Origin of the sequence: Streptomyces sp. NPDC058620, from assembly GCF_042717135.1 — a bacterium.
Taxonomy (GTDB): domain Bacteria; phylum Actinomycetota; class Actinomycetes; order Streptomycetales; family Streptomycetaceae; genus Streptomyces.
This window is the reverse complement of sequence record NZ_JBHXQO010000054.1, coordinates 1-41372: the sequence shown is the minus strand read 5'-3', so window position 1 is coordinate 41372 and position 41372 is coordinate 1. Positions and strand designations below refer to the sequence as shown.

At 70.9% G+C, this 41372-nt stretch carries 34 protein-coding genes and 1 pseudogene; 18 read left to right on the top strand and 17 right to left on the bottom strand.

What is annotated here, in order from left to right; translation table 11 throughout:
* Positions 1 to 159: 159 nt before the first annotated feature.
* From ACFWSK_RS31225 to mce, 3 genes are all read right to left on the bottom strand, one after another.
* Entirely contained in the window at positions 160 to 1098 is a 939-nt protein-coding gene (locus ACFWSK_RS31225; protein ID WP_383793500.1) for a cellulose-binding protein, read from the bottom strand.
* Between the two features lie 184 nt (positions 1099 to 1282).
* Positions 1283 to 5146, bottom strand: a complete 3864-nt coding sequence (gene scy / locus ACFWSK_RS31220) for a polarized growth protein Scy (protein ID WP_383793498.1) — start codon at positions 5144 to 5146, stop codon at positions 1283 to 1285.
* 165 nt (positions 5147 to 5311) lie between these two features.
* Positions 5312 to 5740 (bottom strand): methylmalonyl-CoA epimerase, encoded by a 429-nt coding sequence (gene mce / locus ACFWSK_RS31215; protein ID WP_185298409.1) that lies wholly within the window; start codon positions 5738 to 5740, stop codon positions 5312 to 5314.
* A gap of 134 nt (positions 5741 to 5874) precedes the next feature.
* Here mce and ACFWSK_RS31210 point away from each other — a divergent pair, with 134 nt between their 5' ends.
* Both ACFWSK_RS31210 and meaB read left to right on the top strand, forming a co-directional pair.
* On the top strand, positions 5875 to 7077 hold the full coding sequence (locus ACFWSK_RS31210; RefSeq protein WP_383793494.1) for an acetyl-CoA C-acetyltransferase: 1203 nt from the start codon (positions 5875 to 5877) through the stop codon (positions 7075 to 7077).
* A 46-nt stretch (positions 7078 to 7123) separates the two neighbouring features.
* Complete coding sequence (gene meaB, locus ACFWSK_RS31205) at positions 7124 to 8083, top strand: methylmalonyl Co-A mutase-associated GTPase MeaB (RefSeq protein ID WP_383793491.1); 960 nt, start codon at positions 7124 to 7126, stop codon at positions 8081 to 8083.
* Between the two features lie 54 nt (positions 8084 to 8137).
* Here the strand turns inward: meaB and ACFWSK_RS31200 are convergent, their stop codons facing one another.
* Complete coding sequence (locus ACFWSK_RS31200; RefSeq protein ID WP_383793488.1) at positions 8138 to 8791, bottom strand: PepSY domain-containing protein; 654 nt, start codon at positions 8789 to 8791, stop codon at positions 8138 to 8140.
* A 117-nt stretch (positions 8792 to 8908) separates the two neighbouring features.
* On the opposite strand from ACFWSK_RS31200, the gene ACFWSK_RS31195 reads away from it, so the two are divergent.
* On the top strand, positions 8909 to 9571 hold the full coding sequence (locus ACFWSK_RS31195) for a response regulator transcription factor (RefSeq protein ID WP_383793485.1): 663 nt from the start codon (positions 8909 to 8911) through the stop codon (positions 9569 to 9571).
* Positions 9568 to 10992, top strand: coding sequence for an ATP-binding protein (locus tag ACFWSK_RS31190; RefSeq protein ID WP_383793482.1), 1425 nt, complete (start codon positions 9568 to 9570; stop codon positions 10990 to 10992). The genes ACFWSK_RS31195 and ACFWSK_RS31190 overlap by 4 nt, the downstream gene beginning before the upstream one ends.
* A 62-nt stretch (positions 10993 to 11054) precedes the next feature.
* On the opposite strand, the gene ACFWSK_RS31185 is transcribed toward ACFWSK_RS31190, so the two are convergent.
* The 4 genes from ACFWSK_RS31185 to ACFWSK_RS31170 form a co-directional block, all read right to left on the bottom strand.
* Complete coding sequence (locus tag ACFWSK_RS31185; protein ID WP_383793479.1) at positions 11055 to 11531, bottom strand: MarR family winged helix-turn-helix transcriptional regulator; 477 nt, start codon at positions 11529 to 11531, stop codon at positions 11055 to 11057.
* Positions 11532 to 11680: 149 nt separating this feature from the next.
* Positions 11681 to 12472 (bottom strand): AIM24 family protein, encoded by a 792-nt coding sequence (locus ACFWSK_RS31180; RefSeq protein WP_383793476.1) that lies wholly within the window; start codon positions 12470 to 12472, stop codon positions 11681 to 11683.
* Positions 12469 to 13119 (bottom strand): AIM24 family protein, encoded by a 651-nt coding sequence (locus ACFWSK_RS31175; RefSeq protein ID WP_383793473.1) that lies wholly within the window; start codon positions 13117 to 13119, stop codon positions 12469 to 12471. The genes ACFWSK_RS31180 and ACFWSK_RS31175 overlap by 4 nt, the downstream gene beginning before the upstream one ends.
* Positions 13119 to 13751: an AIM24 family protein gene (locus ACFWSK_RS31170; protein WP_383793503.1), complete on the bottom strand. Its 633-nt coding sequence runs from the start codon at positions 13749 to 13751 to the stop codon at positions 13119 to 13121. The genes ACFWSK_RS31175 and ACFWSK_RS31170 overlap by 1 nt, the downstream gene beginning before the upstream one ends.
* A gap of 158 nt (positions 13752 to 13909) precedes the next feature.
* On the opposite strand from ACFWSK_RS31170, the gene ACFWSK_RS31165 reads away from it, so the two are divergent.
* The 4 genes from ACFWSK_RS31165 (at position 13910) to ACFWSK_RS31150 (ending at position 18489) form a co-directional block, all read left to right on the top strand.
* Positions 13910 to 14257, top strand: coding sequence for a DUF3817 domain-containing protein (locus tag ACFWSK_RS31165; protein WP_383793470.1), 348 nt, complete (start codon positions 13910 to 13912; stop codon positions 14255 to 14257).
* On the top strand, positions 14254 to 14547 hold the full coding sequence (locus tag ACFWSK_RS31160; protein ID WP_383793467.1) for an MTH1187 family thiamine-binding protein: 294 nt from the start codon (positions 14254 to 14256) through the stop codon (positions 14545 to 14547). Before ACFWSK_RS31165 ends, ACFWSK_RS31160 begins: the two co-directional genes overlap by 4 nt.
* Positions 14548 to 14721: 174 nt before the next feature.
* The gene (locus tag ACFWSK_RS31155) at positions 14722 to 16533 is read left to right on the top strand and encodes a glycosyltransferase family 2 protein (protein WP_383793465.1); all 1812 of its coding nucleotides are present in this window, start codon (positions 14722 to 14724) and stop codon (positions 16531 to 16533) included.
* 3 nt (positions 16534 to 16536) lie between these two features.
* Complete coding sequence (locus ACFWSK_RS31150) at positions 16537 to 18489, top strand: galactose oxidase-like domain-containing protein (protein WP_383793463.1); 1953 nt, start codon at positions 16537 to 16539, stop codon at positions 18487 to 18489.
* 21 nt (positions 18490 to 18510) lie between these two features.
* On the opposite strand, the gene ACFWSK_RS31145 is transcribed toward ACFWSK_RS31150, so the two are convergent.
* Together ACFWSK_RS31145 and ACFWSK_RS31140 are read right to left on the bottom strand one after the other, a co-directional pair.
* On the bottom strand, positions 18511 to 19533 hold the full coding sequence (locus ACFWSK_RS31145; RefSeq protein WP_383793460.1) for a glycoside hydrolase family 6 protein: 1023 nt from the start codon (positions 19531 to 19533) through the stop codon (positions 18511 to 18513).
* 85 nt (positions 19534 to 19618) lie between these two features.
* Entirely contained in the window at positions 19619 to 20614 is a 996-nt protein-coding gene (locus ACFWSK_RS31140; RefSeq protein ID WP_383793457.1) for a DUF5937 family protein, read from the bottom strand.
* A 73-nt stretch (positions 20615 to 20687) separates the two neighbouring features.
* On the opposite strand from ACFWSK_RS31140, the pseudogene ACFWSK_RS31135 reads away from it, so the two are divergent.
* The 4 genes and pseudogenes from ACFWSK_RS31135 (at position 20688) to ACFWSK_RS31120 (ending at position 24952) form a co-directional block, all read left to right on the top strand.
* A pseudogene (locus ACFWSK_RS31135) lies at positions 20688 to 22126 on the top strand (MFS transporter).
* A 9-nt stretch (positions 22127 to 22135) separates the two neighbouring features.
* The gene (locus ACFWSK_RS31130) at positions 22136 to 22645 is read left to right on the top strand and encodes a MarR family winged helix-turn-helix transcriptional regulator (RefSeq protein ID WP_383793455.1); all 510 of its coding nucleotides are present in this window, start codon (positions 22136 to 22138) and stop codon (positions 22643 to 22645) included.
* 99 nt (positions 22646 to 22744) lie between these two features.
* On the top strand, positions 22745 to 23077 hold the full coding sequence (locus tag ACFWSK_RS31125) for a DUF3817 domain-containing protein (RefSeq protein WP_383793452.1): 333 nt from the start codon (positions 22745 to 22747) through the stop codon (positions 23075 to 23077).
* A 174-nt stretch (positions 23078 to 23251) separates the two neighbouring features.
* Positions 23252 to 24952 (top strand): methylmalonyl-CoA mutase, encoded by a 1701-nt coding sequence (locus tag ACFWSK_RS31120; RefSeq protein WP_383793449.1) that lies wholly within the window; start codon positions 23252 to 23254, stop codon positions 24950 to 24952.
* On the opposite strand, the gene ACFWSK_RS31115 is transcribed toward ACFWSK_RS31120, so the two are convergent.
* A complete protein-coding gene (locus ACFWSK_RS31115) occupies positions 24928 to 25623 on the bottom strand; it encodes a TetR/AcrR family transcriptional regulator (RefSeq protein ID WP_383793446.1) in 696 nt (231 codons plus the stop codon). The two genes, ACFWSK_RS31120 and ACFWSK_RS31115, sit on opposite strands and share 25 nt — an antisense overlap.
* Before the next feature lie 341 nt (positions 25624 to 25964).
* Between ACFWSK_RS31115 and ACFWSK_RS31110 the strand changes: the two genes are divergently transcribed.
* From ACFWSK_RS31110 to ACFWSK_RS31095, 4 genes are all read left to right on the top strand, one after another.
* On the top strand, positions 25965 to 26924 hold the full coding sequence (locus ACFWSK_RS31110) for a tetratricopeptide repeat protein (protein WP_383793444.1): 960 nt from the start codon (positions 25965 to 25967) through the stop codon (positions 26922 to 26924).
* Between the two features lie 598 nt (positions 26925 to 27522).
* Complete coding sequence (locus ACFWSK_RS31105; protein ID WP_383793441.1) at positions 27523 to 28167, top strand: DUF6230 family protein; 645 nt, start codon at positions 27523 to 27525, stop codon at positions 28165 to 28167.
* 95 nt (positions 28168 to 28262) lie between these two features.
* Positions 28263 to 28820, top strand: coding sequence for a DUF6114 domain-containing protein (locus tag ACFWSK_RS31100; RefSeq protein WP_383793438.1), 558 nt, complete (start codon positions 28263 to 28265; stop codon positions 28818 to 28820).
* A complete protein-coding gene (locus tag ACFWSK_RS31095) occupies positions 28810 to 30123 on the top strand; it encodes a hypothetical protein (protein WP_383793435.1) in 1314 nt (437 codons plus the stop codon). The genes ACFWSK_RS31100 and ACFWSK_RS31095 overlap by 11 nt, the downstream gene beginning before the upstream one ends.
* A gap of 80 nt (positions 30124 to 30203) precedes the next feature.
* On the opposite strand, the gene pyk is transcribed toward ACFWSK_RS31095, so the two are convergent.
* The 3 genes from pyk to pta form a co-directional block, all read right to left on the bottom strand.
* The gene (gene pyk / locus ACFWSK_RS31090; protein ID WP_383793433.1) at positions 30204 to 31634 is read right to left on the bottom strand and encodes a pyruvate kinase; all 1431 of its coding nucleotides are present in this window, start codon (positions 31632 to 31634) and stop codon (positions 30204 to 30206) included.
* Positions 31635 to 31708: 74 nt separating this feature from the next.
* A complete protein-coding gene (locus tag ACFWSK_RS31085; RefSeq protein ID WP_383793430.1) occupies positions 31709 to 32968 on the bottom strand; it encodes an acetate kinase in 1260 nt (419 codons plus the stop codon).
* Between the two features lie 5 nt (positions 32969 to 32973).
* The gene (pta, locus tag ACFWSK_RS31080; protein ID WP_383793426.1) at positions 32974 to 35046 is read right to left on the bottom strand and encodes a phosphate acetyltransferase; all 2073 of its coding nucleotides are present in this window, start codon (positions 35044 to 35046) and stop codon (positions 32974 to 32976) included.
* Positions 35047 to 35404: 358 nt separating this feature from the next.
* Between pta and ACFWSK_RS31075 the strand changes: the two genes are divergently transcribed.
* A complete protein-coding gene (locus ACFWSK_RS31075) occupies positions 35405 to 36430 on the top strand; it encodes an ATP-dependent 6-phosphofructokinase (RefSeq protein WP_383793424.1) in 1026 nt (341 codons plus the stop codon).
* 149 nt (positions 36431 to 36579) lie between these two features.
* Here ACFWSK_RS31075 and ACFWSK_RS31070 read toward each other — a convergent pair whose 3' ends face one another.
* From ACFWSK_RS31070 to ACFWSK_RS31060, 3 genes are read right to left on the bottom strand one after another with little or no spacing between them, the layout of a single operon-like run.
* Positions 36580 to 37320, bottom strand: a complete 741-nt coding sequence (locus tag ACFWSK_RS31070) for a helix-turn-helix transcriptional regulator (protein WP_383793421.1) — start codon at positions 37318 to 37320, stop codon at positions 36580 to 36582.
* A 45-nt stretch (positions 37321 to 37365) separates the two neighbouring features.
* On the bottom strand, positions 37366 to 38040 hold the full coding sequence (locus tag ACFWSK_RS31065) for a response regulator (protein ID WP_383793418.1): 675 nt from the start codon (positions 38038 to 38040) through the stop codon (positions 37366 to 37368).
* Entirely contained in the window at positions 38037 to 39713 is a 1677-nt protein-coding gene (locus ACFWSK_RS31060; protein WP_383793415.1) for an ATP-binding protein, read from the bottom strand. Before ACFWSK_RS31060 ends, ACFWSK_RS31065 begins: the two co-directional genes overlap by 4 nt.
* 160 nt (positions 39714 to 39873) lie before the next feature.
* Between ACFWSK_RS31060 and ACFWSK_RS31055 the strand changes: the two genes are divergently transcribed.
* On the top strand, positions 39874 to 41229 hold the full coding sequence (locus ACFWSK_RS31055) for a cation:dicarboxylate symporter family transporter (RefSeq protein ID WP_383793412.1): 1356 nt from the start codon (positions 39874 to 39876) through the stop codon (positions 41227 to 41229).
* Positions 41230 to 41372: the final 143 nt, after the last annotated feature.

Genomic DNA, 41372 nt, shown 5'->3' with positions numbered 1-41372 from the left:
CACCCCTGTTTTTGACCTGTCGGGGGGGTTTTTTTTTTTTTAAAAGCCCCCGCCTCCAACCGCCCCCCCCCCTCCACCGCCCCCCCCCCCGCCCCCACCACACGGGCGGAACCGGGCGCGCGGGAGCTTGCCGGGTGGTACAGCTGCGGTACTCCGGGGTCAGCGGGTCTGCTGAGCCGGAACCCCACGGGTGGCGGGCTCGTCGTCCACCGGGGAGCTGGCGGCGGCAACCGCGGCACCCGTCAGCGTCGCCAGCATCTCGCGGACGTTGGTCAGCTGCGCGTTGATCGAGTCGCGGCGGTTGGTGAGCGCCGCGAGCTCGCGCTCCGACTCGCTGCGGATGCGGTCGGCCTTGGCGTTCGCGTCGGCCACGATGTCCTCGGCCTGGCGCTGCGCCGTCTCCACCGTCTGACGCGCCCTGCGCTCGGCGTCCGTGCGGAGCTTCTCGGCCTCCAGGCGGAGCTGCTCGGCGCGGTGCTCGATCTCGGCGAGACGCTTCTCCGCCTTCGCCTGACGGGACGCGAGGTCGCGCTCCGACTGCTCGCGGCGCTTCGCCAGGTTCGTCTCGAAGTCCGCGGCGGCCTGGGCGGCCTTGGCGCGGGTCTCCTCGAAGAGGGCGTCGGCCTCCTCGCGCTTCTGCTGAGCGTCCTTCTGCGCCTCGGTGCGCAGCGTGTTCGCCTCACCCTTGGCCTTCTCGACGATGCGAACGCCCTCGTCCTCGGCCTTCGCCTTGCGCTCGGCGGAGAACGACTCCGCGTCGTTGCGCACCTGCTGGGCGGCCGACTCGGCCAGCTCACGGTGCTGCTCGGCGGCGCGACGGGCCTCCTCGCGCAGGTCCTTCGCCTCCTCCTCGGCGAGGCGGAGAATCTTCTCGACGCGCGCACCCAGACCGGCGTACGACGGCTCTGCGTCGTTGACCTGGGCCTGGGCGTTCTGCGTTTCGAGGTGGAGCTCCTCGATGCGCTTTTCCAGAGAGGTGATTCGGGCCAGGGCACTATCACGGTCGGCGACGAGCTTGGTAATGCGGTCGTCCACCTGACCGCGGTCGTAGCCACGTCGCACGAGCTCGAAGCCGAAGGGGGAGGAAGGGTCGCTCATGGGTTTCCTGTCGAATGAGACCGGTGAGGTGATAGGGGGAATCCTAGGGGCCTGAGCGGCGTGTCAACGTGCAGATGCCGCTTTGATCTGGAGAATGACACCCCTTTTGAGTGGCTGACCTCCGGAGTGCTTGCCACTCGAAGGGTTGAATGTTCATGTCGAAGCATGTGACGCGGTTGACCGGCTAGCCGTCGGACGACTTGCCACCCGAACGGTTGGCCGCCGTCGCTCCGGCCTTGACACCACCGGGTGTACTCCCGTTGGCCACCTTCCCGCCCCCTGTCGGCGCCTCGAAAGACTCCAACGCTTCGAGCACGTCCTGGACACGGGAAATCTCGGCGTTGATGTCCTCGCGCCTGCGCACGAGCACATCGAGCTCGCGCCGGCCCTCGTCCACCGTCTGCTTCGCCTCGGCCTCCGCCTCGGCACGCAGTTTCTCGGCCTCGCGAATCAGGGTCGCCTTCTTGAGCTCGGCCTCCTTGAGGAGCGACTCGGCGCGCTTCACCGCGGCGATCCGGACCTTGCTCGCCTCCGAATTCGCGTCCGCCAGCAGCTCCTTGGCCTTCGCCGCTGCCTCCTCGCGCTGCTCCGTCGCCGCCTTCATCAGCTTGTCGACGCGCTCGCCGGCGGTCTTCATCTGTTCGGAGGTCTCGCGGCGGGCCCGCTCGTGCAGTTCCTCGATCTCGCTCTCCAGACGAGTCCGGAGCTCCTCGGCCCGTTCCCTGGTGGCGGTGGCATCGCGGCGGGCGCCGACCAGCAGCTCGTCGGCGTCCGTACGGGCCCGCTCCACCAGGGTGTTGCCCTCGACCGTCGCCTCCGAGGTGATCCGCAGGGCTTCCTTGCGGGCCACGCCGACCATCGTGTCCGCCTGCTCCTCGGCCTCGGTGGCGGCGCGCAGCGCCTCCTCCTGGGCCTTGTTGATGAGCTGGTCGGCCTGCTCGGCGGCGTCGGCACGGCGCTTCGCGGCGGCCTCGCGTGCCTCGTCGAGCATGCGGTCCGCCTCCTGGCGTGCCTCCGAGCGCATCCGCTCGGCAGCCGACTCCGCTTCGCTGCGCACCCGTTCGGACTCGGCACGGGTCCGTGCCGCGTGCTCCTGTGCCGAACCGACGGTCTCCGCCGCCTCCGCACGCAGGCGCTCGGCCTCGTTGGTGGCGTCGCCGACGAGCTGGTTGCTCCGCTCGGTGGCCTCCGCGCGCAGCCGCTCGGCTTCTTCGGTGGCCTCGCGGACGAGGCGCTCCGACTGTGCCGTCGTCTCGGTGAGGACCCGCTCGCTCTCGCTGGTCGCCTCGCCGATGAGCCGGTCGGCCTGCGCCGCCGCCTCGCCGCGGATGCGGTTGGCGTCGTCGCGGGCTTCGGCACGGGAGCGCGAGGCGTCCTGTTCCGCCGATGCGAGGGCGTCGGACGCTTCGGTACGGACCCGCTGGCTGTACTCCGAGGTGTCCGCGCGCATCCGCTCGGCCTCGGTGATCGCCTCGGAGACCGTGCGTTCGGCCAGCGCCTTCGCCGCCTCGGTCTCCTCGTTCGCGACGCGGCGGATGCGGTTGGCGTCCTCGGTGGCACGCTCCCGCTCCGCGTAGGCGTCCGCGCGGACGCGGTCGGCCTCCTCCTGCGCCTCGGTCCTGGTCCGCTCGGCGACGTGCTCGGCGGTGGAGCGCAGTCCGGCGATCTCCTGCTCGGCCTGCTCTTGGAGACCGGCGACGGAGTCCCGTACCTGCTGTGCGGTCTGCTCGGCGGCGGAGACCATCTCGGTCGCCCGGCGGTCCGCCTCCTCGACCAGGCGCTGGGCCTCGGTCTGGGCCTCCTCGACCCGCTTGCGGGCCGAGGCGAGGAGTTCCTCGCTCTGCTCGCGGGCCCGCTCGCGCTCCTGGTCGGCCTCGGCGCGTGCGGCACCGAGCGTCTCCTCGGCCTCGCGGCGGCGCCGGTTCGCCTCCTCCTGGGCGGCGGCGAGGGCCTCGGCGGCCTCCGTGCCGACCCGCTCGGCCGCTGCCGCTGCCTCGGCGCGCACCCGGGCGGCGCTCTCCTGCGCCTCGGACTTGAGGCGCTCGGCCTCGGTGGCCGCCTCGGTGCGCAGCCGTACGGCGACGGACTCGCCCTCCGCGCGGGACTGCGCGGCGTCGGCGGCGGCTTCGGTGCGCAGCCGCTCGGCCTCGGTCTCGGCCTGCTCCCGGAGGGTACGCAGCCGCTCGGCGGCCTCCGCGCGCAGGCGCTCGGCCTCCTCGTTCGCTTCGAGGCGTACGCGCTCCGCCTCGGTACGGGCCTCGCCGAGCGCCTCCTCGGCGGCGGCGACGCGCTTCTCGGCCTCGGCGTGCAGCCGGGTGAGCTCGTCGGCGGCCTCGGTCCGACGGGCGGCGACCGCCCGCTCGGTGTCCTCGCGGAGCTCCGCCGCAGCCCGCTCGGCGGCGGACGTGGTCGACCCGGCCTGCTCCTCGGCCTCGGTCCGCAGCCGCTCGGCCTCGGCGAGGGCGCGCTCCAGGGTCTCCTCCGCCTGCTTGCGCAGGGCGGCGGAACGCTCGGTCGCCTCGGAACGGACCCGGTCGCTCTCGGCGCCCGCGGAGGTACGCAGCTCGTCGGCGTCCGCCTTGGCCTTGGTCAGCAGCTCCTCGGCGGTGCGCGCACCTTCCTCGATCTGCTGGACGGCCTCGCGGCGGGCCTCGCCGCGGATGCGCTCGCCCTCGGCGACCGCCTCGGAACGCAGCTGCTCGGCCTCGCCGCGCAGCCGGCGCGCCTCCTCCTGAAGCTCGACCGTCTTGGCCCGGTACTCCTTGGTGTCGTCCTTGGCCGCGCCCTTGAGCTGGTCCGCCTGCTCGGCGGCCTCGCCGCGCAGCCGGTCGGCCTCGGCCTCCGCCTCGCGGCGGATGCGGTCGGCTTCCTCGCTCGCCGCCCTGGTGGTGGACCTCGCGTCCTCGGACGCCTTCGTCAGCACCTCCTCGGCCGTCCTGGCCGCCTTGGCGAGCTGGGCCGCGGTGTCCTCGGCAGCGGCGGTGCGGGCCTTCTCGGATGCCTCGGACTTGAGCCGGTCGGCTTCGGCGCGGGCGTCGGCGAGCGCCTGCTCGGCCTCCGCCTTGAGCGCTTCGGCGTCCTTCGTGGCCTCGCCGACCAGCCGGGCGATCTCCGACTTGGCCGTACGGGTGCGCTGTTCGTTCTGCGACTCGGCGCCGGCCAGCCGCTTCGACGCGGCCTCCTTCGCCTCGGTGACGACCTTGTCGGCCTCCAGGCGGGCCTCGCGCAGCTGCGTCTCGGCCTCCTGCATGCGCTGCTCGGCGGCCCTGTTCAGCTCAGCGGTCTGCTGCCGGGTCTGCTGGGTCTCCGCCGTTGTCGAGGTGCGCAGTTGCTCGGCGTGGGAGGTGGCCTCCTGGGCCTGGTCCGACGCGGCGTTGATCAGCCGTTCGGCGTCCCTGCGGGCCCGCAGCAGGATCGCTTCGGCTTCGGCGCGGGCCGACTCGGCCTCGGAGCCCAGCCGTTGGCGGGTCTCGTCCGCGATCCGGTTGGCTTCGGCCCGGGCGGCCGCGAGCGCCTGCTCGGCCTCGGCGCGGGACTCCTCCAGGAGCCGGCGGGCCTGCGACTCGGTGCGGGCGCGCAGCTGTTCGGCCCAGGCGACGTTCTCGTTGACGTGGGACTCGACGGTCTGGCGGCGCTCGGCCAGCTCCTGGTCGAGCCGCTGGCGGCGTTGTACGGCCTCGGCGTGCAACTCGGCCTGGAGGCGGGCCTGGTGCTCCGCGTGCTCCTGAAGGATCCGCTGCGTCTGGGCCCGGACGTCACGCAGCTCGCGCTCGGCGTCGGTGCGCAGCTGATCGGCCTGGATCTGGGCATTACGGAGCAGCTGTTCGGCCTGGTAGCCGAGGTCCGCGCTGTCGTAGGCGGGACGGCTCGCGAGATTGCGCCGGGCCTCGTGCAGCTTGGCACGCAAGACCTCGACCTGGTAACCGAGGTCCTCGGCGTGCTGGACGGCCTTCTCCCGGTCGGTTTTCAGCCGGTCCATCTCGGCTTCGAACCGCGAGAGATGGTCGTCTTCAGCTCGGTGGCTCTCCTGGCGTTCGTAGCCCCGCACTGCGCGGTCCCATCCGTCCCCTGGTCGCAATTCTCCAAACGAGCACCGCTCGTCTCACGAACGGTCCCCCGGGGAATGGTGACAGATCAACGGCAGGGACGCGGCGCGGCCCCGGCCCGGCCCCGGCCCGGAACCGCCCACTCTACCGGGCCGGGTATCCCGTGGTCAGTGCTCCGTCCGGGACGTGACCAGTTCCGTGAGGACACCGTGGCAGTCCTTCGGGTGCAGGAACGTGATCCGGGAGCCCATCGACCCGGTCCTGGGCTCGTCGTACAGCACCCGCACACCCTTCTCACGGATGTCCGCGGCGTCCCCGTCCACGTCCGCCGTACCGAAGGCGATGTGATGGACGCCCTCCCCGTTCTTGGCCAGCCACTTGCCCACGGCCGAGTCCTCCCGGGTCGGCTCGAGCAGCTGGAGATAGGAGGCGCCGCCGTCGGACGTATCGTTGATCTTGAGCATGGCCTCCCTCACGCCCTGCTCCTCGTTGATCTCGGAGTGGAACACTTCGAACCCGTAGGTCGAGCGGTAGAACTCGACAGTTGTGTCGAGGTCGAAACAGGCGATCCCGATGTGGTCGATTCGCGTCAGCATGGAACCAGTGCAACGCCCCGTCGATGGTTACGCAACGTGCGCGCGATCACACCCGCTGCCGGATGACGGGCGGGGTACCGCTCAGTACATTCGTGTAAACCCTCGTTCACTTCTCACCCCTAGGGGCCGTGCCCATGTCAGGAACGACCGGTACCACCACTTCTGTGATCGTCGCGGGCGCCCGGACGCCCATGGGCCGCCTCCTCGGCTCCCTCAAGTCCTTCTCGGGAGCCGACCTCGGCGGCGTCGCCATCAAGGCCGCGCTGGACCGGGCCGGCATCGGCGGCGACCAGGTCGAGTACGTGATCATGGGCCAGGTCCTCCAGGCCGGGGCGGGGCAGATCCCGGCGCGCCAGGCCGCCGTCAAGGCCGGCATCCCGATGAACGTGCCCGCGCTCACGGTCAACAAGGTCTGTCTCTCGGGGCTCGACGCGATCGCGCTCGCCGACCAGCTCATCCGCGCAGGTGAATTCGACGTCGTGGTGGCCGGTGGCCAGGAGTCCATGACGAACGCGCCGCACCTGCTGCCGAAGTCCCGCGAGGGCTACAAGTACGGTGCGATCGAGATGCTCGACGCGATGGCCCACGACGGTCTCACCGACGCCTTCGAGAACATCGCGATGGGTGAGTCCACCGAGAAGCACAACACCCGTCTCGGCCTCGCCCGCGCGGCCCAGGACGAGATCGCGGCGCTGTCCCACCAGCGCGCGGCCGCCGCCCAGAAGAACGGCATCTTCGAGGCCGAGATCACCCCGGTCGAGATTCCGCAGCGCAAGGGCGACCCGGTGCTCTTCTCCAAGGACGAGGGCATCCGCGCCGAGACGACCGTGGAGTCCCTCGGAAAGCTGCGCCCCGCCTTCGCCAAGGACGGCACGATCACCGCGGGCACCTCCTCGCAGATCTCCGACGGCGCCGCCGCCGTCGTCGTCATGAGCAAGGCCAAGGCCGAGGAGCTCGGCCTGGACTGGATCGCCGAGATCGGCGCCCACGGCAATGTGGCGGGCCCGGACAACTCGCTCCAGTCGCAGCCGTCCAACGCCATCCGGCACGCCCTCAAGAAGGACGGCCTGGAGGTCGAGGACCTCGATCTGATCGAGATCAACGAGGCGTTCGCGGCCGTCGCCGTCCAGTCGATGAAGGACCTCGGCGTCACGCCCGACAAGGTCAACGTCAACGGCGGCGCCATCGCGCTCGGCCACCCCATCGGGATGTCCGGTGCCCGCGTCGTCCTGCACCTCGCCCTGGAGCTGAAGCGCCGCGGCGGCGGCACGGGTGCGGCGGCGCTGTGCGGCGGTGGCGGTCAGGGCGACGCGCTGATCATCCGCGTACCCAAGTAGACCGCGTACCCGAGCAGACACGGCCCTACGAGTGAACGGAGCGGTGATGGTGGACGTCCCCACCCTGGTCGAGCAGGCGCGGGAGGGCAGGCCGCGGGCCGTGGCCCGGCTGATCTCCCTGGTTGAGGGGGCTTCGCCGCAACTGCGCGAGGTGATGGCGGCGCTGGCACCGCTGGCCGGGAACGCGTACGTCGTCGGGCTCACCGGCTCGCCGGGTGTCGGTAAGTCGACATCGACGTCGGCGCTGGTCTCCGCTTACCGGCGTGCCGGTAAGCGGGTCGGCGTCCTCGCCGTCGACCCGTCCTCGCCGTTCTCCGGGGGTGCGCTCCTCGGCGACCGGATCCGGATGTCGGACCACGCGTCCGACCCGGGCGTCTACATCCGTTCCATGGCCACCCGCGGCCATCTCGGCGGCCTCGCCTGGTCGGCCCCGCAGGCGATCCGCGTGCTGGACGCGGCGGGCTGCGACGTGATCCTCGTGGAGACGGTCGGCGTCGGGCAGTCGGAGGTGGAGATCGCCTCCCAGGCCGACACCTCCGTCGTCCTGCTGGCGCCCGGCATGGGCGACGGCATCCAGGCGGCGAAGGCCGGAATCCTGGAGATCGGCGATGTGTACGTCGTCAACAAGGCCGACCGGGACGGCGCCGACGCCACCGCCCGCGAGCTCAACCACATGCTGGGCCTCGGGGAGACCCGGGGGCCCGGTGACTGGCGTCCGCCGATCGTGAAGACGGTCGCCGCCCGGGGCGAGGGCATCGACGAGGTCGTCGAGGCCCTGGAGAAGCACCGGGCGTGGATGGAGGAGCACGGGGTGCTGACCGCGCGGCGCACCGCGCGTGCGGCCCACGAGGTCGAGACGATCGCCGTCACCGCCCTGCGCGAGCGCATCGCCGATCTGCACGGCGACCGCCGTCTGGACGCGCTCGCCGAACGCATCGTGGCGGGCCGGCTCGACCCGTACGCGGCGGCCGACGAGCTGGTGACGGGGCTCACCGGCCGGGAGTGACCCGCGGGACGGTTCCGGGGCGGCGTGCGGGCCGGTCCGGAACCGTGGGGCGGATCAGTTGTCGTCGTCCCGGTCGTCGTCCGTGTCGTCCTGGTCCACCGTGACGTTCCCGTTCCCGGCGTCGACGGTCAGCTCGTACCCCCTGCCGTCCTTGCCCTCGATGTCCACGTCCCAGCGGAGCGCGCCGCTGCGGCGGTCGTCGTCATCGTCGTCGTCCAGACCGACGGACGTCACCGTGCCCGCCCGCTCCGCGAGAGCGGCGTCGATCGCGTCGTTCAGCGGGACGGCCGCGGACCTGGGGGCGTGCCGGTCGCGGTCGTCGTTGTCGTCGTCCTCGCGGTCGGCGAGCACCTGCGCCTTGTACGCGTCCACGGTCACGTCGTGCCACACCTTGTCGGAGCCGTACACGTCGACCTCCCAGACGAGCCGGTCCTTGTCGTCCTCGTCGTCCAGCTCGGCGTCGGTGACCGTGCCGGGAACGGCCCTGAGCGCGGCCGCCGTGGCCTTGTCGACGGTGATCACCGTGCCGGTGCGCCCCGTGCTTTCCGAGCCGGCCCTGCCGCTCCCGCTCCCGCTGCCGCCGTCCGTGGTCCTGGTGCCCGTGCTCGTACCGCTGCGGTCGTCGTCCGCGAAGGCGGCGGTGGCGACGGCTCCGCCGCCGACGAGTACGGCCGCGGTGACTGCGGCGATGGCGATGTTGCGCTTCATGAGGGTTCCTCCCCGAGAGCTGTGCGGTTCGACGTGAGCCACACTGCCGGGGCGATGCTGAACGCAGCCTGAAGCCACCTGAAGGCGTCTTCAGGTTCGGTTTGCGACGCTGTGCCCATGCGCTTGTTGATCGTGGAGGACGAGAAGCGGCTGGCGATGTCCCTGGCCGGGGGACTCACCGCCGAAGGTTTCGCCGTGGATGTCGTGCACGACGGCCTCGAAGGGCTGCACCGGGCGGGGGAGGGGACGTACGACCTCGTCGTCCTCGACATCATGCTGCCCGGTATGAACGGCTACCGGGTCTGCGCCGCCCTGCGCGCCGCGGGCCACGAGGTGCCGATCCTGATGCTGACCGCCAAGGACGGGGAGTACGACGAGGCCGAGGGGCTCGACACGGGCGCCGACGACTACCTGACCAAGCCGTTCAGCTACGTCGTGCTGGTCGCCCGGGTCAGGGCGCTGCTCCGCAGGCGCGGCAGCGGCTCCCCCTCGCCCGTCCTGGCCGTCGGCTCCCTGCGCATGGACACCGCCGCCCGGCGGGTGCACCGGGGCGAGGACGAGATCACGCTGACCACCAAGGAGTTCGCCGTGCTGGAGCAGCTCGCTCTGCGGGCGGGCGCGGTGGTGAGCAAGGCGGACATCCTGGAGCACGTGTGGGACTTCGCCTACGACGGCGACCCGAACATCGTCGAGGTCTACATCAGCGCCCTGCGGCGCAAGCTCGGCGCGGCGGCCATCCGTACCGTACGCGGCGCGGGCTACCGGCTGGAGGCGCTGTGAGGTCCGTACGGGCCAGGGCCGCGCTGGGCGCCACCCTGGTCGTCGCCGTCGCGCTGACCGGCGCCGGACTCGCCGTGCTCCTCGTCCTGCGTGCCAACCTCACCGACCGCGCCGGCCTGGAGGCGGAGGTGGCCGCCCGGGAGGTGGCCGGGCAGCTCGCCCTCGACAGGCCCTACGACGAGCTCGACATGGGGGACGAGGACGCCCACCCGGTCCAGGTGACCGATGAGGACGGGCGGCTGGTGGCCGTCTCCACGGACCTGGAGGCGATCTCCGGGACCGGTACGGAGCGGGTCACCCCGGTCCCGGCGGCGGCGTCCGGGGACGACGACGATGACGACGGGGACGACGACCGCAACGAGCCGGCCCGCCGGGAAGTCTCGTCCGACGAACCGGACTTCGCCAACGGCACGGCCACGGTCGACGGCGAGACGGCCGACTACCGGTTCGCCTCCGTCGAGGCGACGACATCCGCCGGGCTGACCCTGACCGTCCACGCTGGCGCCCCGCTCGCGGCCGAGCAGGAGGCCGTGAGCACCGTGCGCGGCGCCATGCTGACCGGACTGCCCGTCCTGCTGCTCGTCGTCGCCGGGGTGACCTGGCTGGTGACCCGTCGCGCGCTGCGCCCCGTGGAGGGCATCCGGCGGGAACTGGCGGCGATCACCGCGTCCGAGGACCTGGGCCGCCGGGTGCCGGAGCCCGGCTCGCGCGACGAGATCGCCAGGCTGGCCCGTACCACCAACGAGACGCTGACCGTGCTGGAAGCCTCGGTGGGCCGGCAGCGGCGCTTCGTGGCGGACGCCTCGCACGAGCTGCGCAGCCCGATCGCCTCGCTGCGCACCCAGCTGGAGGTGGGCGCCGCGCATCCGGAGCTGCTGGATCTGCCGGGGGCGGTCGCGGACACCGTACGGCTTCAGGACCTGGCCGCCGATCTGCTGCTGCTGGCCCGTCTGGACGCGGGGGAGCGGCCGGGGCGCGCGGCGGTCGATCTGGGCGCGCTGGTCCGCGAGGAGGTGTCGCAGCGCACCGGTGACCGGGTTCCGGTCAGGGTGTACGTGCCGGACGCCGAGTCGCTCGAAGTGAGGGGTTCACGCGGACAGCTGGCCCGGGTGATCGGCAATCTGCTGGACAACGCGGAGCGGCATGCGGAGCGTTCGGTCGCCATCGCGGTGAGCGCGGAGCGGGACGCGGTGCTCGTCGACGTCACCGATGACGGGGCGGGGGTTCCGGAGGCCGAGCGGGAGCGGATCTTCGAGCGGTTCGTACGGCTGGACGACGCGCGCAGCCGGGACGACGGCGGGGCGGGTCTGGGCCTCGCCATCGCCCGGGACGTGGCGGCCCGCCACGGCGGCACCCTGACGGTGGGCGCGGCCCCGGAGGGCGGCGCGCGGTTCCGCCTCCGGCTGCCCCGGTCCGCCTGAACGCCCTGCCCTCAAGCGCCGGGCGGGCACAACCGGGCCCGTCCGGCGCTCGAGGACGACGGTTACGGCTTGCCGCGCCGTCCTCGCAGGTGGTCCGCGATCGGGGCCAGCGCGGTGTGCAGCTCCGCCAGCGCCTCCGGGGACAGCAGGTCCATGAAGTGCTTGCGCACCGATGCGACATGGTGCGGCGCGACCTTCTGCATGGTCTCCGCGCCCAGCTCGGTGAGCACCGCGTACAGGCCGCGCCGGTCGGACTCGCAGTTCTCGCGGCGGACCAGGCCCGTGGTCTCCATGCGGGTGATCTGGTGCGAGAGCCGGCTCTTGGACTGCAGCGTCGATGCGGCGAGGTCGCTCATCCGCATGCGCTGGTCCTCCGACTCCGACAGGTTGACCAGGATCTCGTAGTCGTTGTTGGTCAGGCCGAACGGCTGGAGGTCCTTCTCCAGCTGGTGCATCAGCAGCCTGCTGACGTCCAGGTGGGTGCGCCAGGCGCACTGCTCAGCGTCGCTCAGCCAGCGAGTGGCCGTCTCGGTCTCCATGTATGGATTCTACCTAAGAAGTTGAAAGCCGGACGAAGTGTGAGGGTGTGACGCCCGGCACGCGCGCTGGCGAAGGGCTTCCTGCGGCCGCAAGGCAAGGACCGAAGGCTGGGCGCAGACGTTCGACGTCACACTCCGCAGCCTACCGTTCACAAGCCGAAGCGACGCTGGAGGTCCCCCAGCTGGCCTGGGAGACGGGGCGCGGAGCCATGTTGACCCGCACCACCCGCACCGGGCGAATGCTGCCCGCCGCCCGGCACCCCGGCCTGCTGCGGCACCGCGCCCGACGGCTGCTCGGCCATCAGCACCTCGGTCGACTGGAGCAGCACCGTCCCCGCCCCGACGAACTCGAACTGGTGCTCCTCGCCCGAGGCGCCGCCGATCCCCGTGAGCGACCGCAGCCCGCCCATCACGCCCGACATGTAGCCGTGGTCGTAGTGGTGGCAGGGCGAGGGGCAGTCCGCCCAGCCGACCAGCGCCTGCGGGTCGACCCGCAGCGGCGGCTCCATGAAGACCACGGGACCGTTGGACGCGGCCACGAACTTCCCCGTACCGATCAGCGTCACGAAGCCCGGCACGATCGACTGCTTCAGCGCCAGCGTCGGCTGGTAGGCCAGCAGATTGCCGGAGCGGATCGTGAGGTTCCCGTTCTCCAGGTCGAAGGAGTTCACATCGAAGGCCCGGTCCGCGAGCAGCATCTTGCCGCTGCCCTCGGCCACCACCCAGTCGCTCGCGTGCAGCGGCGAGTGGAAACTCGTACGGATCAGGCGCTCGAAGCGGCCGTGCCCGATGCCGTTGAACTCGATGTGCCCGTAGTAGGCGATCATCTTGCCCTTCTGCAGGAACCACTGGCTCCCCTTGAGCTCCACGCAGAAGGTGTACGCGTTGACGTTGTCGTCGGACGGCAGCGTCATCGGGTCGTGGATCACGGGCGTGCTCACAGCTTCTCCTCCGACGCCTGGACGTACACCGCACCACTGCCGCTGAGCTCCAGCTGGAACGCCTCGCCGGAGCCGCGGCCCACCATGTCGCGCCAGCCGAGCGCGGTGGAGAGCTTGTTGCGTACGTCGCCGTGGTGGGCGACGTACGCCTGCGGGTCCACATGCACCTCGCGGCCGGGTGTGACCGGCAGCTCGATCACTCCGCCGTGGGCCATCACCGCGACGGAGCCGTGGCCCTTGAGGCTCGTGGTGAACAGGCCCTGCCCGGTCACCTGGCCGCGAACCATCCCCATGACCCCGCCCTGCGAGCCCATGAACATCGTGCCCTGCTGGAGCGTCCCGTCGAAGGCGAGCAGCCGGTCCGCCTCCACGTAGAGGGTGTCGCCGGTCAGGCTGATCACCTGGATGTGGTGGCCGCCGTGGCCGAACATCACCGTGCCGTTGCCCTCGACCGTCATCAGCGGGGTCGCCTCGTTGGCCACCCGCCGGCCGATCATCGAGGCCAGGCCGCCCTGGCCGCCCTGCGTGTTCGGGGTGAACGAGACGTCGCCGCGGTAGGCGAGCATCGCGCCGCGCTGGCTGTACATCTTCTGGCCAGGGACCACCGTGGCCTCGACCATCTTCGAGTTGATCTCCCGGAACGGCATCAGACATCGCCCCCGAGGGTGTTGCGCTCGCTGGGCTGCACGTAGACCAGGCCCTCGCCCTCGAAGCGGATCTGGAAGGACTCGCCGGAACCCTCGCCCATCAGTGTGCGGAAGTTCACGCCGGACTGGAGGTGCTGCTGGAGGTTGCCCTGATGGGCGATGTAGGCGCCCGGGTCGACGCTCAGCGGGTACTGGGTCGTCACCCGCAGCACCACCGCCGTGCCGTCCGACATGATCGCCGCCTGGCCCGTGCCCTCGACGGTCGTGGTGAACAGGCCGTTGCCGCTCGCCCCGCCGCGCAGGCCGGTGAAGGTGGTGCCGGTGCGCAGCCCGCCGTCGGTGGCGAGCAGATTGCTCGCCTCGACGTACAGCTTGTCGCCCCGCAGGGTGACCAGGCTGATCTCGCTGGCCCGGTCCGCGAAGTAGCAGGTGCCCTGGCCCGTCACCTCCATCATGGTCATCTGCTCGCCGGTCAGCCGGCGGGTCACCATGCCGCGGATGCCCTCACCGCCGCCTGACATCTTCTTGAAGGCCATCCGGCCGTCGTACGCGACCATCGAGCCGTTCTTCGCCTTGACGCCGTCGCCCGTGAGGTCGACGGCGAGCGTCTTGCCGCCTTGGAGCCTGAACATCGCCACGCCTAGACGGTAGCCGGAGTGGCGCGAAGCGGACAGGGCCCCCGGGCACGTGGCCACCCCGCTCCCCGGCCAGGTCCGCGACGATGCCACAATGGGTCGAGCTTGTGCCTGCGTTCACAAGCCGTCACCGTCCTCCCACCGAAGGTGCCCTCGTGGACATCAAGACCGCTTCCGCCCTGCACCGGCTGCGCCTCATCTCGGTTCCCGAGGCGCTCTCCTTCCCGGCGCTCATCCTCTTCGGCTCGATCCTCAGCCGTGTCTCGGACATCGACTTCCTGATGATGCCGCTCGGCATCATTCACGGCGTGCTGTTCGTGATCTACGCGGTGCTGCTCCTGGACGTGTGGGTCAAGGCCAAGTGGCCGCTGAAGCGCGTCGCGCTGTTCTTCGTGCTCGCGCTCCTGCCCTTCGGCGGGCTGTACGGCGACAAGCTCATCAAGCGCTACGAGTCCGACGGCGTCATCGCCGGCCGGGCCCGCCGCGAGGGCGTGGTCGCATGATCGTCGCCTTCTCGGTCTCCCCGGTCGGTGTCGGTGAGGACGTCGGCGAGTACGTCGCCGACGCGGTGCGCGTGGTCCGCGAGTCCGGGCTGCCCAACCGCACCGACGCCATGTTCACCTCCATCGAAGGTGAGTGGGACGAGGTCATGGACGTCGTCAAGCGGGCTGTCGCCGCTGTCGAGGCACGCGCCGGACGCGTCTCCCTGGTACTGAAGGCCGACATCCGTCCGGGCGTCACCGACGGCCTGACGTCCAAGGTCGAGACGGTGGAACGGCACCTGGCGGGCTGACGCCCCCTCCGCGTCTCACAGCTCCGCGTTCACCCGAAAGGCCCCCGCCGCCACACGGCCGGGGGCCTCTCGCGTTCCGGTTCAAAAACCCCTCACTCGGACCTGTCGAGTCGACACGCCGTTGGGAGTCCCCTTCTGTTGGGGTTACCAATCCGCTCGACACTTGGAGGCACGGTGCGGTCGGAGGGCTACGACTACGACACCCACAGCCGGCTCGCGGGTCCGCTCACGGAACCGGAGGCGGCAGGCTACCGGGTGCGGTACCGGAGTCTGCTGTCGACGGAGAAGCACCGAATAAGGGCAGTCCTCCTGATGACGCTGGCCCCGGTGCTCACCGGCCTGCTGCTCCTGTACCTGGTCTGGCCCACGCACTGGACCGAGCGCGAGAACGGTGAACGCTGGCTCATCTGGGCCGACGCGGTGATGCTCGCCTCGATCGGCCTGATCGAGCTGTTCATGCTGGTCAACGTCGTCTCCGTGGCGCACGCCACGCTGGTCGCCCGGGACCCGGTCCCGGTCAGGCCCGAGCCGGGCAGGCGGGTCGCGTTCCTCACCACGTACGTGCCCGGCAAGGAACCCCTCTCAATGGTGCGGGCCACCCTCCAGGGCGCCGCGCGGATGCACCACGACGGACCGCTGGACATCTGGCTGCTCGACGAGGGCGACGACCCGGCGGCCAGGATGCTCTGCGCCGAACTGGGCGTGCACCACTTCACCCGGAACGGGGTGCCCGAGTGGAACCGCAGGACGGGCGTCCACAAGGCACGGACGAAGCACGGCAACTACAACGCCTGGCTCGCCATGCACGGGGACGGCTACGACTTCTTCGCCTCCGTCGACACCGACCACGTCCCGATGCCCAACTTCCTGGAGCGGATGACGGGCTACTTCCGGGACCCCGACATCGCCTTCGTCGTCGGACCGCAGGTGTACGGGAACTACGACTCGGCGGTCACGAAGGCCGCCGAGTCGCAGCAGTTCCTCTTCCACGCGCTGATCCAGCGCGCGGGCAACCGCTACGGCGCCCCCATGTTCGTCGGCACCAACAACGTCGTACGGATCACGGCGCTGCGCCAGGTCGGCGGACTCTACGACTCGATCACCGAGGACATGGCGACCGGCTTCGAGATCCACCGCCGCCGCAACCCCCTGACCGGGAGGTACTGGCGCTCGGTCTACACCCCGGACGTGCTGGCCGTCGGTGAGGGCCCCGCCTCCTGGACCGACTTCTTCTCCCAGCAGCTGCGCTGGTCGAGGGGGACGTACGAGACGCTGTTCCGGCAGTACGGGAAGGCGCTGTTCCGGGTCCCGCCCGGCAGGCTCCTCAGCTACACCCTGATGCTCGTGTACTACCCGATGACCGCGGTGAACTGGCTGCTGGGCGTACTGAGCTGTGTGCTGTTCCTCTGGCTCGGGGCCTCCGGCACCCAGGTCGCCGCCTCCATCTGGCTGATGCTCTACAGCGACGCGGCCGCGCTCCAGATCGGCCTCTACCTCTGGAACCGGCGCCACAACGTCTCGCCGCACGAACCCGAGGGATCGGGCGGGCTGGCGGGCATGGCGATGTCCGCGCTCTCCGCGCCGATCTATCTGAGGTCGCTCGGCTCGGCCGTCCTGCGCACCGACGGCCGCTTCGTCGTCACTCCCAAGGGCGGCCGGACCAGTCCCGACCGGCTCCTCACCTTCCGTATCCACCTCTTCTGGGCGGCCGTGCTGCTGAGCTCGCTCATCGCCTCGGTCCAGCTGGGCCACACCCATGCGGCGATGCGCACCTGGGCCGTGCTGGCCCTCGCCGTCTCCGTGTCCCCGGTCGCCGTGTGGGCGTGGACGGCCTGGCAGGAACGCCGCAGCCGGGCCCGCGGGGTCGTGCCCGTACCGGTGAAGGCGCCCGAGTCCGCCTACGTCACCACCACGACCACCACGGCCACGACCACCACGGCTTCGGCGGCCGGCACCGCGTCCACCACCCCCGCAGGAGGGAACTGAGGCATGGCGTACACGCCCTCGAAACGGATGAAGAAGACGCTCCTGGGCGGCGGTGCGATCGTGGTGCTCGCCGGACTCAACGCTCCTGCGGCACTCTCCTTCGCCGAGGACCGGTACCACGCGTACAAGATCGACCAGCCTGCCTACAAGGCCCGGTACGGCTCCTGGGACCGGGTGGACATCCCGGACGAGTACCGCACGAACGCCATTCACGCCGCCCTGCTGCACACCGGCAAGGTGCTGATCGTCGCGGGATCGGGCAACGACGAGAGGAACTTCGACGAGGGCACGTTCGACACGATCCTGTGGGACCCGAAGCCGAACGTCTTCAAGAAGATCGCCACGCCCGAGGACTTCTTCTGCGGCGGCCACGCGGCGCTCCCGGACGGCAGGCTGCTGATCGCGGGCGGCACCGCGCGCTACGAGGTCCTCGACGACAGGGTGAAGCGGGCCGGCGGCGGGATGCGGGTGAAGAACGAGAACCCGGACAAGCCCCTCACCCTCAAGAAGGGCACCGTCTTCCGTTCACCGTCCGGCGTCGAGTACGTCTCGCAGTTCGACGTGACGGTGCCGAAGGCCACGCGCGAATTCGAGGTCGACTACTCCGAGAGCGGCCAGATGAAGCCGTGGAGGACCAAGGTGACCGCCGCGGAGGCGCGGGTCTTCGTGGAGTCCCGGAAGGACGGCCCGCAGGCGGTGACCACCGAGGCCGCCCAGTACGAGATCGAGGGGCTGAAGGGCAAGGCCGCCGACAACGCGTACGGTCTCGCCGAGAAGATCACCATGGACAAGCAGGACTTCCAGGGGATCAGGGCGGCGTACGAATTCGATCCGACGGCCGAGAAGTACATACGCGTCGACCCGATGAAGGAGGCGCGCTGGTATCCGACGCTCGTCGGCCTGGAGGACGGCAGGGTGCTCGCCGTCTCCGGGCTCGACGACGTGGGCGCGATCCTGCCCGGGGACAACGAGATCTACGACCCGAAGACGAAGAAGTGGTCCAAGGGTCCCTTCCGCTACTTTCCGACCTACCCCGCGCTCTTCCTGGCCAAGGGCGGCAAGCTCTTCTACCCGGGTGCCAACGCCGGGTACGGGCCCGCCGACAAGGGCCGGGTCCCGGGGCTGTGGGACCTGAGGACGAACAACTTCACCGAGGTCGAGGGGCTGACCGACACCGAGGAGACCGAGACCGCGGCCTCCCTGATGCTGCCGCCGGCGCAGAACCAGAGGGTGATGATCCTCGGCGGCGGCGGGGTGGGCGAGTCCAAGAAGTCGACCGCGCGGACCGCGATCGTCGATCTGAAGGCCGACATCCCGGTCTTCGAGAAGGGGCCGGACCTTCCGCAGGGCACCCGCTATCTGAACAGCGTGATCATGCCCGACGACACCGTCTTCACCAGCGGCGGATCGGCGGACTACCGGGGGCGCGGCGCCAGCAACATCCTCAAGGCGCAGTTCTACGACCCGAAGACCAACTCCTTCAAGGAGGCGGCCGAACCGACCGTCGGCCGCAACTACCACTCGGAGGCCCTGCTCCTGCCGGACGGGCGCGTGGCGACCTTCGGTTCCGACTCGCTGTACGGCGACAAGGACAACACCAAGCTCGGCAGGTTCGAGCAGCGGATGGAGATCTACACGCCGCCCTCACTGCACGGGAGGGGCGGGCGGCCGGTGATCGGTGCCGGGCCCCAGGACGTCGTACGGGGTGGCAGCGCCACCTTCGAGGTCGGCGACTCCGCGAAGATCGCGACCGCCCGGCTGATGCGGCCGAGTGCCGTCACGCACACCACGGACGTGGAGCAGCGTTCGGTCGGGCTCGGTCTGACGAAGGGCCGGGGCGCGGTGACGGTGGAGCTGCCGGACGACGCCACGCTGGTGCCGCCCGGCTGGTACATGCTCTTCGTCACCGACACGGACGGAACGCCGTCCGAGGCGAAGTGGGTCGAGGTCGGCTGAGCGGACGGTGGCCGGGCGGGCTCAGGACTTGGCGCGCGTGGCCAGGCCCAGGGCGTAGTCCGGCCACCAGGTACCCGCCGCCGGGCCGCCGCGGCAGGTGCCGTCCGAGTCGCCGGGCCGCTTGATCCACAGGTAGGCGTCGAGCCCGTCGTCACCGGTGCGGGTGGCCGGGGGTGTGCCCAGGGCCCGCCCCGGCGGGTTGCACCAGGCTTCGGCACGGTCTCCGGACAGGGGGCCGTTGCCGTTGCGGCTGGTGTCGATCACGAAATGGGCGCCGCCCACGAGGGCGGAGAGCCTGGCTCCGTACGACCTCACCGTGGCGTTCGACTGGAAGTTGGCGACGTTGAGTGCGAAGCCGTCGGCCCGGTCGATCCCGGCACGCCGGAGCGGCTCGGCCAGTTTGGACGGGTCGTTGATCCAGTCGGGGTTGCCCGCGTCGATGTAGACCTTGGTCCGGGGCAGTTTCCTCAGGGTGCCGACGGCCTCCGAGAGGAGCATGAAGCGCTCGTCGTGGTTCTTCGCCGGGGTGCAGCCGTCCACGATGTGGGGGAGTGCGTCGGGCTCCAGGACGACGGTGGCGGGGGCGTTGCCGATGGCGTCGGCGAACGCGCCGATCCACCCGCGGTAGACGTCCGCGTCGGCGGCGCCGCCCGCCGAGTAGGCGCCGCAGTCGCGGTGCGGGATGTTGTACGCGACCAGCAGCACGCTCTGGTCTCTCCTGGCGGCGCCGCGGACGGCGGCGCGGATCCCGGCGGCCGGCTCGTCACCGGCGGGCCAGTCCGCGACGGGGCGGGTGGAGATCCGCTTGAGGATCTTGGCGTCCTCGGTGCGGCCCTGCTTCTCCCAGATGCGGACCTGGCGGGCGGCGTCGCTGTCCGGGTCCACCCAGTACGGGGCGGCGGCGCTCGGCGCCGCCCCGCCCCGCACCTCACCGGCGTGGGTGGGCGCCTCCCCGGGGCCGGACGACGGCGAGGAGCAGCCCGCCGCCAGGGCGGCGGCAAGGGCCACGGTGGTGCATACGGGAAAGGTTCTGCGGCCGGACATCCAGCCCCCTCGGGACAGTGGCGCACGGGCAGGCGACGGCAGCGCGTGGACGGTCACACAAGCGTGATCAATCGTGACATAACGGTCACGCTGAGTGGTGGTCCGACACCGACAGCGCGATACCGAGCGGTGTGCGCTCGTACAGCACCTGGTGTCCGTACCGCCGCGAGGTCAGCAGCCCGGCCGCGCGCAGCACCGACAGATGCTCCGACACGGTGGACGGGGCGAGCGAGAGCCGGTGCGCCAGTGTGCTCGTCCCGGCCGGTTCGTCGAGTGCGCACAGCACGTCCGCACGGGCCCGGCCGAGGAGCCGGGCCAGGGGGTCGGGGGTGCGCTCGCCGGCCTCCGTCCACAGCCCGCCGATGCCGCGGGCCGGGTAGATGACCGCGGGCTGCCACGGCGCCTCGTAGCCGCCGACCACCTCCGGCCAGACGAAGACGCTCGGCATCAGGACGAGCCCCTGGCCGCCCAGGGCCCGGGTGTGGTTTCCGTTCGTCCCCACCACCGTGAGGGTGGAGTCCGTCCAGCGCAGCCGCGGACTCACCTCGCCGAGCAGCCGTTCGAAGCCGACCTCGGCGAGACGGCGTGAGTGGTAGGCGATGTCCGCCTCCAGCAGCGCGCGCAGCCGTGGCCAGTGCGGCTCGACCAGGACGTGCCAGGCCCGCTCCAGCAGGTCGGCCAGCTCCTGGACGGCCCGCGCGGGGTCGGCAAGCAAGCGCCGCCCGGTGGCGGATTCCAGGCCGCCCGGCCGGTCCGCGAGCGCCAGCGCCATGTCCTCGCGGGCCATGGCCGGTTCGACCGCGCGCACCTGGGCGATCTCCTCCTCGAAGGTGGTGACCGGTCCGCGGGGCGGCAGGGAGATGAAGTCCGGGTTGTGCCCGCCGTCCGGCATCAGCAGCCAGAGCGGTGACAGGTCCACCGTCGCGGCGCTCTCGCGGATGCGGCGCAGCCAGGGCAGGTGGTAGCCGTGCTGGCCGGGGCGGGACAGGAGGCGTACGGCCGCCTGGGTCTCCCAGAGCGGCGAGAGCGCGAACCGGCAGCGGAGCAGGTCGCTCTCTTCGAAGTGCAGATGAAACGGCACGCGTCTCCTCCCGGACTTTCGGCGTCAGCCGAAAGTCTACGGAAGGGCCGGTACGCCCCCGCAAGCTGCGTGCATGCCGAGCGACACTCACACCCCGGCGGGCAGCCCCCGCGACCAGCCCGCCACCGAGGTGCCGCCCCCGGCCCCGCTCCCGGAGCGCACCGCCCTCCCCGGCCCGGGCCCCGCGGAAGCGCTCCGGGAGCCCCCGCAGCCGGGGCCCGACGCGGACGTCTCCCCGTCGGGGACCGCCCCGCAGGGCTATCTGGCCGTGTTCGCGGTACGGGAGTTCCGGGCCGTGTTCGCCGCGCACCTGCTGTCCCTGCTCGGTGTCGTGGTCAGCGAACTGGCCCTGACCTTCCTCGTCTACGAGCTCACCGGCTCGCCCCTGCTCAGTGCCCTCACCTTCGCGCTCGGCTTCCTCCCGTACCTCGTCGGCGGCACGCTCTTCGCAGGGGTCGCCGACCGCTACCCGGCCCGCCGGGTCCTCGTCACCTGCGACCTGATCTGTGCCGCCTGCGTCACCGTCATGATCCTGCCGGGCACGCCCGTCGCCGGGCTTCTCGTCCTGCGCTGCCTGGTCGCCGCCGTGTCACCGGTCTTCACCGGCACGCGGATGGCCGCCCTCACCGACATCCTCGGCGAGGGAGACCTCTACGTACTGGGCCGCTCGCTGCTCCGGATCGTCTCGCAGAGCGCGCTGCTCATCGGCTTCGGCGTGGGCGGTGTCCTCCTCGCCGCGCTGACACCGCGCGGGGCGATCACCATCACCGTGGCCACCTTCCTCTGCTCGGCCCTGCTCCTGCGCTTCGGCACCCGCGACCGGCCCGCCCGCACGGGCGGCGAGGGGGGCGGCGCCCTTCTGAAGGACTCGCTCTCCGGCGCCCGGACCATCCTCGCCGACCGCAGAATCCGGTCCCTGATGCTGCTGTTCTGGGTGCCCGCCCTGTTCGTCGTCGCCCCGGAGGCGCTGGCCGCCCCTTACGCGGACGCGATCGGCGTCGGCCCGGCCGCGCTCGGGCTGATGATGTGTGCCATGGCGGTCGGTCACATCGGGGCTGAGCTGTACGCGGGGTCCGTGCTGAGCCCCCGGGCCCGATCCCGGATCGTGCTGCCGGTCGCGGCCTTCGGTCTCGTACCCCTGGTGCTGTACGCGGTACGGCCCGGCATGGTCCTGACCGTGGTCTCCCTCGTGCTGGCCGGCATGGGAGCGGCGTACGTCATCGGCCTCGACCAGTGGTTCGTCGACGCCGTGCCGCAGGAGCTCCGGGGGCGGGCCATGACCCTGCTCACGGCCGGGCTGATGACGGTTCAGGGCATCGGGATGGCGCTGGCCGGGCTCGCGGCGGAGTTCTTCCCGGTCCATCAGGTCGTCGCGGCATCCGGAGTGATCGGCACCGCTTGCACCCTCCTGCTGATCGTCGAGGTACGCCGAACGGCCCCCGAACGGCTTCCGAACAGCAGTCCGGTACCGAAGTGCGAGACGGGGCAGACCGGCATGTGACCAGTGGGTAAGGTCGTGCCGTGCCGAAGCCGCTCAGCCTTCCCTTCGATCCGATCGCCCGCGCCGACGAACTCTGGCAGCGACGCTGGGGGCCCGTGCCCTCGATGGGTGCGATCACCTCGATCATGCGGGCGCAGCAGATCCTGCTGGCCGAGGTCGACGCGGTCGTCAAGCCGTACGGGCTGACCTTCGCGCGCTACGAGGCGCTGGTGCTGCTCACCTTCTCCCAGGCCGGCGAGCTGCCGATGTCCAAGATCGGCGAGCGCCTCATGGTGCACCCCACCTCGGTGACGAACACGGTCGACCGCCTGGTCAGATCCGGTCTGGTGGACAAGCGTCCCAACCCGAACGACGGCCGCGGAACGCTCGCCTCCATCACGGACAAGGGTCGTGAGGTCGTCGAGTCGGCCACCCGGGACCTGATGGCGATGGAGTTCGGGCTCGGGGTGTACGACTCCGAGGAGTGCGCCGAGATCTTCGCGATGCTGCGCCCGCTGCGCGTGGCGGCCAAGGACTTCGAGGGCAAGTAGAGCCGCGTTCGAGGGCGGGTGGGGCCGCGTTGGAGGGCGGCTGGAGCCGCGCACGGGGCGCTGCAAGATCGCCCCGGACCTCGGGCTACGCTCGTTGGCATGAAATCCAGCGTGCTGACCCGCTATCGGGTGATGGCCTACGTCACCGCCGTCATGTTGCTGATCCTCTGCGTCTGCATGATCTTCAAATACGGATTCGGGACCGGCGAGGGCATCACGCTCGTGGTCTCGCAGGTCCACGGTGTCCTCTACATCATCTATCTGGTCTTCGCCTTCGACCTCGGCTCCAAGGCGAAGTGGTCGATGGGCAAGCTGCTCTGGGTGCTGGTCTCCGGCACCATCCCGACGGCCGCGTTCTTCGTCGAGCGCAAGGTCGTCCGCGAGGTTCAGCCGCTGATCGCCCGGAACGGCACCGAGTACGCCAAGGTCTGATCCGCGTCACCCCGCGTCACCCCGCGTCACCCCGCGTCACCCCGCGTCACCCCGCGTCACCCCGCGTCACCCCGCGTCACCCCGCGTCACCCCGCGTCACCCCGAACCGCCCCGTGCGAAGCACCGGGCGGTTTGCCATCGACATTTACTAGGACGTCCTAGTAAATTCGAGGTATGGACGCTGACGCGATCGAGGAAGGCCGCCGACGCTGGCAGGCCCGTTACGACAAGGCCCGCAAGCGTGACGCGGACTTCACCACGCTCTCCGGAGACCCGGTGGAGCCCGCGTACGGGCCACGCCCCGGTGATACGTACGAGGGGTTCGAGCGGATCGGCTGGCCCGGTGAGTACCCCTTCACCCGGGGACTCCACCCGACCGGCTACCGCGGCCGGACCTGGACCATCCGCCAGTTCGCCGGCTTCGGCAACGCCGAGCAGACCAACGAGCGCTACAAGATGATCCTCGCCGCGGGCGGCGGCGGACTCAGTGTCGCCTTCGACATGCCGACCCTGATGGGCCGCGACTCCGACGAGCCCCGCTCGCTCGGCGAGGTCGGGCACTGCGGTGTGGCCATCGACTCCGCGGCCGACATGGAGGTCCTGTTCAAGGACATCCCGCTCGGCGACGTCACGACGTCGATGACGATCAGTGGCCCCGCCGTGCCCGTCTTCTGCATGTACCTGGTCGCCGCCGAGCGCCAGGGTGTCGACCCGGCCGTGCTGAACGGCACGCTCCAGACCGACATCTTCAAGGAGTACATCGCACAGAAGGAGTGGCTCTTCCAGCCGGAGCCCCACCTGCGCCTCATCGGCGACCTGATGGAGCACTGCGCCCGCGACATCCCCGCGTACAAGCCGCTCTCGGTCTCCGGCTACCACATCCGCGAGGCCGGAGCCACGGCCGCGCAGGAGCTCGCGTACACCCTGGCCGACGGCTTCGGCTACGTGGAGCTCGGCCTGTCCCGCGGGCTGGAGGTCGACACCTTCGCCCCCGGCCTCTCCTTCTTCTTCGACGCGCACCTCGACTTCTTCGAGGAGATCGCCAAGTTCCGCGCGGCCCGCCGCATCTGGGCCCGCTGGATGAAGGAGGTGTACGGCGCGAAGACCGACAAGGCGCAGTGGCTGCGCTTCCACACCCAGACGGCCGGTGTCTCGCTCACCGCCCAGCAGCCGTACAACAACGTCGTCAGGACCGCGGTCGAGGCCCTGTCCGCCGTCCTCGGCGGCACCAACTCGCTGCACACCAACGCCCTCGACGAGACCCTCGCGCTCCCCTCCGAGCAGGCCGCCGAGATCGCCCTGCGCACCCAGCAGGTGCTGATGGAGGAGACCGGCGTCGCCAACGTGGCGGACCCGCTGGGCGGCTCCTGGTACGTCGAGCAGCTCACCGACCGTATCGAGGCCGAAGCCGAGAAGATCTTCGACCAGATCAGGGAGCGCGGCACCCGGGCCCACCCGGACGGCAAGCACCCGATCGGCCCTATGACGTCCGGCATCCTGCGCGGCATCGAAGACGGCTGGTTCACCGGCGAGATCGCCGAGTCCGCCTTCGCCTACCAGCGTTCGGTGGAGAAGGGCGACAAGCGGGTCGTCGGCGTCAACGTCGCACTCGGCTCCGTCACCGGCGACCTGGAGATCCTCCGCGTCAGCCACGAGGTCGAGCGGGAGCAGGTGCGCGAACTCGGCAGCCGCAAGGCCGGCCGCGACGACGCCAAGGTCCGCAGCACCCTCGACGCGATGCTGGCCGCCGCACGCGACGGCTCGAACATGATCGCGCCGATGCTGGAGGCCGTACGGGCCGAGGCGACTCTCGGCGAGATCTGCGGCGTCCTGCGCGACGAGTGGGGCACCTACACGGAGCCGCCCGGCTTCTGATCCGCCCGACCGGTCCGATCCACCTGATCCATCCGGCCCTTCTGGCCTGACGCGGCGGCGCCCAGCCCCGCGAGCAGCAGCACGGTGAAGCGCTGGGCCCAGTCGGCATCGACGGGCTCGGCGCTCACCAGTGCCCGGTGCACCACCGCCCCGGCGATCACATCGAAGATCAGGTCGGCGGTGCGCGCCGCCGTGGCCGCGTCCGGCTCGGGGGGCAGTTCCCCGCGCTGCTGGGCCCGTTGCCGGCCCAGCAGCACCAGCCGCTTCTGCCGTTCCACGATCGAATCCCGGATCCGGGTCCGCAGCGCCTCGTCGCGCGTCGACTCCGCGACCACCGCCATCAGCGCGGTCTTGGTCTCCGGCCGCTCCAGCAGCGCCGCGAACTGGAGCACGACCCCCTGCACATCGGCCGACAGACTGCCCAGATCGGGGAGTTCCAGCTCGTCGAAGAGAACCGCGACGGCATCCACCACCAGCTCGTTCTTCCCCGCCCAGCGCCGGTAGAGCGTCGTCTTGGCGACCCCCGCGCGCAGGGCCACGTCACCCATCGTCAGCTTGGACCAGCCGAGATCGACGAGGGACGCACGGGTCGCCTCCAGGATCGCCTCGTCCGCCGCGGCACTGCGCGGGCGCCCGGTTCGGGAGGCTTTGGGGTGGCTGTGGCTCAGCATCCCGCGACCATACCCGCCAGTAAGTACGGTCCGCCGTGCCCGGTGACAGTGAGACAGATCACCGGCGCCTCCTGTCCCAGGGGCGGGTCCGGCAGTTACGCTACGGGTCGTAGCGTAAGGACGACGGTCATGCAGGGTCCTCACGCGACGACCGATCGACAGCCACAGGAGCCGGGTGGGGACCCGGCACCGAAACAGGGGCCTCCCGAGGTCCCGGGACCGTGTCTGTCCGCACGCCACGCACACCGGCGGAGGCTGCGGACGGAGCCGGTTCTCGTATCGCTTTCCGGAACGGCCTGTCCAGGGGGGAGGATGTACGTATGCAGCCTAGGAACATGTCCATGAGCGGCGTCGTCGACCTCGCCGCCGTCAAAGCGGCCGGTGAGGCCAAGGCCAAGGCCGAGCAGGCCCGTGCCGACGCCTCCCGGCAGGGCGGCGGCGGTGCCGCGGCCCCCAGCTCCCTCGTGATCGACGTCGACGAGGCGGGCTTCGAGCGCGATGTGCTGACCCGCTCCTCCGAGGTCCCGGTCGTCATCGACTTCTGGGCCGAGTGGTGCGAGCCGTGCAAGCAGCTCGGCCCGCTCCTGGAGCGTCTGGCCGTCGAGTACAACGGCCGCTTCGTGCTGGCCAAGGTCGATGTCGACGCCAACCAGATGCTGATGCAGCAGTTCGGCATCCAGGGTATTCCGGCGGTCTTCGCCGTCGTCGCCGGTCAGGCCCTTCCGCTCTTCCAGGGCGCGGCTCCCGAGGCCCAGATCCGCGAGACCCTCGACCAGCTGATCCAGGTCGGCGAGGAGCGCTTCGGTCTCACCGGAATCGTCGTCGATCCCGCGGCGCAGGGCGAGGACCCGGCGGGGCAGGTGCCGGCCGAGGTGCCCGCAGGCCCGTACGACGCACTGCTGGAGGCGGCGGCGCAGGCGCTGGACGCCAACGACTTCGGCGGCGCCGTCCAGGCGTACAAGAACGTGCTCGCCGACGACCCGGTCAACGTCGAGGCCAAGCTCGGCCTCGCTCAGGCGGAACTGCTGGGGCGCGTCCAGAAGATGGACCCCCAGCAGGTGCGCAAGGACGCCGCCGAGAATCCGGACGACCTGCGGGCGCAGATCGCCGCCGCCGATCTTGATCTCGTGGGCGGTCACGTCGAGGACGCCTTCGGCCGCCTCGTGGAGACGGTCCGCCGCAACTTCGGCGACGACCGGGACGCCGCACGGCTCCGCCTTCTGGAGCTGTTCGAGGTCATCGGGCCGGAGGATCCCCGGGTCGCGGCCGCGCGAGCCGCGCTGGCGCGTGTCTTGTTCTGATGTGACAACACGGCCGTGGAGCCCTCGGGCGCCACGGCCGTTTTCGCGTCCGGGGCGATAAGAGACCCCTCCGCTTTACCAAATCTTGACAAAGGTACGAACTGTTACTCGCAGTAAATCGCACCTTGGGATCTGTCCGCTTTCGGACCCCATTCTTCCTATTCCGGTGTCCGTTTGACACCACCCTGTGTGGCCGGTCGATGCCGCCCCGTCGCAGCTCGGTTATCGGGCCGTTACTAGCGAGTAACGAGACCCCTTGTGCCGCGGGCGTGAATGCACCACGATCGGCCAGGCTCGGTCCAATACCGCCAACCCCACCACCAGTCGGGGCAGGCGGCTCTGTTGGGTCCCCACCGAGTGGGTCGGCGGCAGTGGCGCCGATCGCGGACAGGGGGGTTCCTGCCGTTCGGCAGGGCCTGTCCGAACCGGTTGCGCAGAAGCGTGACCAGTGGTTGTCGCTCGGGGGTGATCGCCGGTGATTCGGATGCGGTACGCGCCTCCGGTCCGGGCGCTCTCCTTCCCGAGGACGTAGCACTTCTCCCATCCCAGGGCGGGCACGAGCCCGACCGGAGATGTACGTCCGAGAAGGAGGAAATTTATGAGTTCCCAAATCCGCGGTGGGACGAGATGGAAGCGTTTCGCTCTGGTCATGGTGCCGAGCGTCGTCGCGACCGCAGCTGTGGGTGTCGGTCTCGCGCAGGGCGCGCTGGCCGCGTCCTTCGCCGTGTCCGGCCAGAGCTTCAAGGTCAGCACCGACAAGCTCGTCGGTGAGGACTTCGTCCAGTACGGCAGCGTCGCTGTCGGCACGGACATCGATGGCAAGGAGAAGCAGGCACACCCGGTCGCGGTGTCCGGCTTCAGCAAGGCCACCATCACCAACATGTGCCAGTCGGTGGTCACGCCGAACCTGCCCTTCGGTCTCGGCAGCGTCAGCCTCGAGCTGAACGCCGGTACGGACCCGAAGAAGCCGGTCAGGGCGACCAACCTGTACCTGGACGTCGCACAGCTCGACGCGGACGCGTACTTCGAGCAGATCGACATCGGCGTCGGTGCCGCCTCGGTCGGTGCCCCCGGCATCCAGCCCGGTACGGAAGCGGCGGTCAAGAAGGGCGGCTTCGCGCAGCGCGCGAAGAAGGCCACCCTGACCAACGTGGAGCAGACGGCCTGGGCGACCACGGCCGGCACCTTCCGGCTCAGCAACCTGAGCCTGAAGCTGCACAAGGGCGTCAAGGAGTGCTTCTAAGCACTCGCCCGGGTGGCCGGAACGCCCCCTGAGGGTTTCCGGCCGCCCACCCCTTCTCTTCTCACGGCAGTACCGGTTCCAGGGAGCTGTTTTCCATGAGCCCCGAGTCCACAGGGCAGAACGAGCACCACCTCACCGTCCTCCGGCGGGGATTCCGCACCTGGCGGGGTAACCGGCCGTTCTGGGCGGGCCTGTTCACCATCGTGGGCGGTGTACCCATCGCCTACTTCCCTTACGCCGATCTCCACCTCGGCAACATGACGCTGGCGATGTCCACCACCGCCGGTGCCGGATCCCTGATCATCGGGGTCCTGCTGATCACGCTGGGTCTGACGATGTGGTTCCACCACATCGTGCGGGTGTTCGCCGGTGTCGCGGCGATCCTGCTGGCGCTGATCTCCATACCCGTCGCCAACATCGGCGGTTTCCTGATCGGCTTCCTGCTCTCCATGCTGGGCGGCGCGCTGTCCATCTCGTGGGCACCGGGTGAGCCGACGGCCGACGAGGACCCGTACCACAAGGGCGCGCCGCGGGAGCAGCCGCAGGCCGCGCCCTCGGAGGAGGCGTTCCACGGGGCGGCCGTGCCCCAGCAGCAGCCCGCCGCGTACGACACGGCGGTCGAGGCCGACGGCGGGGGGCATCGTGCGGGGTGACGACGGACAGCCGTTGAACACGATCACCGGCGAGGACCTCCGCGAGCGGAGGGGGCCGCGCCACGCGGCCCCGAGGAAGTCGCTGCTGACGAAGCTGCAGATACCCGCGGGCAAGGCATTCGCGCTCGCCGCGATGCCCACGGCGGTCTTCGTCGGCATGGGGCTCACCCCCAAGCTCGCGATGGCCGACGACGCCTCGGACATCCCCTTCGCCCCCGGGCCCTGCGTGACGCGCTCCGACGAGCCGAGCGAGTCGCAGGAGCCGAAGGCGACAGCGACTCCGACGCCGAGTGCCACGCCGAGTGCCGGCGCCACCGACACGGCGGAGAAGCCGGACACGGCCGGGAAGCCGACGGCGACCGAATCGGCCGCGCCGAAGCCCTCGGCGAGCTCGACCGCGCCCGCGACCACGGCGCAGGACAAGCCCGCGGCGACTCCGACCGCGACGCCGGAGGCCGCCGGGACGAAGAACCCGCTGGACCCGCTCGGCGTCGGTGACGCGCTCAAGGACATCTTCGACGGACCGGACCAGGAGACGGCGAGCCCGTCCCCGGCTCCCACCACCGAGTCGCCCGCGCCGACGGAGACCGCGCCGACGGAGACCGCCCCCACCGGGACCGCCCCCACCGAGACCGCCCCCACCACTCCGGCGGAAACGGCCGACAAGGCGAAGGACACGGTCGACAGGACCACCGACGCCATCCGCGACGCGGCGGACAAGGCGGGCAAGCAGGTCGAGGAGCTCGACGAGGACGTCAAGGGCCTCGACCCGGTGAAGGACGAGGACATCCCGGACGGCGCCAAGGAGCGCTTCCCGTGTCCGACCGCCGACCCCGAGGCGCTCGCCGCGGCCGACCTGGAGCAGGGACTGCCGCTGCTCCCGAACGAGCCGTGGGTCCTCGAATCGTCGATGCTCACGCTCAACGGGCTCGACTACAAGGGCATCGTCGAGGTGAAGCGGGAGGACGGCAGCATCAAGAAGGTGCTGAAGTTCACCGCGAGCTCCATCGACATCAAGGACCTCCACCAGCTGACGGTCGGTCCGGCCGGCACGACCGGTCACGTCACTTCGGACGAGGGCTCCACGTCCACGATCCGCGACGGCGAGGTGACGATGTACACGGAGGAGCTGAAGGGCAACCTCTTCGGCCTCATCCCGGTCACCTTCAGCCCGGAGACCCCGCCGCCGCTGAACGTACCCTTCGCCTTCTTCACCAAGGTGAAGGTGACGCAGGCAGGCCAGTTCGGCGGCTCGCTCCGGGTGCCCGGACTGTCGAACTTCTTCACCGGCGGCAACAGTTAGCGACCCTGGTCGCTACGAGAGGCTCGCAGCACGTGTGGCCCGCATCCCGACAGGGGGCGGGCCACACGTCCGTTCGTGCGTCAGTCGCGCTCGTTGCCGCCCAGGTGGTGGACCCGGACCATGTTGGTGGTGCCGGGGACGCCGGGGGGCGAGCCGGCCGTCATGACCATCTTGTCGCCGTCGTTGTAGCGGTTGAGCTTCAGCAGCTCCGCGTCCACGAGGTCGACCATGGCGTCGGTGTTGTCCACATGCGGGACGACGTAGGACTCGACGCCCCAGCTCAGCGCGAGCTGGTTGCGGGTGGCCTCCTCCGTGGTGAAGGCGAGGATCGGCTGCGCGACGCGGTAGCGGGACAGCCGGCGGGCCGTGTCACCGGACTTGGTGAAGGCGACGAGCGCCTTGCCGTCCAGGAAGTCCGCGATCTCGCAGGCGGCGCGGGCGACCGAACCACCCTGCGTACGGGGCTTCTTGCCCGGGACCAGCGGCTGCAGGCCCTTGGAGAGGAGCTCCTCCTCGGCGGCGACGACGATCTTCGACATCGTCTTGACCGTCTCGATCGGGTACGCGCCCACGCTCGACTCGGCGGACAGCATGACCGCGTCGGCCCCGTCCAGGATCGCGTTGGCGACGTCGGACGCCTCGGCGCGCGTCGGGCGCGAGTTGGTGATCATCGACTCCATCATCTGGGTCGCCACGATCACTGGCTTGGCGTTGCGGCGGCACAGCTCGATGAGGCGCTTCTGCACCATCGGGACCTTTTCGAGCGGGTACTCGACGGCCAGGTCACCACGGGCCACCATCACACCGTCGAAGGCGGCGACGACGCCCTCCATGTGCTCGACGGCCTGCGGCTTCTCCACCTTGGCGATGACGGGGACCCGGCGGCCCTCCTCGTCCATCACCTTGTGGACGTCCTTCACGTCCTCGGCGTCCCGCACGAAGGACAGGGCCACCAGGTCGCAGCCCATCCGCAGGGCGAACCGCAGGTCGTCGACGTCCTTCTCGGACAGGGCGGGTACGTTCACGGCCGCGCCGGGCAGGTTGATGCCCTTGTGGTCGGAGATGACGCCGCCCTCGATGACGATGGTCCGGACCCGGGGGCCCTCGACCGCGACGACCTTGAGCTCGACGTTGCCGTCGTTGATCAGGATCGGGTCGCCCTTGGCGACGTCGCCGGGCAGCCCCTTGTAGGTCGTGCCGCAGATCGACTTGTCGCCCGCGACCTCCTCGGACGTGATCGTGAACTCGTCCCCGCGGACCAGCTCGACGGGCCCCTCGGCGAACTTCGCCAGGCGGATCTTCGGGCCCTGGAGGTCGGCGAGTACGCCGACCGCACGGCCGGTCTCGACGGCGGCCTTGCGGACCCGGTCGTATCGGCCCTGGTGCTCCTCATGGGTGCCATGACTGAAGTTGAAACGGGCCACGCTCATGCCGGCCTCGATCAGAGCGACGAGCTGCTCATGGGAGTCGACGGCGGGACCGAGGGTGCAGACGATTTTGGAACGGCGCATGAGGCGGATCCTATCGGTTTGTTTCGCTGCGGAATATTCCGTCTGGTGGAAGATACAAAGGGGCGCGGGGGTGCTCAGTTGTCGACCTGTCCGACGAGCGCGAACGTCTGGTCGGCGATCTCCAGCTCCTCGTCCGTCGGCACCACCGCGACCGCGACTCGCGCGTAGTCCGGCGAGATCAGCCGGGGTTCGCGTGAGCGCACGGCGTTGAGGTCCCCGTCCACCGCCGGCCCGAGTTCCGCCAGACCGGCGATGGCAGCCTCCCGCACCGGGGCCGAGTTCTCCCCGACACCCGCCGTGAACACCACCGCGTCCACTCGCCCGAGGACCGCCGAATAGGCGCCGATGTACTTCTTCAGCCGGTGGATGTAGATGTCGAACGCGAGCGCGGCCCGCTCGTCGCCCTCGTCGACCCGGCGGCGGATCTCCCGCATGTCGTTGTCACCGCAGAGTCCGACGAGACCGCTCTTCTTGTTCAGCAGGACGTCGATCTCGTCCGTGGACATCCCCGCCACCCGCTTCAGGTGGAAGGTGACGGCCGGATCGATGTCTCCCGAACGCGTACCCATGACCAGCCCTTCCAAGGGGGTCAGTCCCATCGAGGTGTCCACGCACCGGCCGCCCGCCACCGCGGACGCCGAAGCGCCGTTGCCCAGATGCAGGACGATCAGGTTGACGTCCTCCAGCGGGCGCCCCAGCAGCTCCGCGGTCTTCCGGGAGACGTACGCGTGCGAGGTGCCGTGGAAGCCGTAGCGGCGGATGCGGTGCGCGTCCGCCGTCTCGACGTCGATCGCGTACCGCGCCGCGCTCTCCGGCATCGTCGTGTGGAACGCCGTGTCGAAGACCGCGACCTGCGGCAGATCCGGGCGCAGCGCACGCGCCGTACGGATGCCGGTGATGTTCGCCGGGTTGTGGAGCGGGGCCACCGGGACGAGCCGCTCGATCTCCGTCAGCACCTCGTCCGTGATCACGGTGGGCTCGGTGAACCGGAGTCCGCCGTGCACCACCCGGTGGCCGATCGCCGCGAGTTCGGGCGAGTCCAGGCCGAGCCCGTCGGCGGCCAGTTCGTCGGCCGCCGCCTTCAGCGCCTCGTCGTGGTCGGCGATCCGCTCCGTACGGACCCGGGGCTCCGCGCCGCCGCCGGGCAGCAGGGTGTGGGTGAGCCGGGAGGTCTCCTCGCCGATCCGCTCGATCAGGCCGACCGCGAGCCGGGAGTGGTCGCGCATGTCGAGGAGCTGGTACTTCACCGACGAGGAGCCGGAGTTGAGCACGAGGACGCGATGGGGGTGCACGGCTGCCACGGTGGTCGTACCTTCGCTGATCGGGGTGGTCATCCGGTTCACTCCTCGCCCTGCGCCTGGATCGCGGTGATGGCGACCGTGGTGACGATGTCCTGGACGAGCGCGCCGCGGGACAGGTCGTTGACCGGCTTGCGGAGCCCCTGTAGCACCGGGCCGACGGCCACCGCGCCCGCCGAGCGCTGCACGGCCTTGTAGGTGTTGTTGCCGGTGTTGAGGTCCGGGAAGATCAGCACCGTCGCCTGACCCGCCACCTCCGAACCGGGCAGTTTCGTCGCCGCGACGGACGGTTCGACCGCCGCGTCGTACTGGATCGGGCCCTCGATCCGCAGATCCGGCCGTGAGGCGCGTACCCGCTCCGTCGCCTCCCGCACCTTGTCGACGTCCGCGCCCGTTCCCGACGTGCCCGTCGAGTACGACAGCATCGCGATACGGGGCTCCACCCCGAACCTGGCGGCGGTCGCGGCCGACTGCACCGCGATGTCCGCGAGCTGCTCCGCGTCCGGGTCCGGGTTGACCGCGCAGTCGCCGTAGACCAGGACCTTGTCGGCGAGGCACATGAAGAAGACGGAGGAGACGATCGACGCGTCCGGCTTCGTCTTGATGATCTCGAAGGCCGGGCGGATCGTCGCCGCGGTGGAGTGCACCGACCCGGAGACCATGCCGTCGGCCAGGCCCTCCTGGACCATCAGCGTGCCGAAGTAGTTCACGTCCGACACGACGTCGTACGCGAGCTCCACCGTCACCCCGCGGTGGGCGCGCAGTCGCGCGTACCGCTCGGCGAAGGGCTGCCGCAGTTCGGAGGTCTGGGGGTCGATCAGCTGGGTCCCGGCGAGATCGATGCCGAGGTCCGCCGTCTTCTTGCGGATCACGTCGACGTCGCCGAGGAGCGTCAGCTCGCAGACGTCGCGCCGCAGCAGTACGTCGGCGGCGCGCAGCACCCGCTCCTCGGTGCCCTCGGGCAGGACGACCCGGCGGCGCTTGGCGCGGGCCTGCTCCAGCAGATCGTGCTCGAACATCATCGGGGTGACCCGGCCGCTGCGTGCCACGGAGATCCGGCCCAGCAGGTCGGCGGTGTCCACATGGCGCTCGAAGAGGCCGAGCGCGGTCTCCGCCTTGCGGGGCGTCGCCGCGTTCAGCTTGCCTTCCAGCGTGAAGAGCTCCGCCGCGGTGGGGAAGGACCCGCCGGAGACCGCGACGACCGGGGTACCCGGCGCGAGCCGGGATGCCAGCCGAAGGATCTCCTCGCCCGGCCGCTCGTCCAGCGTGAGGAGCAGCCCCGCGATGGGCGGCGTACCCGCACTGTGCGCGGCCAGTGCGCCGATCACCAGATCCGCGCGGTCGCCGGGGGTGACCACCATGCAGCCCGGGGTCAGCGCGTTGAGCACGTTCGGCAGCATCGCGCCGCCGAAGACGAAGTCCAGGGCGTCCCGGGACAGGCCCGCGTCGTCCCCGAGCAGTACGGTGCCGTCGAGCGCCGCGGTGATCTGGGCGACGGTGGGCGCGGAGAGCGCCGGGTCGTCCGGGAGGACCGCACAGGGGACGGGCAGCCGGGCCGTGAGCCGCTCGGCGACCTTCTCCCGGTCCTCGGGCGCCACCCGGTTCACGATCATCGCGAGGACGTCGCAGCCGAGGCCCGCGTACGCGCGGTAGGCGTTGCGCGTCTCGGACCGTACGGACTCGGCGGGCTGGCCCTTGCCGCCGACCACCGCGATCACGGAGGCGCCGAATTCGTTGGCCAGCCGGGCATTGAGCGCCAGCTCGTCGGGGAGCTGCGTGGCGGCGAAGTCGGAGCCGAGGACCAGCACCACTTCGTACTCCCGGGCCACCTGGTGGAAGCGCTCGACGAGCAGGGAGACCAACTCGTCGGTACCCTGCTCCGCCTGGACCGCGGCTGCCTCGTGATAGTCCAGGCCGTAGACGCTCGCGGGGCTCTGGGTGAGGCGGTAGCGGGCCCGCAGCAGCTCGAACAGCCGGTCGGGGCCGTCGTGCACCAGCGGCCGGAAAACCCCGACCCGGTCCACCTGACGCGTCAGTAGCTCCATGACTCCCAGGTCGACGACCTGGCGGCCGTCTCCCCGGTCGATTCCCGTCACGTACACGCTGCGCGCCACGCGTGCTCTCCCGTCCTGATCGGCCGACTGGTCCGGTGGGGGTGCTGTTATCCCGATAGGGGTGTCATTGGCTTGCATTGCTCTTGACGATACCTGCGGGGGCGGCGTGGGCGCCCGCCGGAGCCGGGCCCGCCAGGAGGCCGCTCCAGGGCCCGTTCCGGGGGGCTTACGACGGCCCCGCGGCCCCCCGGCCGCCCGGCCCGGCACCCGTCCCGTGCCCGGCCCGGTTCGTCCGCCGGCGCAGCCGAAAGCGCGGGGGCGGGGCCCGGCATGGGAGAATCGCTGTGGCTCACGGTACGGGGGTCTCTTCGAGGAGCCCCCCGAATGCACGGCACTAGCGAGCAGGAGACACAGCGCGATGCGCATCGGAATTCTCACCGCAGGCGGCGACTGCCCTGGCCTGAACGCAGTGATCCGGTCGGTCGTGCACCGCGCCGTGGTGGGTCACGGCGATGAAGTCATCGGCTTCGAGGACGGGTTCAAGGGGCTGCTCGACGGCCACTACCGGCCGCTCGATCTCAACGCGGTCAGCGGCATCCTGGCCCGCGGCGGCACCATCCTCGGCTCGGCCCGCCTGGAGCGCGACCGGCTGCGGGAGGCCGCCGAGAACTGCGACGAACTGAGCCGCCGTTACGGCATCGACGCGCTCATCCCGATCGGCGGCGAGGGCACCCTGACCGCCGCCCGGATGCTGTCGGACGCCGGAATGCCCGTCGTCGGAGTGCCCAAGACCATCGACAACGACATCTCCGCCACCGACCGGACCTTCGGCTTCGACACCGCCGTCGGCGTCGCCACCGAAGCCATAGACCGTCTCAAGACGACCGCCGAATCGCACCAGCGGGTCATGGTCGTCGAGGTGATGGGCCGGCACGCGGGCTGGATCGCGCTGGAGTCCGGCATGGCGGGCGGTGCGCACGGAATCTGTCTGCCGGAGCGGCGGTTCCAGGTCGACGACCTGGTCAAGATGGTCGAGGAACGCTTCGCGCGCGGCAAGAAGTTCGCCGTGATCTGCGTGGCCGAGGGCGCGCACCCGGCAGAGGACTCCATGCCGTACGCGAAGGGCGAGATCGACCAGTTCGGCCACGAGCGCTTCGCCGGTATCGGCAACCGCCTCGCCATCGAGCTGGAGCGCCGGCTCGGCAAGGAGGCCCGTCCGGTCATCCTCGGGCACGTGCAGCGCGGTGGGACACCGACCGCGTACGACCGGGTCCTGGCGACCCGCTTCGGCTGGAACGCGGTGGAGGCCGTCCACCGCGGCGACTTCGGCAGGATGACGGCGCTGCGCGGCAACGAGATCGCCATGGTCCCGCTCGCCGACGCGGTCACCCGGCTCAAGACGGTGCCGGCGGACCGGATGTACGAGGCCGAGTCGGTCTTCTGACCCGGATTCGGCCCGGAACCGGAGCGGCGCTCCGGAACCGGACCCCGGGACTCGGACCCGGAACCGGACCCCGGGACTCGGACCCGGAACCGGACCCCGGGACTCGGACCCGGAACCGGAACCGGACCCCGGTCCTCTGCGGGGGAGCCCTACACGCCCGCCGTGCGCCAGAAGTGCTCGACGATCCGGGCCAGGAAGGCGCGGCCCGCGTCTCCCGTCGTCGCCGTGCGCTGCGCGTCGGCGCTGCTCCAGCTCAGGGTGGACACCATCAAAGACTGGTAGTCGGCGTGCAGCTGCTCCAGCACGCTCTGGATCAGCCCCCGGTCCAGCGGTACGAGCTTCGCCACCGGGCGTACGTACGCCTGCCAGCGCGTCGTCACCGCGCTGTTCAGCAGCTCGGACAGCTCCTCGTTCCGGCCGCTCGCGGTCAGGAACTGCGCGGCCGTCAGCTCCAGCGCCTCGCAGAGCGCAGCGGACTGCCGTTCGTTGCCGCGCCAGCGGCCCGACTCCTCCATCCGCTGGTACGAGGCGCCGCTGAGCCCCGTCCGCCCGGCCAGCTCGTCGATCGAGAGGCCCTGGGTCAGCCGGTGATCCCGCAAGGTGGAGGCGGCGGCGAGCAGCTCGCCGGGCGCGCACCACAGCACACCGGCGAGCGCCGTGAGCTCGCGGTCGGTCGGCGTCGCCGTACCGCGCTCCCAGGCGATCACCGTCTCCGGCGGGAGCCGGAGGCCGTACTGGGCGGAGAGGCCGTACGCGACATGACCGGGCGCCATCCCCAGAGCCTCGCGAAGTCGGCGCGCGGCGGGGGCGTTGAAGGGCGGAGTGGGGTGCACGGCCCCACCGTAGGAGCCCGCGGACCCGCTGGCTACGGTCGCATCCACCCAGATCATCCTTCGTAGGAAGCTACTAGGACGAACCGGGTCCTGCGGGCGCGGTCAGTGGCCTTCCGCAACCCAGCGGTAGTGCAGCTCCGGGCGCCCGACCTGCCCGTAATGCGGCCTGCGCGCGGCCCGGCCGACCGTGACCAGATGTTCCAGGTAGCGGCGGGCCGTGATCCGCGACATGCCGAGCGCCTCACCTGCTGCCGCCGCCGTCAGCCCTTCCCCGGCGTCCCGCAGGGCCCGGGTCACCGACTCCAGCGTCGGACCGCTCAGCCCTTTGGGAAGCGCCGACGGATGGGTGACCCGCAGCGCGCCGAGCGCCCGGTCCACCTCCTCCTGGCCGCTCGCCTCACCCGCCGCCGCACGGAACTCCGCGTACCGCACCAGCCGGTCCCGGAGGGTGGGATACGTGAACGGCTTCAGTACGTACTGGACGACGCCGAGCGAGACCCCTTCCCGCACCACCGCGAGATCACGCGCCGACGTCACGGCGATGACGTCGGCCGCGTGACCGGCGGCCCGCAGTGAGCGCAGCAGCTGAAGGCCGTGCCCGTCCGGCAGATACAGGTCCAGGAGCAGCAGATCGACCGGTGTGCGGTCCAGCGCCCGCACCGCCTGTGCCCGCGAGTGCGCCACGGCCGCCACCTCGAAGCCCGGCACCCGGCCCACGTAGAGCTGATGGGCGTCCGCCGCCACCGGGTCGTCCTCGACGACCAGCACCCGGATCATGCGGTGACCTCCTTGCCCGTACGGGCGAGGAGCGGCAGCCGCACGGTGAACTCGGCGCCGCCCTCCGCGCCCCGGTCCAGCGTGACCGTCCCGCCGTTGCGATGCGCGGCCTGCCGTACGAGGGCGAGTCCGAGCCCGCGTCCGGCGCCGCGCGTCGACCAGCCGCGCCGGAAGACCTCGTCGGCGTCGTCGGGGCCGATGCCCGCCCCGGTGTCCGCGACCCGCAGCAGCAGCTCACCGTCCCCGGCGAGCGCCGTCACCGTGACCCGGGCCCGCGAGCCGGTGCGCGGGGAGGGGATGGTCACGGCGCAGGGCTCCGCGCCCACCGCACCCGGGCCGCCCGTCGCCGCCTCCGACGCCGCGTCGACCGCGTTGTCGATCAGATTGCCGAGGATGGTCACCAGATCGCGCTGTGCCAGCGCGGCGGGCAGCGCCCCGTCGTCGATCAGGCTGTTGTCGGCGAGCACCAGCTCCACGCCCCGCTCGTTCGCCTGCGCCGCCTTGCCGAGCAGCAGCGCGGCCAGCACCGGTTCGGCGACCGCGCCGACGACCCGGTCGGTGAGCACCTGGGCCAGCTCCAGCTCCGCCGTGGCGAAGTCCACCGCCTCGTCGACGCGGCCCAGTTCGATCAGCGACACCACGGTGTGCAGCCGGTTCGCCGCCTCGTGCGCCTGGGAACGCAGCGCCTGTGTGAAGCCGCGCTCCGAGTCCAACTCGCCTGAGAGCGCCTGCAGTTCGGTGTGGTCCCGCAGGGTCACCACGGTGCCCCGCCGCTCCCCGCCCACCACCGGACGGGTGTTGACGACGATCACCCGGTCCGCCGCGAGATGGACCTCGTCGACCCGCGGTTCGGAGGCGAGCAGGGCCCCGGTCAGCGGGGCGGGCAGCTCCAGCTCGGCGACGGTCCTGCCGACCGCGCCGGGCTCCAGGCCGAGCAGCTCCCGGCCCGCGTCGTTGATCAGCGCGATCCGGCGCCGTCCGTCCAGCATCAGCAGGCCCTCGCGGAGCGCGTGGAGCGTGGCCTCGTGGTAGTCGTGCATCCGGCTCAGCTCACCGGCGTTCATGCCGTGCGTGTGGCGCCGCAGCCGGGCGTTGATCACGTACGTACCGAGGCCGCCGAGGGCCAGCGCTCCGCCGGCGGCGAGCCCCAGCGCGCCCAGCTGCTCGCGCACCTGCGTGGAGACCCGCTCGACGGTGATGCCCGCACTGACGAGCCCGGTGATCCTGCCGCCGTCCCTGACCGGGGTCACGACCCGTATCGAGGGCCCGAGCGTGCCGGTGTACGTCTCCGTGAACGTCTCGCCGCGCAGTGCCTGGGCGGTATGCCCGAGAAAGGTCTCGCCGATCCGCTCGGGGTCCGGATGCGTCCAGCGGACGCGCTGCGGATTCATGATCGTGACGAAGGCGATCCCGGTCTCCTCGCGGACGTGCTCCGCGTACGGCTGGAGCACGGCGGAGGGGTCCTCTGTGCGGATCGCCTCCCGTACGGAGGGAGAACCGGCCACCGCCACCGCCGCGGCCCGCACCTGCCGGGTGGCGGTCTCCTCCGCCTGCGCGCTCCCGGAGACGTACGCGAAGAACGCGCACCCCGCGACGACAGCCGCCACCAGCACGACCTGCATGGCGAAGAGCTGGCCGGCCAGGCTGCGGGGGCGGGTACGGGGGAGGCGCATGCCGTCCAGTCTGCCTGGCCCGGTCCGCCCGGCGGGAGGTGGCTTGAACCCGACCGTGAACGATATGAACGCAAGGGTGACGGGGGTCACAGGGAGATAGATAGTCGCCGAGGCCCCCAGGGACGGGGGAGCGACCGCGACATCAGCCGAGGAGGCCCCCGTGGCAGCTGCAGCCGCAAGGCGGGACCGGACCCACTATCTCTACCTGGCCGTGATCGGAGCCGTGGTTCTCGGCATTCTCGTGGGCTTCGTGGCCCCCGGGGTTGCGGTGGAGCTCAAGCCCATCGGTACCGGTTTCGTGAACCTGATCAAGATGATGATCTCGCCGATCATCTTCTGCACGATCGTGCTGGGCGTCGGCTCCGTACGCAAGGCCGCCAAGGTCGGTGCCGTCGGCGGGCTCGCCCTCGGCTACTTCCTGGTGATGTCGACGGTCGCCCTGGCCATCGGCCTGGTCGTCGGCAACATCCTGGAGCCCGGCTCCGGTCTGCACATCACCGAAGCGGCCCGCGCCGCGGGCGAGCAGCAGGCGGCGGGCGCCAGCGAGTCGACCGTGGACTTCCTGCTCGGCATCATCCCGACCACCATGGTGTCCGCCTTCACCGGCGGCGAAGTGCTCCAGACGCTGCTCATCGCCCTCCTCGCGGGCTTCGCGCTCCAGGCGATGGGCGCGGCCGGAGAGCCGGTCCTGCGCGGCATCGGCCACATCCAGCGCCTGGTCTTCCGGATCCTCGCCATGATCATGTGGGCCGCCCCGGTCGGCGCGTTCGGAGCGATGGCCGCCGTGGTCGGCGAGACCGGCCTCGACGCGCTGAAGTCCCTGGCGATCATCATGATCGGCTTCTACATCACCTGTGCGCTCTTCGTCTTCGTGGTGCTCGGCACGATCCTGCGGCTCGTCGCCGGGGTCAATCTGCTGTCGCTGCTGAAGTACCTGGGCCGTGAGTTCCTGCTGATCCTGTCCACCTCCTCCTCGGAGTCGGCCCTGCCCCGGCTCATCGCGAAGATGGAGCACCTGGGCATCAGCAAGCCCGTCGTCGGCATCACCGTGCCGACCGGCTACTCGTTCAACCTCGACGGCACCGCGATCTACCTCACGATGTCCTCGCTCTTCATCGCCAACGCGATGGGTGACCCGCTGACGGCGAGCGAGCAGATCTCGCTCCTGATCTTCATGGTGATCGCGTCGAAGGGCGCGGCGGGCGTCACCGGTGCCGGTCTCGCCACCCTGGCCGGCGGCCTCCAGTCGCACCGCCCGGAACTGGTCGACGGCGTCGGCCTGATCGTCGGCATCGACCGCTTCATGAGCGAGGCCCGCGCCCTGACGAACTTCGCGGGCAACGCGGTCGCCACGGTCCTGGTCGGCACCTGGACCAAGGAGATCGACAAGGAGCGGGTCGGTGAAGTCCTCGCCGGTCGTGTTCCGTTCGACGAGAAGACGCTCACCGACGACGCTCCCACGGAGAACGTGATCCCCGAGCCCCGCGAGGGCGGCGAGGTGCCCGCGAAGGTCTGACGGCAGGACGACCGAGAGGCGGCCGGTACGGGACTCGCCCGACCGGGGCCGGGGGTTTACGGTAGCAGGGCTACGAGGCCCGGCGCGGGACAGGGACCCCACCGACGCGAAATGCGACGACCACCGCGGGCACCTACCCCGGC

Coding starts and splice junctions, on each gene's coding strand:
- ACFWSK_RS31225 (WP_383793500.1), bottom strand. CDS start 1,098: ATGAGCGACCCTTCCTCCCCCTTCGGCTTCGAGCTCGTGCGACGTGGC.
- mce (WP_185298409.1), bottom strand. CDS start 5,740: ATGCTGACGCGAATCGACCACATCGGGATCGCCTGTTTCGACCTCGAC.
- ACFWSK_RS31210 (WP_383793494.1), top strand. CDS start 5,875: ATGTCAGGAACGACCGGTACCACCACTTCTGTGATCGTCGCGGGCGCC.
- meaB (WP_383793491.1), top strand. CDS start 7,124: ATGGTGGACGTCCCCACCCTGGTCGAGCAGGCGCGGGAGGGCAGGCCG.
- ACFWSK_RS31200 (WP_383793488.1), bottom strand. CDS start 8,791: ATGAAGCGCAACATCGCCATCGCCGCAGTCACCGCGGCCGTACTCGTC.
- ACFWSK_RS31195 (WP_383793485.1), top strand. CDS start 8,909: ATGCGCTTGTTGATCGTGGAGGACGAGAAGCGGCTGGCGATGTCCCTG.
- ACFWSK_RS31185 (WP_383793479.1), bottom strand. CDS start 11,531: ATGGAGACCGAGACGGCCACTCGCTGGCTGAGCGACGCTGAGCAGTGC.
- ACFWSK_RS31175 (WP_383793473.1), bottom strand. CDS start 13,119: ATGCCGTTCCGGGAGATCAACTCGAAGATGGTCGAGGCCACGGTGGTC.
- ACFWSK_RS31170 (WP_383793503.1), bottom strand. CDS start 13,751: ATGTTCAGGCTCCAAGGCGGCAAGACGCTCGCCGTCGACCTCACGGGC.
- ACFWSK_RS31160 (WP_383793467.1), top strand. CDS start 14,254: ATGATCGTCGCCTTCTCGGTCTCCCCGGTCGGTGTCGGTGAGGACGTC.
- ACFWSK_RS31150 (WP_383793463.1), top strand. CDS start 16,537: ATGGCGTACACGCCCTCGAAACGGATGAAGAAGACGCTCCTGGGCGGC.
- ACFWSK_RS31145 (WP_383793460.1), bottom strand. CDS start 19,533: ATGTCCGGCCGCAGAACCTTTCCCGTATGCACCACCGTGGCCCTTGCC.
- ACFWSK_RS31125 (WP_383793452.1), top strand. CDS start 22,745: ATGAAATCCAGCGTGCTGACCCGCTATCGGGTGATGGCCTACGTCACC.
- ACFWSK_RS31120 (WP_383793449.1), top strand. CDS start 23,252: ATGGACGCTGACGCGATCGAGGAAGGCCGCCGACGCTGGCAGGCCCGT.
- ACFWSK_RS31115 (WP_383793446.1), bottom strand. CDS start 25,623: ATGCTGAGCCACAGCCACCCCAAAGCCTCCCGAACCGGGCGCCCGCGC.
- ACFWSK_RS31110 (WP_383793444.1), top strand. CDS start 25,965: ATGAGCGGCGTCGTCGACCTCGCCGCCGTCAAAGCGGCCGGTGAGGCC.
- ACFWSK_RS31105 (WP_383793441.1), top strand. CDS start 27,523: ATGAGTTCCCAAATCCGCGGTGGGACGAGATGGAAGCGTTTCGCTCTG.
- ACFWSK_RS31100 (WP_383793438.1), top strand. CDS start 28,263: ATGAGCCCCGAGTCCACAGGGCAGAACGAGCACCACCTCACCGTCCTC.
- pyk (WP_383793433.1), bottom strand. CDS start 31,634: ATGCGCCGTTCCAAAATCGTCTGCACCCTCGGTCCCGCCGTCGACTCC.
- ACFWSK_RS31085 (WP_383793430.1), bottom strand. CDS start 32,968: ATGACCACCCCGATCAGCGAAGGTACGACCACCGTGGCAGCCGTGCAC.
- ACFWSK_RS31075 (WP_383793424.1), top strand. CDS start 35,405: ATGCGCATCGGAATTCTCACCGCAGGCGGCGACTGCCCTGGCCTGAAC.
- ACFWSK_RS31070 (WP_383793421.1), bottom strand. CDS start 37,320: ATGATCTGGGTGGATGCGACCGTAGCCAGCGGGTCCGCGGGCTCCTAC.
- ACFWSK_RS31065 (WP_383793418.1), bottom strand. CDS start 38,040: ATGATCCGGGTGCTGGTCGTCGAGGACGACCCGGTGGCGGCGGACGCC.
- ACFWSK_RS31060 (WP_383793415.1), bottom strand. CDS start 39,713: ATGCGCCTCCCCCGTACCCGCCCCCGCAGCCTGGCCGGCCAGCTCTTC.